We start from the raw sequence: 56,832 nt of genomic DNA on the forward strand, positions 1-56,832 counted from the left end.
GCCCCGATCGCAGCGCCTGTTGCCACACCAGCGCCAGTACCCGTCGCCATTGCTCCGGCCCCCATAAAGACGGTTGAGCCGCTTGAATTGAAACTCCCGCTGCACCAGGCCGAAGTGGTAGAGCCGAAGGTGAAAACGCCTGCCCCGGCAGCCGAACCGGTGGTCATTACCGCGATACCGAAAGATGCGATGGTGATGGAGGCAAACCAGGTCAAAGCGGGGTTAACGCGCTTCCTGAACGGCACCTGGCGCGCGTTTCTCGATGTGCAGGATCCGCTCACCGGCAAACCGCCGTCGCTGCGCTACCAGATCCAGAACAATAAAGGTTTCGCACGGGTCGTGCATGGCGACAACATTGTCTGCCGGGTAGACGTCTTTTCCGGATTACACAGCAACGGCGAGCTGTTGATCAAAACGCGCGGAAACGCGCGTTGCACCGACGGTTCACGCTATCCGATGCCGGAAGTGACCTGTAAGGCAGGTGCCAGCGATGTGGCGGAATGCACCGCACGTTACGATGCCAACACCGTCGTTCCTCTGACGTTCAAGAAAGCAGGTGTCTGATCCTATGCTGGTTAATCTTTGCGACTATAAACAGAGCGTGACGCTGATTGCTAACAGCGGCGTGCAGTTTCTCGATTTTGGCCTGACTCCGCAGGACACCGCCAGCAACGGGCGTTTCGTGCGTAAAACAGCAAATGGCCCGCTGCTGCGTCTGGATTTTGACCTGGTTAACGGCCGGTACACGCTCCCTGCCACCGATGGCGGGCAGCCGGAAGTGGTCAAGCCTGAAAGCACCATTCCACTGCATGACTCCCTGACCGTGCTGGACGGCGTCTGGCTGCCGATCCCTTTCCTGCGCTTTAACCCGCCGCGGACGTTTGTTGAAGGCCCGGATAACTGGGCGCGCGTCCAGGTACGAAAGCTTTCCACGCCCGACGCAGCTGGCAATACGCACCGGGTCACCGTCGCGCTCGACAGCCAGATTGCAGAGCATGCGACGTCTGCCCTGTCGCCGGTTGAAAACGATATCCTGAACGGCACGCGTTTCGCGCTCGCCTGGCGCGACAGTGAGGTTGAGAGTTTCCTCGACCAGACCTGGATTGACGGCTGGCTGCGCGAAGCCTTCACGCAGTTTGCCGACGGGGTTGAAAAACGCTCCGAGCGCGAGCTGCATCAGGCCATGCGCAGCTTTGAATATCAGGCGCACTGGCTCAACCTGCTCTCCATGCTCGGTGAACAACTCACCGTGCCGGAAGTGAAGTTTGTCACCCATACCCTGAGCACCCCTGCTATTCCTGTCGATTTGATCCTTGACGTAGGCAACACCCATACCTGCGGCGTGATTATTGAAGATCATGGTGATGCCAACGACGGCCTGCGCCAGACGGCTGAACTTCAGGTACGATCTCTGAGTGAGCCGCAGTTCCTGAATGAGCCGCTGTTTACCAGCCGACTTGAGTTTTCTGAAGCGCGTTTTGGCAAACAGCACTTCTCCGTGGAAAGCGGCCGGGAGGATGCGTTCGTCTGGCCGTCGATTGTCCGCGTGGGTGATGAAGCGCGTAAGCTGGCGATGCAGCGTCTGGGCACGGAAGGCAACAGCGGCATCTCCAGCCCGCGTCGCTATCTGTGGGACGAGACGCCGGTGGTGCAGGACTGGCGCTTTAGCCAGATGAACAGCAAAACCCAGCGCGAACCGCTGGCAACTGCGTTTCCGCTGATGAACCTGATGAACGACGACGGGGAACCGCTCTTTACGCTGCCGCAGGATGAGCGCCTGCCGGTGTTCTCTCCGCAGTACAGCCGCAGCACCCTGATGACGCACATGCTCTGCGAGCTGCTGGCTCAGGCGCTTGGCCAGATTAACAGCGTGGCCACCCGCCTGCGGCTCGGCTTCCCGGCCTCTCCCCGCCAGCTGCGGACGCTGATCCTCACCCTGCCTTCGGCAATGCCGAAACAGGAGCGCGAGATTTTCCGTCGCCGCATGTTCGAAGCCATCGCCATCGTCTGGAAAGCGATGGGCTGGCACCCGCAGGATGAAGATTTTGCCAGCCGCAAGCAGCAGGAAAAAAGCGTGGTGCCGGTCCCTGAGATCCAGATGGAGTGGGACGAGGCCAGCTGCGGCCAGCTGGTGTGGCTGTATAACGAAGCCATTTCCCATTTTGGTGGCCAGACCGAGGCCTTTTTCGCCTCCCTCGCCCGTCCGGATCGCGCGCCTGAGCCTGGCGTCCAGCCGGGGCGTGCGCTGCGCGTGGCCTCTATTGATATCGGCGGCGGCACGACGGATATGGCCATCACGCACTATCAGTTAGATGATGGTTCCGGGAATAACGTCAAAATCACCCCGCAGCTGCTGTTCCGCGAAGGGTTCAAGGTCGCTGGCGATGATACGCTGCTGGACGTGATCCAGCGCTACGTTCTGCCCGCCCTGCAAACCCAGCTTCAGAAATCCGGCATAGCCGATGCCTCCCAGCTGATGGCATCCCTGTTCGGTGACTCCGGGCGGATCGATACCCAGGCGGTCCTGCGCCAGCAGACGGCGCTTCAGCTCTTTATGCCGATCGGTCACGCGATCCTGGCGGCGTGGGAATCGAGCGATGTTGACGATCCGCTGGCCGGGCTGCATGCCACCTTTGGCGATCTGCTTGCGCAAAAACCGACGCGCAACGTGATGAATTATCTCCAGCAGGCGATCGACCATGCGTTGCCTGCCGGCTCAGAACACTTTGATCTGTTCAGCGTACCGCTGCACGTCAGCTTCCGGGAGATGCGGGACGCCATGCTGGCGGGTCAGTTCACGCTTGCCGCCCCGCTTCATGCGGTATGTGAGGCGATCTCTCATTACAGCTGCGATATCCTGCTTATCACGGGACGGCCGGGCTGTCTGCCGGGCGTTCAGGCCTTGATTCGCCACCTGCAACCGGTGCCCGTCAACCGCATCGTCTGGCTGGATAAATACCAGGTTCATGAATGGTATCCGTTCAGCCAGCAGGGACGGATCGGCAACCCGAAATCCACCGCTGCGGTGGGAGCGATGCTCTGTAGCCTGGCGCTGGATCTTCGTCTGCCGCGCTTTAACTTTAAAGCAGCGGATATCGGCGCGTATTCTACGGTGCGCTATCTGGGCGTGCTGGATAACACGATCAATACCCTGCGGGACGAGAACGTCTGGTATCACGATATCGACCTCGATAAACCCGGCGCGAAACTGGACGCCCGTCTGCACTTCCCGCTGCGCGGCAACGTTACGCTCGGCTTCCGGCAGTTGGCCAATGCCCGCTGGCCCGCTACGCCGCTCTATACCCTGAGCATCAACTCAGCCGAGCTGGCGAAAGCCATTGCGGGCGACGGCGTACTGAACGTGCGCCTGAAGCTGCGTGGCGGCACTAAGCAGGAAGGCCCGGAATCTTTCGAGCTGAGTGATGCCTGGCTACAGGACGGCACGCCAGTGCCGCCGGATGCCCTGACCTTTAAACTGAATACTCTGGCCGATCGCCGACACAGCGGCAGCCACTACTGGATCGACAGCGGGAGCGTATACCTCAAATGACTGCGACGACTGCCACCACTCAGGCCTTAATCGGGTGGATCAACGAGACGCGACAGCACGCCCCGATGCTGGATAACGAAGCCGACGCCCTGCTTGCCCGCCTTAACGCAGTAAGTGCGCGTGAAGAGGCGCTCGATCGCGCCCTTGTCAGCCAGGGCAGTATCGGCTTATATGGCCACTCGCAGGCCGCGAAAGCGCACCTGCTGGCTGCTCTTTGCGGCAGCGGGGACGAACGGCTGAACGTTACGCCGGGTCAACGCACGTTTGATTACTTCTCGCATATTAACCCCGGGCATGCACCGACCAACATGGCCGTGCGTTTCAGCAGAGCGTCCCGCGAGGTCGCAGACGACGCGTTTCCCTTACGCCTGCGCCTGGTAACGGAGGCCGAGCTGGTGCAGCTGTTCATCGCGCGCACCACGCTGGATCCGCAGATCCGCGCGGTGGATAAATTGGTGATTGAAGCCCGGCTTGAGAAGTGGCGGGCACTGCGTCAACCGCAGAGCGTGCCGGGAATGACGGCACGGGAAGTCGCGACCATTGCCCGGTTCTGGCAAAGCGTAGTACCCGGCGCTAAGCAGCATATTGATGATGCCCTGTGGCACCAGTTTGCCCTGCTGGTTCCGTCACTTGATCTCAGCACCCGCGCCAGCGTCTGGTCTCTGCTGTGGGGTGAGCAGCAGGAGTTAACCCAGCAGTGGCTTAAATTCGCCCAGGTGCTGCATCAAACCAGCCATGCCAGCGCGCTTGCGGCGCCGTTGAGTCTGCTGGTGGACAGCTTTGGTCTGCCCTGCGAAGGCTTCCTTACGCACGGGGCGTTTACCCTGCCGGAAGCACAGGAAACACTGCTTCATCCGGTAAAAAACGGCGAGCTGCTTAACGCCATTAGCCTGCCCGTCGATGTACTGGCATCTCTGACCCGCGAAGTGGTGCTGCCCGTTGAGAACTGCGTGCTGGATAACGTTGACGTCATTGATATCCCTGCCATTTCTGAGGAAAACACGCCGCTGATGATGCAGGCAAAATGCCTGTGGTTGCTGGAGCATTATCGTCAGCACATTCAGCCGGATGTCCTGGTTATCTGCAATGCGACGGCGCACCACCAGCAGACCGCGAAAACGGCAAGGCTCCTGCAAAACTGGGTCAAAGAGACGCAGCCGGTTGAAGAATCCGCGTTGCCGGGGCTGGTCTGGGCCATTACCCCTCATGATGCGCGGTTTACCACAAAGCAGAATCTGGACGAAGCGGTGCAGCAATTGCTGGGCCAGCCGGGTCTGCGCTGGGGCACGCTCCAGGCGCTCGATACCCACAGCATGCAGCGGGTGATTGAGTGGCTGTCGCAGGCTACCCTGCCGGCACAGCGCCAGAAGCGTCTCCGCGCGCTGAAAAGGCTGTTACAAGAGTCGCTGTCGACGCTGATGCGCCCATATGTCGCGCCTCTCACTCAGGAGCCAGGCGCAGGGCGGGCACAGGCCGAAAAAATGGTCCGAACGCTGCAAGGCAGTGCCGCTCGTCATGGTGAACTGCTTGAGGGGCTTCTGCCGCCGTTAAACGCGTTTGAGACGCTGCTGACCGTTCACCAGCCTCGTGAGGAACAGGTCAACGGCCTGTTTAACGATGTTATCGATCTGTTTGCGGAAGAGACGCAGGAAAATCCAGGCGCGTTGCAGACCAAAGACAAGGCGCGGCTGGCCCATAACGTGTGGGTTAACCATCTTCGTCAGTGGAGTCGCAACGACGCGGCGGCTGCCCGTCTGGGCCTGGACGCAGAGGTATTACAGCAGATTGCGGATGTGCTGATCGTTACCAGCTACCGGCTGGATCTGCCGCTGCAACTGCAACGCATTGCAGAAAAAGATAAAAGCAGTGCCGCGCAGCTGCATGCCGCGACAGGCAATTTCATTAGCTGGCTTGGCTATGAAATGACGCCCGTTTCTGAACGGCCTGCAAGCCGGATCCGCAAAGGTCAGCCAATTTTTGTGACGCCAGTTGTGAGCAGCGCTTCTCCCCGTCTTACCCGACTTGGCGAGCAGCCTGTCCATGCGGCGACAGCCTATGTTTATGACTGGCTGGTTGCGCTCTACACCCGCGCGATTGAGAACGTGGATTATCAGTGCCCGTATGACGTTCAGCCTGCTGCGCGGAAAGCCTTGTCTGCCCTGCTGTCTTAATCATTGCAGCCCGCAGCAATGCGGGCTACCCCTTCATGAGCCGTTTATGAAGCCAGATAAAGCCTGAGCCAACGCTGACGGGTTTTCCCAGGACATTGAATGGCCCGCATCAGGGATAATTTTTACAGCAACACCGTTTTGTTGCAGGCGATTAAAATCGTCATCAGGCAGGGATCGCTCACCAAAAACTAACATTACCGGGCAGCTCAATGACAAGAACAGGTGTTCCCAGTCAGGTTTAACGCCCTCGACCAGGCTTGTTGCGCCGCGCCAGACGGCCCAGGGGGCATTGCTTTGAAGGCTTCCAGCCCACGGCGACGTTTCCGCCCGCAGCATGTCATCATAGCCCTGAGCCAGAAAATGTTGTTCCGTTTGGGCCGCAATTGCTCGGCTGAACATCCCGCCACCCGCATGAAAATTGGGTTCAGATACTATCAGGCCCTTAACGCGCGACGTTAACAGTGCTGCCGTTTCGATCGCGATACTCCCCCCCATGCTATGACCATAGAGCCAGAGACTATCCAGGCCGAGATGGTTTAACAGTTCAACCACCACCTGCGCCTGTTCGCTCGTGCGATAACGGTAGTTGTCAGGTTTGTCACTGTAACCGCTACCGGGAAGATCGATCAGAATGGCTCTGCGCCCCCCGAAACGGGTATCACAGACAATACGAGGATATTCATACGACGATGCACAGCCCAACCCGTGGATAAACACAATCGGGTCACCGACACCGGGAAGATCCTGCCAGCGCACAGTGCAGCCTGCTTGCTGCGAATAGAAACTGTTCATAAGCACTCCATGTATGACGGACTGTATATTTATACAGCCTCAATGTATGGAATGCTATGGCTGGATGCCGATTCTGGAAGCGTGCTTCAGAAAAGAGAGATCAACAGGGCAACAGGAAAGCTCATCGGCCAGGTGGAACCCACCAGGAATGCGCTCAACAGGCGAATACGTTTACGATCTTTAGACAGGAACCAGGTGATTAATGCGCAGATGGAGGCCATGATTGCGTAGAACACCAACATCTTTTGATACAACGTCATTCTGTTTACCTGAGCCGAAAAATAACCGCACGCAATATGCGTCATATGTTGACACAGATCAAGTTTTTTCGTTACATCATAACCACTTAAATACTAGGGATAATAACAACTGAGTACCTTGTGTAACAACGCCGGGTAAAGAAAAACGGTTATTATTGATAAGATGCATATTAAATGCACTTTTTGTCAAATCCATCCCCTCAGAAAGCAGTTTAATACCAGCAGGCTTTTAAGGGAGGAAGCATGCTACGCATTCCGCAGAGTTGCATTCACACCCGTTCCACGCCTTTCTGGAACAAAGAAACGGCCCCCGCCGGCATTTTTAAACGTCACCTTGATACGGGCACGCGTCCGGGCGTTTACCCTCGCCTTTCGGTGATGCGTGGCGCAGTGCGTTATCTGGGCTATGCTGATGAATTTACCTCTGAGCCTGACAGCGAGCTCGTCATTGAAGCGGGTCGTTTCGGCGTTTTCCCGCCAGAGAGATGGCACCACATTGAGGTGATGACCGACGACACCCTGTTCAATATTGAATTCTTTGTTGAACCTGAGGTGCTTAAGTCCCTTTAAGCGCCCGCCAACATGAAGGAAACTATGATGTTACGTATTCCTGAAAACTTTGTTCATACCCGCTCGACGCCGTTCTGGAATAAAGAGACCGCCCCAAAAGCGCTTTTTACCCATCACAACACCAAAGCCGGCGTGTACGGTCGGTTGTCCGTCATGCAGGGTGCGGTGCGTTACTTTGGCTTTGCCGATGGCGACGCCACCGAACCCGATCTGGAAGTGGTCATTGAGGCCGGTTCTTTTGGCATCTCCCCACCCCAAAAATGGCACCGCATTGAGCTACTGACCGAGGACACGTATTTTAATATCGACTTTTTCGCGGATCCTGCCGTCACGCTCAGCGGTGCGGGCATCGGTAAAGTGGTCAACACGCATAAGGAGTAAATAATGGGTAAGGCTACCTATACCGTGACCGTCACCAACAACAGCAACGGCGTGTCTGTGGATTATGAAACACAAGCGCCAATGGAGCTGTTGATCCCGGACGTCGCGGCAGATGTCGTGAAGGATCTGGTGAACACCGTTCGCGCCTACGATACGGAAAATGAACACGAGGTCTGTGGCTGGTAAGCTGAATCGCCCGGCACTGCGCCGGGCATGAGGGTTTAGTGTCTGATCATCACATGCCGGACTACCGTGTAATCCTCAAGTCCGTAGACCGACATATCTTTGCCATAACCGGATAACTTCATCCCGCCGTGCGGCATTTCGCTCACCAGCATAAAATGGGTATTGACCCAGGTGCAGCCATACTGCAACCGTGCGCTGAGGCGATGGGCGCGTCCGACGTCTTTTGTCCAGACGGACGAGGCCAGGCCGTATTGCGAATCGTTGGCCCAGTTCAGCACCTGCGCTTCATCCTCAAATTCTGTCACGCTGACCACCGGGCCAAACACTTCTCGCTGGACGATCGCATCTTCCTGCTTCGCCCCGGCCAGCAGCGTTGGCTGGAAGTAATATCCTGCCCCCTCACTTTTACTGCCACCGGTGACGACGCGGATATGTCCAAGGGTTTTGGCTTCATCCACGGCAGCACAAACGCGGGAAAGATGCGCTGCGGAGCTGAGCGGGCCCAGCTCGGTTGACGCATCGTCCGGCGCGCCCATTTTCAGACTGGCAACGGCTGCGCCCAGCTTTTCGACCAGCGCGGGGTAAATCCCCTTCTGGGCATAGATACGACAGGCTGCGGTACAATCCTGACCGGCATTGTAGAAACCAAACGTACGCACGCCTTCAACCACGGCATCCAAATCTGCATCGTCAAAGACAATGACCGGGGCTTTTCCGCCCAATTCCATATGGGTACGTTTCACTGAAGATGCGGTATGCCCGATAATATGTTCTCCGGTGGCAATAGAGCCAGTGAGAGAAACCATACGGACTTTTTCGTGGCCGGTCAGCGGATCTCCTACGGTTTTGCCGCGACCAAACAGCACGTTCAGCACGCCTGGCGGGAAAATATCTTTCGCCAGTTCCGCCAGCTTCAGCGCCGTCAACGGGGTGATTTCAGACGGCTTGATGACGACACAGTTTCCCGCCGCCAGCGCGGGCGCCAGCTTCCACGCCGCCATCATCAGAGGATAGTTCCAGGGGGCAATAGAGGCGACAACGCCAACCGGGTCGCGGCGGATCATCGAGGTATGTCCTTCGAGGTATTCTCCGGCAGCCAGCCCGTTCAGGCAGCGGGCGGCCCCGGCAAAGAAGCGAAACACATCGACCACGGCCGGGATCTCATCCCCCTGGACGCAGTGCAGCGGTTTCCCGCAGTTAAGGGACTCCAGTTTTGCGAACGCGTCAGCGTTGGCTTCTATCACATCAGCCAGTTTCAACAGACATTCGGCGCGCGTTTTCGGCGTCGTTTGTCCCCACTCTGTGAACGCGCGATCGGCAGCCTGGACGGCAGCGTCCACCTGTGCTGCCGACGCTTCAGCCATCTCCAGCAGCACTTCACCCGTGGCAGGATTATAAACCGCCTGCTTCTCACCTTCGCCGGTCACCAGTTCACCATTAATCAGCAATTGATTTTGCATAGCATCGTCCTGTTGAAATCGACATTGTTTTCGCTGTCAGCACACGTTCTGGCGGGTCGGTACGTGACAACGTCACGTTACCAATCCGCGCTCCCTTACTAAAGGTAGACTGCGCGTTATGTCGCTTCAGGAATTTTCATCAAGGTGTGACTGGGTGCAGCATCATTTCGCGGATTAACCCCGCCAGCTGGATGACCGCCTGCTCTTCCCGCTCGCCCCAGCCCCATGAGGTATTGAAACGGAAAAACGGTGTCCAGATATTGGAGGTGGAAAACATCTTGCCGGGCGCAATGCTAATTTGATGGGTTAACGCCTTCTCACTCAACCGCCCCGCATCCAGCTGTTCAGGCAGTTCCAGCCATAAAAAATAGCCGCTGTCGTTATGATGGATTTTGACGCCGGCAGGCATATGACGCAAAAGCGATTGCCAGGCCTGCTGTTTGCGTTCAGCAAGCGTGCGTCGCAGACGGCGAAGGTGGGCGTCGTAACGTTTGGTCGCCAGGTAATCCACCAGCGCCAGCTGCATGGGAGAGCTGGTGGACAACGTACTCATCAGCTGCAACTGCTGAATACGGCGCGCATGTTTTCCCGCCGCCACCCAGCCAATACGGAAACCGGCCACCAGACACTTGGAGAATGAGGAGCAGTGCAACGTCATATCCTGCTTATCCCAGGCCTTTGCCGGAAGCGGCTTTTCGCGGCCAAAGTAGAGTTCGCTGTAAACATCGTCTTCAATCAGCGTGACGTTATGCCGGGTGAGTAAGGCCACCAGCTGAGCTTTCTTCTCTGCACTCAGCGTGAAGCCGAGCGGGTTCTGACTGTTGGTCATCAGCCAGCAGGCTTTCACCGGATAATCATTTAACGCCTGCTCAAGGGCACTGAGATCGATGCCCTCACGCACGTCAGTGGCAACCGACAGCGCTTTCAGTTTCAGACGTTCAAGCGCCTGGAGTGCGCCATAAAAACAGGGGTTTTCAACGATAACCCAGTCCCCTGGTTCAGTCACAGCCTGCAAACTGAGGTTGAGCGCCTCAAGCGCGCCCGCGGTGATCACAATTTCATCCGGGGAGATATTCATTCCCTGCTGAGCGTAGCGACGGGCAATGGCATGACGTAAGTCGACGTTACCCGGCGGCAGGTTTTCAATCACGCTCATGGCGGTAGCCGTTTTGCTGACGTTAGCCAGCGATCGGTTGAGTTGCTGAAGCGGGAAAAGGCGCGGATCGGGAAACGCCGAGGCAAAAGGGACAACGGAGGGGTCGCGGCTGGCCTGTAGCACGTCGAAAATATAGGTGTTGATGTCGACCACTTCATCGCGCATCACCTGCGCGGGCGGTGCAGGCTGGTGTGTGGTCGGGCGGGCGGCAACGTAATAGCCTGACTGCGGTCTGGCAACAATGCGCCCCTGACTTTCCAGCATCTGATACGCGTGGCCCACGGTCATAAAACTCATGCCGCTGCTTGCCACCTGCTCTCGCAGAGAAGGCAGCTTATCGCCCGGCAACCATACGCCAAGCTCAATCTGCGAGATAATTTGTTGCGCCAGACGCTGGTATTTTTTCATCAGATTCTCCTTATTGCTGACAGTGTATATCAGCAGGAGAAAAAGAGAAGATTTTGCTAACTGTTATAGGAAACGCGGCAGATTACTTGCGGTACTCTGTAATGTGATTCTGAACAGAACGCGCTGCGGCCAGGTGGTCGAGCGTGATCATCGACGATTTGCAGAAAATGCATTTCGCGCCGAACGGATTTTTGTCAGACACATCAAAAGCTGAGGTGCGGTACTGCGAGCCATGACAGCATGGGCAGCGGAAATGGATATAAGAAGTCATAGGATTCTCCTGTAAACGTAAAAACGTAAATTACTCATGAGCCGATCAGGCAATAAAAGGTTCGATACAAAACTAATCGGAATGTAGATAAAGACCCAAGAGAGGCTGCGGAGAGGCACAACGTGATGAGAACTGCTTTATAAAACTACGTCAGATATTTATTTGGATTCAAAACCAGAAATCCATTAACGCATGTTGCTGGCGACAAAGCAAGCTGTTTAATGCGTAAAAATCATAAAAAGAAATTTTTTATTCTTCCTTGTTACCTATATCAGCCAGATAAAGTTCAGCTTTTCCCACAACTGTTATAGATAAATTATCGATTTCTGCTTCTGATATCTCACTTGCCGCCTCTCTATCATAACAGTACACCGTTTAACATTGAGGCAGTGCATGTTTGGTTTAGATGCGTTTCATCTTGCGCGAATACAGTTCGCCTTTACCGTATCCTTTCATATTATTTTTCCGGCGATAACCATTGGCCTGGCGAGCTATCTCGCCGTGCTGGAAGGGCTGTGGCTGAAAACAAAAAATCCCGTCTGGCGCTCGCTGTACCATTTCTGGTCGAAGATCTTCGCCGTCAACTTTGGGATGGGCGTGGTCTCTGGCCTGGTGATGGCTTATCAGTTTGGCACTAACTGGAGTGGGTTTTCCCAGTTCGCGGGCAGTATTACCGGCCCCCTGCTGACCTATGAAGTGCTTACCGCGTTCTTCCTTGAGGCGGGATTTCTCGGAGTAATGTTGTTTGGCTGGAATAAGGTCGGGCCGGGGCTGCACTTCTTTTCGACCTGCATGGTCGCACTGGGGACCCTCATGTCTACGTTCTGGATCCTCTCGTCAAACAGCTGGATGCAGACACCGCAAGGGTATGAAATCATCAACGGTCAGGTCGTTCCGGTGGACTGGTTTGCCGTGGTGTTTAACCCCTCCTTCCCTTACCGCCTTCTGCACATGTCGATAGCGGCATTTCTCAGCAGCGCGCTGTTTGTCGGTGCCTCCGCGGCCTGGCATTTGCTGCGCGGAAACAATACGCCCGCTATTCGCACCATGTTCTCCATGGCGTTGTGGATGACGTTGATCGTGGCCCCCGTCCAGGCGCTGGTGGGGGATATGCACGGGCTTAATACCTTAAAACACCAGCCAGCGAAAATAGCCGCCATTGAAGGCCACTGGGAGAATCCGCCGGGTGAGCCTACTCCACTGCTGCTGTTTGGCTGGCCGGATATGGAGCAGGAACGGACCCGTTTTGGCCTGGAAATTCCCGCTCTCGGCAGCCTGATCCTGACCCACAGTCTCGATAAACAGGTTCCGGCATTGAAGGAGTTCCCAAAAGAAGATCGCCCGAACGCCACCATTGTCTTCTGGTCTTTCCGCATCATGGCCGGCCTGGGAATGTTGATGCTGCTCCTGGGCGTGACGGCAATCTGGCTGCGTTATAAACAGCGCCTTTATACCTCACGTTCCTTCCTGTGGTTTGCCCTGCTGATGGGGCCGTCCGGGCTGATCGCGATCCTCGCCGGATGGGTAACAACGGAGGTCGGCCGCCAGCCCTGGGTCGTCTATGGTCTACAGCGTACAAAGGATGCGGTTTCCGCGCATGGCGATCTGCACATGAGCGTCAGTTTGCTGGCCTTCTTCGTGGTTTATACCGCGGTATTCGGCGTGGGTTACAGCTATATGGTGCGTCTGATTAAAAAAGGGCCGCAGCCCCATGAATCCTTCGCGACTGAATCCGATGGCCGCCCTGCTCGTCCGCTTTCTGCCGTCACCACTGAATTTAAGGAGTAACCGTAATGGGTATCGATCTTTCCATTATCTGGTTCGTGATTATCGTTTTCGCCACGTTGATGTATATCGTGATGGACGGTTTTGATCTGGGGATAGGGATCCTGTTTCCGGCAACGCCGAATGCGGACGACCGCGACGTGATGGTCAATAGCGTGGCTCCCGTCTGGGATGGCAACGAAACCTGGCTGGTGCTTGGCGGTGCGGCCCTGTTTGGCGCCTTTCCTCTCGCCTATGCGGTTATCATCGACGCGCTAACCATTCCACTGACAATAATGCTGATCGGGCTTATATTTCGTGGCGTCGCCTTCGAATTTCGCTTCAAGGCCACTCCGGCGCACCGCCCGTTCTGGGATAAGGCCTTTATTGGCGGATCAATTGTGGCGACCTTTAGCCAGGGCATCACCGTCGGCGCGGTCATCCATGGGTTCAGCGTCACTGGTCGCGCTTACAGCGGTGGTCCGTTTGACTGGTTTACCGCGTTCAATTTTTTCTGCGGTGCGGGTCTTGTGGTGGCTTACGCGCTGTTAGGTTCAACGTGGCTGGTAATGAAAAGCGAAAATGCCCTGCAACAGCGGATGCGTCAGGTATCGAAAGTGCTTCTGCTCCTGCTTCTGGTATTCATTGCAGTAATCAGTATCTGGACCCCTCTCGCCCAACCAGCTATTGCTGCGCGCTGGTTTACGCTGCCGAATCTGTTTTATCTGCTGCCCGTTCCTGCGCTGGTTGCGATCCTGAGTCTGTGCCAGTGGCACTGCCTGAACGATCCTGCGAGCCATACTCTGCCGTTTATCATGACGTTAGGGCTGGTTTTTCTTGGGTTTAGCGGGCTTGGGATCAGCATCTGGCCGCATATCATCCCGCCGGACATTACCCTCTGGCAGGCCGCTGCGCCAGCCCAAAGCCAGGGCTTTATGTTAGTGGGTGCACTGTTGATCATTCCCGTGATTCTGGTCTACACCTTCTGGAGTTATTACGTTTTTCGCGGAAAAGTACAGCATGGGGAGGGTTATCACTGATGCAACAACCTGTATGGAAACGTTTGATGTGGCTTGCCATCATCTGGGGCGGCAGCGTTCTGGCGCTGGCCTGCGTAAGTATGCTCTTTAAAATGCTGATGACCGCAGCCGGATTTAAATCGCACTAACTCACTGACCGGGTGCGCCGCCGCCCGGTCCCTTCCCGCACTTTCAGATAAACCCCATTAACACCCAGGAGGGTATGGTTACACTGAAAAAATATTTACGGTATTGATAGTTTGAGAAAAAAAATGAAAAAGCTCGCGGCAGTAAGTTTAATCAGCCTCGCACTGGCTGGATGCGTTAATCCTGGTAAAGCCTCCGTTCAGACCGAACAGCTAGAGAATCATCGTTTCGTTCTGGAGAATGTGGATGGCAAAGCGGTTAAAGGCGGGAAAACCCAGCCTGAAATTCGCTTCAGTGCGCAACCCAATATCAGCCTGATTAACAACATTGTCGTCTCCGGCACAATGTGCAACGGCTTCAACGGCCAGGGGAAACTGTCCGAAGGAGAGTTGACGGTCAAAACGCTGGCAATGACGCGGAAACTCTGCACCGAGCCGCAGCTAAATGAACTGGATCAGACCATCGCCGATATGCTACGCACAGGGGCACAGGTAGACCTGACCGAAGACCAGTTAACCCTGGCGACAGCCAATAAAACATTGATGTTTAAGCGAGTTGAATAACTCAGTAGCTTCCGCACGAACCTACGGCAAGCGACTGCTCACTACAGCGTTTGCCATTTGGCAATGCGCACATGCCGATGGCGGAGCCATCGAGCTGACGGGCAACGGAGAGTGAACCGCCGATCATTGCGCAGTTGGCCTGACCTGAACTGGACATCGCCGCCCGCATACCTGGCGTAACGTGTGCCGCTGTCGCCTGCTGTACAGGTTCATTGCTGCATGCCGACAACAGTAACGCGGCACATCCGACCCAAAATGCTGAACGCATACCTTCCTCCCCATAATTAACGCGAAACCTATGCATAATAGGCATCACGCGCCGCATCGTCGAGAGCGGATGTGCGTATTTATGCGCCCTGGTAACAATTTCTCGCAATTTTTTAACGCGAGTAGCCATCGAGTCATTGATACAGCGCATACCAAGGACACAAAAGCGAAAATCGTAAAACCTGAGCTTTGCTAAAATACACAGATAATATTCAGGGTCTGTCGTCGTTTTTCAGGCCCCTCTTTTTGCGCAATGTAAGGGTGTTGTCCTATGCAAACTATTGACGGCAATGGTGCAGTCGCGTCTGTTGCGTTTCGTACCAGCGAAGTGATCGCCATCTACCCCATCACTCCCAGCTCCACGATGGCTGAACAGGCTGACGCCTGGGCTGGTAATGGGATAAAAAACGTCTGGGGCGATGTCCCGCGGGTTGTAGAGATGCAGTCCGAAGCCGGTGCCATTGCCACCGTGCATGGTGCGTTGCAGACCGGTGCCCTGTCGACCTCGTTCACGTCGTCTCAGGGGCTGCTGTTGATGATCCCCACGCTTTACAAGCTGGCAGGGCAATTAACGCCGTTTGTGTTGCACGTTGCCGCACGCACCGTAGCCACTCACGCTCTCTCTATTTTTGGCGACCACTCAGATGTGATGGCCGTGCGTCAGACCGGCTGCGCTATGCTCTGCGCCAGCAGCGTGCAGGAAGCGCAGGACTTCGCGCTGATTTCGCATATCGCCACGCTGAAAAGCCGAGTGCCATTTATTCATTTCTTCGATGGTTTCCGTACGTCCCACGAGATCAATAAAATCGTTCCGCTACCGGACGACACTATTCTTAATCTGCTGCCGCAGGCTGACATCGATGCGCATCGCGCACGCGCCCTCAATCCGGAACATCCGGTGATCCGGGGTACCTCTGCGAACCCGGATACCTATTTCCAGTCCCGCGAGGCGACAAACCCGTGGTACAACGCGGTCTATGCGCACGTTGAACAGGCGATGGACGATTTTGCCGCTGCGACGGGCCGCGAATATAAGCCGTTTGAATATTACGGTCATCCACAGGCCGAGCGCGTGATCGTCCTGATGGGCTCTGCCATCGGCACCTGTGAAGAGGTGGTTGATGAGCTATTGACGCGTGGTGAAAAAGTTGGCGTGCTCAAAGTTCGCCTCTACCGTCCCTTCTCAGCGAAACACCTGCTCGCAGCCCTGCCGGATAGCGCGCGTGCAGTGGCGGTACTGGACCGCACCAAAGAGCCTGGCGCACAGGCTGAGCCACTTTATCTGGATGTGATGACCGCTCTGGCTGAGGCGTTTAACCGCGGTGAGCGCGAAACGCTGCCGCGCGTCATTGGCGGGCGTTATGGATTGTCTTCCAAAGAGTTCGGACCGGAGTGCGTCCTGGCGGTATTTGCTGAACTCCGCGAGGCAAAACCGAAGCCGCGCTTTACGGTCGGCATTTATGATGACGTGACTAACCTTTCTCTCCCCTTGCCGGAAAACACCCTGCCCTCGACTGCGAAACTGGAAGCGCTGTTCTACGGTCTGGGTAGCGACGGCAGCGTCTCGGCGACCAAGAACAACATCAAAATTATCGGCAACTCTACGCCGTGGTATGCGCAAGGATATTTCGTCTACGACTCCAAAAAAGCGGGCGGACTGACCGTCTCCCATCTGCGCGTCAGCGAACACCCGATCCGTTCGGCATACCTGATTTCTCAGGCGGATTTTGTTGGCTGTCACCAGCTCCAGTTCATTGATAAATATCAGATGGCCGAGCGCCTGAAGCCCGGCGGTATTTTCCTGATCAACACCCCTTACAGCGCCGACGAGGTCTGGGCACGCCTGCCCCAGGAAGTGCAGGCGGTGCTTAACCAGAAACAGGCGCGCCTGTATGTCATTAACGCCGCGAAGATCGCCCGCGAATGCGGCCTGGCGGCGCGCATCAATACGGTTATGCAGATGGCGTTCTTCCACCTGACCAATATTCTGCCGGGCGACAGCGCGCTGATGGAGCTTCAGGGGGCGATCGCAAAAAGCTACAGCAGTAAAGGTCAGGAACTGGTTGAGCGCAACTGGCAGGCGCTGGCGCTGGCCCGCGAATCGCTGTTCGCGGTGCCGTTGCAGGCGGTCAATGCCAGCAGTCCGAACCGGCCGCCAGTGGTGTCTGACGCCGCCCCGGATTTCGTCAAAACCGTCACGGCGGCGATGCTTGCCGGACTGGGCGACACCCTTCCCGTCTCTGCGCTTCCGCCTGACGGCACCTGGCCGATGGGTACGACCCGCTGGGAAAAACGCAACATTGCCGAAGCGATCCCTATCTGGAAAGAAGAGCTGTGCACCCAGTGCAACCACTGCGTGGCGGCCTGCCCGCACTCCGCCATTCGCGCCAAAGTGGTGTCGCCAGAAGCGTTAGATGGCGCACCGGAAAGTTTGCACTCGCTGGATGTAAAATCCCGCGATATGCGTGGTCAGAAATATGTCCTACAGGTGGCGCCGGAAGACTGTACCGGCTGTAACCTGTGCGTCGAGGTGTGCCCGGCGAAAGATCGTCAGGACCCGTCAATCAAAGCCATCAATATGATGTCGCGTCTTGAACATGTTGAAGAAGAGAAAATGAATTATGATTTCTTCCTCGACCTGCCTGAAATCGATCGCAACAAGCTGGAACGCATTGACATTCGTACCTCGCAGCTCATCACCCCGCTCTTCGAGTACTCCGGGGCGTGCTCCGGCTGCGGCGAAACACCGTATATCAAACTGCTCACTCAGCTTTACGGTGACCGAATGCTGATTGCCAACGCGACGGGCTGCTCGTCAATCTATGGGGGTAACCTGCCGTCTACGCCATACACCACCGACGCGAACGGTCGGGGCCCGGCGTGGGCAAACTCGCTTTTCGAGGACAACGCAGAATTTGGTCTGGGATTCCGTCTGACGGTCGATCAGCACCGCGCCCGCGTAATGCGTCTGCTGGCACAGTTTGCCGATAAGATCCCGGCAGCACTGAATGATGCCCTGCATGCGGAGGCCACACCTGACGTTCGTCGCGCGCAGGTTGCTGAACTGCGCAACGCGCTACAGGGTGTTGAAGGGGCTGAACAACTCCTGACCGATGCTGACGCGCTGGTTGAAAAATCTATCTGGCTGATCGGCGGCGACGGGTGGGCCTACGATATTGGTTTCGGCGGTCTTGACCATGTCCTGAGCCTGACCGAAAACGTCAATATTCTGGTGCTTGATACTCAGTGCTATTCCAACACCGGCGGACAGGCCTCGAAAGCAACGCCATTGGGGGCGGTCACGAAATTTGGTGAGCACGGCAAGCGCAAGGCGCGTAAAGATTTGGGCGTCAGCATGATGATGTATGGACACGTCTACGTCGCGCAGATTTCGCTGGGGGCGCAGCTCAACCAGACGGTGAAAGCCATTCAGGAAGCGGAAGCGTATCCAGGCCCGTCGCTGATCATCGCCTACAGTCCCTGTGAGGAGCATGGCTACGATCTGGCGCTCAGCCACGACCAGATGCGTCAGCTCACCGCAACCGGCTTCTGGCCACTGTACCGCTTTGACCCGCGCCGTGCCGATGAAGGGAAATTGCCGCTGGCGCTGGATTCGCGTCCTCCGTCAGACGCCCTTGCCGAAACCTTACTTCAGGAGCAGCGTTTCCGCAGGCTGAACGCTCAACAGCCAGAAGTGGCAGAGCAGCTATGGAAGGATGCGGCAGCGGATCTTCAGAAGCGTTATGACTTCCTGGCGCAACTGGCGGGGAAAGCCGAAAAATCGACCAGTGAATAACCTGTATGCCCGGCTTGTCCGGGCATTTTTTTGCCAAAAAAAGCCCGATGCACGTGCACCGGGCGAATCCAGAAGATCGGTGAAAATTGCCTCAATGTTCTGAACAATATTCACGTGAATTATGGATGAAAAAATCTTAAAGGCATATAACGGCGTGGAGGTTACCTTGTTTCCCACGTAATTAATAATTTTTATTTTGTATTGATTATAATAATTCATTCATGGCATCAATCGTTATTTCTACCGCATCATTTAGTTTAGATTTTACTTAACCCGTAACAATTATATTTTATTCATCCGCCGTCAGAGTGATTTAGCATGGGACAGCTTTCCAGCCCGGAAAGTTCACGAAGTAATAAAAAAATAACTGCAAAGGAATAATCAAAATGCAAAGAAAAGTACTGGCACTGATGATCCCCGCTTTGTTAATGGCTGGCGCCGCTCACGCAGCTGAAATTTATAATAAAGACGGCAATAAACTGGATCTGTATGGCAAAGTAGATGGTCTGCATTATTTCTCTGACGACGCGTCTAAAGATGGCGATCAAACCTATATGCGACTGGGCTTCAAAGGTGAAACCCAAATCAACGACATGATGACCGGCTTCGCACAATGGGAATACAACATTCAGGCAAACAACACCGAAGGGTCTGACAATCAGTCCTGGACGCGTCTGGCCTTCGCGGGTGTGAAGGTGGGCGATTACGGCTCCTTCGATTACGGCCGTAACTATGGCGTCCTGTACGACGTTGAAGGCTGGACCGATATGCTGCCAGAATTTGGTGGCGACTCTTATACTTATGCCGATAACTTTATGACCGGTCGTGCAAACGGCGTGGCGACCTACCGTAACACCGACTTCTTTGGTCTGGTGCAGGGTCTGAACTTCGCGGTGCAGTATCAGGGTAATAATGAAGGTAATAACTGCGACGAGAATTTCTGCTCTACCAATGAAGGGACCAACAACGGTCGTGATACACGTCATGAAAATGGTGACGGTTACGGTATATCCGCAACCTACGATTTCGGCATGGGCTTCAGCGCAGGTGCGGCATATACTTCATCTGACCGTACCAACGATCAGGTAAATTACACTACTGCGGGCGGCGATACTGCGGATGCATGGACCGCAGGTCTGAAATACGATGCCAACAACATTTATCTGGCGGCAATGTATTCCGAAACCCGCAATATGACACCGTACGGCGACAATGCAGATGCGGTGGCAAACAAAACCCAGAACTTCGAAGTCACCGCACAATATCAGTTCGATTTCGGTCTGCGTCCGGCTATTTCCTATTTACAGTCCAAAGGTAAAGACCTGGGCAATGGCCAGGACGATAAAGACCTGGTGAAATACGCTGACGTCGGTGCTACCTACTATTTCAACAAAAACATGTCCACCTATGTTGATTATAAAATCAACCTGCTGGATGAAGATGATTCATTCTACAAAAACAATGGCATCGGTACGGATGACATCGTAGCTTTAGGTCTGGTTTACCAGTTCTAATCCCGTTAGCCCGCAGCAATCTGCGGGCTAATTTTATCGCTGTTTCGCCTGTTCTTTGCGAAAAGAGAGATAGCCAAATACCCCGCTGTCGCCATCCATAGGGTGATTTACTCCATCCATTACCACCACTTCCGGGAAGTCGAATGGCGTGACATTTTCCAGACAGGCGACATTCACACCATATTCATTGGGATTGGAACGTCGTTGGTGGAACGTGTAAATACCGCAGATCGAACAGAAGAAATGGCGCGCCGTGCCGGTGTTGAAACGGTACTCTGTGAGCGTGTCCGCGCCCTGCGTCACCTTAATGCCCGTCAAAGGCGCTGAAACCACTACCGCCCCACGCATCCTGCAAAACGAGCAGCTACATCGACGTGCGGTATTCAGGCCGTCCGACAGCTCAACCGTAAATTTCACCGCCCCACAATGACACTGTGCATGACGAATGTCAGCCATCGTTATACTCCTTTTCTCACTAACTCAGCCGCTTTTAAAAAGACCTCATCTTCGACACCATCCCCCTTCTGCCTGCCGAGCCTTACCAGCTCAGCGACAATACTTTCACGGTTGATGATCTTCTGGGATGAAACCAGCCCGATAACGGCGGCACCAATCGCCAGCCCAACTAATCCTGTCTGCTCGTCTTTATTTTTCATAGAAGCGCTCCCTTGTCCCCCTCAAAAGCGTAGCAGGAGAAATGTAAAACGCGCTGGTACGCGGGAATGAGATCCGTGCTTTATCTCAGCTGTTCGCCAGGCAAAACAGTAGGGGTTCTGAGCGGTTATCAGACAACGTTGAAGAGGACAACATGAATAGCGGTGCGCATAGAGAGGCCGAATGGGTGTTAAAACCGCCTTCGAAAAGGCGGCAGGTCATTACTCTGGATCTTTATCGCCTGATTCAGGCGCTGAGCCAGGATCATCTTTCGGTTTTTTTCCATCCTTGTCCGGGTTATCCGGGCTGGGATTATAATCAGGATGGTCACCATTAACGGGACGGTCAGTCATTTTCACCTCCGTTTTTACTGCGTAAGCTGTAAGTGTAGACAACCCTTCAGTCTTAACCAAACTTCTCCTGTGGAGCTCATTTGTAAATCGTGCTGGCATTCGGCGCTGCAATCCGTACCATACACGACACACTTTCGCATGCTGGTTTTTACCGGTAGCCGCAAACCCGTCTTTTATCGCAACCAGATGGGGCACGTACATGCGCAGATGGTGTATGAAATCTATGCTACATGGATAGAAGAGATGAACACGAAGCTGACGCTTTGAAATCGTTTTCCTCACCCTGTGCCCCATTTGAGATCTGAGTAACGAATAGATGCAACAAAATCAAGAAATTAACAAGAAAGAACAGTACAACCTGAATAAACTGCAAAAGCGACTGCGCCGTAACGTGGGCGAAGCCATTGCAGACTTCAACATGATTGAAGAAGGCGATCGCATCATGGTCTGCCTGTCGGGCGGTAAAGACAGCTACACCATGCTGGAGATCCTGCGCAATCTACAGCAAAGCGCACCGGTGAACTTTTCCCTGGTCGCGGTTAACCTCGATCAGAAACAGCCCGGCTTCCCGGAACATATCCTGCCGGAGTACCTTGAGAACCTGGGCGTTGAGTACAAAATCGTAGAAGAGAATACCTACGGCATTGTTAAAGAGAAGATCCCAGAGGGCAAAACGACCTGCTCGCTCTGCTCACGTTTGCGTCGCGGCATTCTGTACCGCACCGCAACCGAACTGGGCGCCACCAAGATTGCGCTTGGTCATCACCGGGACGACATTCTGCAAACGCTGTTTCTGAATATGTTCTATGGCGGCAAAATGAAGGGAATGCCACCGAAGCTGATGAGCGACGACGGCAAACACATCGTGATCCGCCCACTCGCCTACTGCCGCGAGAAAGACATTGAGCGTTTCTCCCAGGCCAAAGCCTTCCCTATCATTCCGTGCAATCTGTGCGGCTCACAGCCGAACCTGCAACGTCAGGTCATTGGCGACATGCTGCGTGACTGGAATAAACGCTATCCGGGCCGCATCGAAACCATGTTCAGCGCCATGCAGAACGTGGTGCCTTCGCACCTGGCCGACGTTGAACTGTTCGATTTCAAAGGGATTAACCACGGTTCAGAGGTGGTGAATGGCGGGGATCTGGCGTTTGACCGCGAAGAGATCCCGATGCAGCCTGCTGGCTGGCAGCCAGAGGAAGAGGATGCGCAATTCGATGAACTGCGCCTGAACGTGGTAGAAGTCAAGTAACCTGGCAGCGTCTCAGATATCGTTTCTGAGACGCGTTTTAAGCTTATTTCAGCAGTCGAACGCGGCAGGTCTTCCCTTTAATCTTCCCGCCCTGCAACTGTTTCCAGGCCTTATGTGCAACCGACTGGCGAACCGCTACGTAGACATGCGCAGGATGGACCGTGATCTTGCCAATATCTGCCCCGTCGAGACCGATATCCCCAGTTAACGCCCCCAGAACGTCACCGGGACGCATTTTGGCCTTTTTACCGCCGTCGATGCACAGGGTGGCCATCTCCGCCGCCAGCGGAGCGATGCTGATATTACCTGGGGCATTCACCCAGTTGAGTTTTAGTTGCAGCATTTCCGCAAGAATATTGGCGCGCTGCGCCTCTTCAGGTGCGCAGAAGCTGATGGCGAGACCACTGTTACCTGCGCGCGCGGTACGCCCGATGCGGTGGACATGCACTTCCGGATCCCATGCCAGTTCGAAATTCACCACCAGCTCAAGCGATTTAATATCCAGGCCACGGGCCGCCACATCCGTTGCAACCAGCACGCGAGCGCTGCCGTTAGCGAAACGCACCAGCGTCTGATCGCGCTCGCGCTGTTCCAGATCGCCATGCAGCGATAATGCGCTCTGTCCGGCATCATTCAGAGCATCGCACACCGCCTGACAATCTTTTTTGGTATTACAGAACACCACGCAGGACGCTGGCTGGTGTTGGCTCAGCAATTTTTGTAGCAGTGGAATTTTGCCGTGCTGCGATGTCTCGAAGAACTGCTGCTCAATCGCCGGTAACGCATCGACAGTATCGATTTCAATGGTCAGCGGGTTCTTCTGCACGCGCCCGCTGATCGCTGCAATCGCCTCGGGCCAGGTGGCAGAAAAGAGCAGCGTCTGGCGTGTGGCTGGGGCAAAGCGGATCACTTCGTCAATCGCATCGCTGAAGCCCATATCCAGCATGCGGTCAGCTTCATCCATCACCAGCGTTTGCAGTGCATCGAGTGAAACAGTGCCTTTTTGCAGGTGATCGAGCAGACGGCCCGGCGTTGCCACAATGATATGCGGCGCGTGCTGAAGGGAATCGCGCTGCGCTCCGAACGGTTGCCCGCCGCAGAGCGTTAAAATTTTAGTGTTAGGCAAAAAACGCGCCAGACGACGCAGCTCACCCGCGACCTGGTCGGCCAGCTCGCGCGTCGGGCAGAGTATCAGGGACTGAGTCTGAAACAGGGTTGCATCAATGTGTTGTAACAGGCCTAGCCCGAATGCAGCCGTTTTTCCACTGCCGGTTTTCGCCTGCACGCGCACGTCACGGCCTTCAAGGATAGCCGGCAGCGCGGCGGCCTGGACAGGGGTCATAGTGAGGTAGCCCAACTCATTCAGGTTAGTCAGTTGGGCTTCAGGCAGAACGTTCAGCGTGGAAAAAGCGGTCACAATATACTCTCGTGGTAATGATTGCAGTCAGATGGCGCGTATCCTCGCAGATCTGCGCTAACGATGCGACAATTTAATCGGTTCTTCATCGGGCGGCGGATCCGGCATCGGCTGCGGACGTGGGACAGGATCGGGTATCGGCGTCGGATCGGTGGGCACCGGATCGGACTGCCAGGTGTTGAGGCGTTGCAGGGCAAGTAGCATACTCATCTTTTCCTCCAGATTAGGGTGCTTACTCCTAAAGGGTAGACGCAGATAAACAGGAGGCAAAAAAAAGCCGACTATGAAGTCGGCGTCGTACGAATCAATTGTGCTATGCAGTAATTCAAAAAAAGGAAGTAAGACAATATGGAGCGCAACGCCCATCGCTTGACGTTGCATTCACCTGCGGGAGTAATATTGCACCTAACATGGTCGGAGTTTATTGACTTCGCTCAATTAAAATGTCGTTTTGAAGCCGACTCTGCCTCAGAAAAGCGTAAATTTACAGCCATTTACTACGATGCAACCACCATGCAACACCCCCAATCAAAACCACTAACATGACGCAAAACGTGGTGAAGCCATAGTGATATTCACCGCCGGGGATCCCTCCGAGGTTTACGCCAAACAACCCCGTCAGGAAGGTACTCGGTAAAAAGACCATCGCCATCAGCGACATGGTGTACGTTCTCCTGGCTAACGACTCCTGCATCACCTGGGCTATCTCATCCGCCATGACTGCCGTTCTGGCAATACATGAGTCAATCTCGTCCAGTCCACGTCCGAGCCGGTCAGCGATATCCTGCATTCTGCGGCGTTGATCGTCGTTCATCCAGCTCATGCGTTCGCTGGCCAGCCGCGCATAAACGTCGCGCTGAGGGGTCATATAGCGGCGCATCACGATGAGCTGCTTACGCAGCAGCGCCAGAAAACCACGTGGGGGGATTTGCTGATCGAGCAGGTTATCTTCCAGATCGATGATTTTATCGTGAAGTTCTTCTATAAACTCGCTGGCATGATCGGTCAGCGCATCACACACATCCACCAGCCAGCTGCCGCAATCCGTAGGCCCCGTGCCCTCTTTCAGATCGTTAATGACGTCATCCAGCGCCAGCACTTTTCTCTGGCGGGTGGAAACAATCAGCCGTTCATCCATATAAACACGCATTGCCACCAGCTGATCCGGACGCTCATCCGTACTGCCGTTTATACAACGCAGCGTAATTAACGTCCCCTCACCCATCCGGCTGACGCGGGGTCTGAGACTTTCTCCCGCCAGCGCATCCCGAACGTTGTTGGGCAGTAGCGGCGTGGACGCGAGCCACTCGGCGCTGTCCGGGTGCGTGTAGTTGAGGTGCAGCCAGCATGGATGTTCGCTGTCGATGTGATCCTGATCTTCAAGCGGCCTTGCGCCGCCTTGTCCATCAAACACCCATGCAAAAACTGCGTCAGGTACGTTAACCTCAGACCCTTTAATGCTCTCCACAGCGCCTCCACCGTTTTATCTCTTTCGGTGTCAGTCTAGCTTTCGCCGAGGGTTAAGCAATAATTATGTGAGGCATCGTCCTGAATACGTTCAGGAATTCACCGCCCATTCGCGGCTTCTTAACGCATTGTCAGTCTGGAACTCATTTTCCAGACGGAAATTACGTGTTCGTGTCTGGAGCTCAATCACCTGATTGCGCAGCACATCTGACGATCCATTGAGTTCCTCAACCATCGACACGTTGCTCTGCGTTACGCGTTCAAGCTCTGATAATGCCTGCGTAATTTGTGAAATACCTTTTTCCTGTTCTGAGGTTGAGGCGGATATTTCATCCATCAGTCTGCTCACATTGCCCGAACCGGTAACAATGTCATGCATGTTTTTTTCGGCTTCAGAGACCACGTTAACGCCCTGCGTCACGTTATGGCTGGTAACTTCAATCAGTGACTTAATATTTTTTGCCGCTTCGGCGCTACGATGCGCCAGGCTTCTCACCTCACCCGCGACCACAGAAAATCCTTTACCATGGTCGCCCGCTCTTGCCGCTTCAACGGCGGCGTTAAGCGCCAGAATATTGGTCTGAAAAGCGATACCGTCAATCAGCGAGATAATCTCTGTCATTTGCTGGGCGCAGTCGGTAATCGACTGCATATTGTTCGCGACCTGCCCCATTAATTCTCCGCCTTTACGCGCCTGTAACGTCGCGATATTCGCCTGCTCGCTGGCTAAACGGGTATTGTCGGCATTATTTTTTGTACTTGCAGCCATCTCTTCCATGCTGGCTGCCGTTTGCACCAGCGAAGCTGACTGCTGTTCTGTTTTGACGGAAAGCTGCGCGCTGCGTGAAGAGAGTTGATCTGACAGGGTCATCGCGGTTTGCGAGGAGGCGCGGATCTCACGGACCAGCGTTGCAATGTTGCTGGAGAGACTATTAATCCCGGGGATCAGTCGTCCCGCACAGTTGTTGCCAAATTCAGGTATCGACACGCCAAGTTTGCCTGACGTTACTTCTTCAATACTTTTTTTCACCGTATTGATCGGCGTCACAAGATATTTGGTCATGTACGCCCAGAGTAAAAATAAGGCGATGAATTGTACAATTATGACTGCAATAAAAAGCGAAGAATTCCGTGAAAATAGCGCTATAACTCCATCACTTACCAAAAATACACATAAAAGGAAATAGACAATGAACGTTCTGACACTAATATTTCTTAGCATACGTTTTCCTGGGACATTATATTTTGGTTGGCATTAAGGGTTATAGCATTGCCATACGAATTTGTCCTCACGTTCGTCGCTGGTTTGTTGTTTTGCAGTTTGATTTGCGCAGTTTTACTTAGGGCGGATAAAAAGCATGTTTTACGCTAAATATCTGGCTTGTCGTTGGGTTGCTGATACCCCTTCCATAACGGTAATTATATATTTAAGGAGGGGTACTGTAGGGCGCCGTTGTTTAGTGGTGCTTAATAAGTTAACGTAGTTAATACGCGCCCCTCCCGTTAGAGTGGCTTACGTTCAGGCCAGATAGTCGATAGTCTGGAAAAAGCAGTCCTCATTCATGAGAATATTCTCTTTTGCACTTTGATGCCCGCGACGAATATACCAGCCTGTATCAGGCGCCATGCTTAAATGGAATATCCTCGCCCCCGACAGACTATCGGGGACATTAATACTCATCGTCACACACCCCTTCTCCGGCCCCCTGATCACCTGTTCTGGCATAATGGTGACGCTGCGATCCCCATTTTGCAAAATGATCGTCGTAATAGCATAACGACATATACCGCTACTGAGGCTGTAGCCAACCGTACTTAAATCGGTGATATGTTTTTTAGATAAAATTATTTCAATACCAGAACCTTCAAACCATGTAATGATTTGCTGCGCAAGATCCTCCATCCGCTCACAAAACGTCCTGACTTCGGCCTCAGCCGTATTAACATAGATTGGTTTGTCCCCGATATTCTGTTGCACTTTCTTAAAAAAACGCTATCTTGCTGACATGTCAACTCCGTGTTTTTCGCCAGTCTCATTATTCTTTTTGGTGCTTCAGCAGGGCATAGCTGGCAATCAACTGCTGAAGATGCTGTTCGGTCTGGTTTAGCTGCGCTGCTGACAGGGGTTGCCCGGCAGGTAAAATGGAAAGCAGACGAAGCTGCTCCTCAAGCGGAACGGTATGGCGAATAAATGACTACGCATTTTTCGATAAACGGGAGAAAAAATCTCTCTGAAGATATTCATCATGACAATAAGTGATGGGCTGATATGAAGGGGATATTCGGTAATAACCAGGCTGTAAAACTATCAACCCTTAGAGCGGGCGCTTATGCGGTTAATGGGTGTTTACCATAATCACGTAGCGCCCTGACCTCTTTTTTAGTGCTTTTCAATATACATTGTTCGGCTATATGCAACATCCTCTGGGTTATTTATCGGATAACCTTTTACCCATGGCTTGATGAGACGGCCATTGGTGTACTGATAAATTGGAGCAATGGGCGCTTTTTCAGCGAGGATCTTCTCGGCCATGTTGTAGTCTGCATTACGCGCTTTTTCAGTGGTTTCGAGCGTCGCCTGGTGAATAATCTTATCGTAAGCAGGATCGTTGAATCGTGAGATATTCCCGCTGTGGGAGGAGGTCAGCAACGACAGGAATGTCGACGGCTCATTGTAGTCCCCTACCCACGACGCACGGATGACGTCAAAATTGCCGGTATTGCGGCTGTCGATGTAGGTTTTCCACTCCTGATTCTGCAACTTAACGTCAACCCCCAGATTTTTCTTCCACATAGAGGCGACGGCAATCGCAATCTTCTGATGGTTTTCAGATGTGTTGTACAGCAGCGTTAATTTAAGCGGACGCTGAGGACCATAGCCTGCGGCCTGGAGCAACGTTTTCGCCTGTGCATTGAGTTCCTGCTGCGACATCTGCTCAAATGGCGAGGTTTCCGGCGTAAAACCGGCAGTAACATCAGGGGTAAAATGCCAGGCCGGTTTCTCACCGGTTCCCAGGACTTTTTCGGCCATAATGCGCCGATCGATCGTCATGCTCAGCGCCAGACGTACGCGGGCATCCGCGGTTGGGCCTTTTTGCGTGTTAAACGCATAGTAATAAGTCCCAAGCTGTGGCGGTGTATACACCTGTCCCGGAATATCTTTAAGCAGCTTCTGGTACATGTTTTTCGGAAATGATTCTGTAATATCTATATCGCCCGCCAGGTAGCGTTTGGTCGCTGAAGACTCCTGGTTGATCGGCACAAAGGTGACTTTTTTCAGCACCGTATTGGCGTTATCCCAGTAATGTGAATTTGGCTCAACCACCAGTTTTTCATTCACGACGCGATCTTTCAGCACATACGCACCGTTGCCAATGAGCGCGCCTGGGCGCGTCCATTCCTTACCGCTTTCTACGTTGGCCTTTCGAACAGGATAAAACGCGAAGTTAGCCGTCAGATTGCTGAACCAGGGCAGCGGTTTGTCCAGCTGCACGCGCAGCGTTTTAGCATCGACCGCCGTCACGCCGAGGGTATCCGGAGCAGCTTTGCCATCGATAATGGCCTGGGCATTGTTAATGCCCGCCAGCGCTGCAAACCAGGCGAAAGGTGAGGTTGTTTTGGGATCAACCAGACGACGCCAGCTGTAGACAAAATCTTGTGCCGTCACCGGAGTACCGTCAGACCATTTGGCGTTATCCCGCAACGTGAACGTCCAGACACGGTTATCATTACTCTGCCAGCGCGTCGCCACGCCGGGCACTAACTCCCCTTTTTCGTTCTGATTTACCAGCCCTTCATAGAGGTCTCGGATCACCTGAATCTCGGGCAATCCCACCGCTTTTGCCGGATCGAGCGAAGCGGGTTCATCTTTGATGTGTCGAACCAGCTCCTGCTTTTGCGCCAGAACCGTTCCCCCGGGAACCTCCGCAGCATATGAAAGTGAAGAAACTCCGCACAGCCACAGCGCAGTACAAAGAAGCGAAACAGGATGCTTCATACGATCCCCTTAATGATGTCAGGTAACAGGCAGATGCGTAATTATTTGTTTCGAAACGGAGAAATGCAAATGCTTCCTCCGGAAAGTTGATGCCAGGCAATTTTCACCACATACGGAAACTATTTGATTAACCGCGAGTTTTGCACAACACTGCCAGAAGTGACTTTATTATCAGGGTTTACTATGGCAACTACCCGACCAAGAACGGAACGCGGTGCCTTCCCGCCCGGGACTGAACATTATGGCCGCTCGTTTTTAGGCGCGCCACTGATCTGGTTTCCGGCACCCGAGGCCGATCGTAATAGCGGCTTAATTATTGCGGGCACCCATGGCGATGAAAACTCATCTGTTGTGACGCTTTCGTGCGCGCTGCGTACGCTGTCTCCCGATTTACGACGTCATCATGTCATTTTGACCGTCAATCCGGACGGTTGTCAGCTTGGATTACGGGCGAATGCACGAGGCGTTGACCTTAACAGGAACTTCCCGGCGGCAAACTGGCGCGCCGGTGAAACGGTATATCGCTGGAACAGTTCTGCTCAGGAGCGAGATGTGGTTTTGCTCACGGGAGATAAACCTGGGTCCGAACCGGAAACTCAGGCGTTGTGCCAGCTTATTCATAAGATCCACCCGGCCTGGGTTGTCTCTTTCCACGATCCCCTCGCCTGTATTGAAGATCCTCGCCATACGGCGCTCGGGCAGTGGCTGGCGGATGCGTTTGCGCTTCCTCTGGTGACCAGCGTTGGCTATGAAACACCCGGGTCGTTTGGCAGCTGGTGCGCGGACCTCGGCCTTCACTGTATCACCGCTGAGTTTCCGCCCATCTCGTCAGATGAAGCGAGCGAAAAATACCTGCGGGCGATGACAGATCTCCTGCGCTGGCAGCCTCAAAGATGAAGTACGCCGGAAGTAAAATTCAGAGCAGGTGAAACATCAACCGCCAGCCAGGTTGGGCCATCCAAATCGGCAAAACGCACGCTGTTTACCAGCGGGAGTGCAGCGCCAATCGCTCTGGAAGTGCACAACATGCAGCCCAGCATCAGAGTGAAGCCTTGCGCCTGCGCATCTTTTGCCAGAGCAAGGGCCTCGGTTAATCCGCCTGTTTTATCCAGCTTGATGTTCACCATTTCGTAGCGCCCCTTGAGGGAAGACAGGCTCTCACGGGTATGACAGCTTTCATCTGCACAGACGGGAAGCGGATGAATAAAATTCGCCAGCGCATCATCATCTTCTGCCGGGAGGGGTTGTTCCAGCATGGCAACGTTCAGATCGGCAAGCAGCTGACAACGGGCTGCCAGCCCTTCGCTGTGCCAGGATTCATTCGCGTCGACGATCAGGGTGGCATCAGGCACCGCCGCACGAATGGCGACCATGCGTTCGCTAATCAGACGATCGTCGAGCTTCACCTTTAATAATGTTGCACCGGTGGCATATAACGCCTGGGCGCTGGCCGCCATTTGCTCAGGTTCACCAATGACCACCGTTTGCGCGGTGACGATCGATTGCGGCAGAGTCATGTTCAGCAGCGAAGGAAGCGGTTTGTGTTGTTTCGCCGCTTCCAGACTCCAGAGCGCGCAGTCAATCGCGTTGCGCGCGGCGCCAGCTGGCAACCGCTGCTGAAGAGCCTCACGCGTCAGGCCCGCCTGCAATTCGGGCACTACCGTCATAATTTGCGCCATGACTGACGCCAGGCTTTCTCCATAGCGAGGATAAGGGGTACATTCCCCGACACCTTTCACGCCATCCTCTTCACATTCAACCACGACCACGCAGGCCTCACTACGGCTGCCGCGCGAAATCACAAACGGGGTGTGCAATGGCCAGGCTTCTTCATAGACCTTAACGCTTCTCATCACTGACTCCTTGCAGGCCGGTAGGCATAAAATTGGTTTGCCGTGCTAACTGCGGATGACATACACTAGCCACGACGTTAACTATTTGTAAACAGGAAGATATCTATGTCACAACTCGTTCATTTCCAGGGCAACCCGGTTGCTGTTGCAGGTTCCATCCCACAGTCTGGCAGCAAAGCACAGCCTTTTACTCTGGTGGCTAAAGATCTGTCTGACGTCACGCTGAGCCAGTTTGCTGGCAAACGTAAAGTCCTGAACATTTTCCCAAGCATCGATACTGGCGTTTGCGCTGCATCAGTGCGTAAATTCAACCAGCTGGCGACCGAAATGAACAACACCGTAGTGCTGTGCATTTCTGCTGACCTGCCGTTTGCCCAGTCCCGCTTCTGCGGCGCTGAAGGCCTGAGCAACGTCATCACCCTTTCCACTCTGCGCAGCCCGGATTTCCTGGAAAAATACGGTGTTGCCATCTCCGAAGGCGCGCTGAAAGGTCTGGCTGCTCGTGCGGTGCTGGTGATCGACGAAAACGACAACGTTGTTTTCAGTGAGCTGGTTAACGAAATCACTACCGAACCGGATTACACCGCTGCACTTGAGGCGCTTAAAGCCTAAACGTAAAAAAGCCTCTGCAAAGAGGCTTTTTTATTTATTCGTCACCCTTCTTCTGATTTAACCCATACTCGCGCAGCTTATTCGCAATCGCGGTATGAGACACCCCAAGACGTTTAGCCAGCTTGCGCGTGCTCGGATAGCTGCGATAAAGCTGCGTTAACACCGAACGCTCGAAACGGCTGGTGATGTCATCCAGCGAGCCTTCCATTGCCTCTTCGCCTACCGAGACCGTCCCGGCATCGTAATCCGGCAACAGAATATCCTGAGGGCGCAGTTCATACCCTTCAAGCTGAGTTAATGCGCGATAGACCGCATTTTTAAGCTGACGAATATTGCCCGGCCAGCCGTAACGCGTCAGCACGGTGCCCAGGTCGGCAGAGAGCTTCGGACGCGGCACGCCCTGCTCGTCGGCAAAACGGGCCACGAACAGTTCTGTCAACGGCATGATGTCCTGCGGGCAATCGCGCAGCGGCGGAATATTGAGCGTCAGAACGTTGAGACGATAGTAGAGATCTTCGCGGAATACCCCTTTCTGCACCAGCTCCACCAGGTTTTTCTGGGTGGCGCAGATGACGCGCACATCCACGTGTACTTCATGATCTTCCCCCACGCGGCGAAACGTGCCGTCATTGAGAAAACGAAGCAGTTTCGCCTGCATGCGTGGCGACATTTCGCCAATCTCGTCCAGCAGCACCGAGCCGCCATTCGCCTGTTCAAAGAAGCCTTTTTTACCTTCCGGCGCATGCCCGAACAGCTCACTTTCCACCGCATCTTCAGGAATAGAGGCGCAGTTCAGCGCCAGATACGGTTTTGCCGCACGCGGGCTGGCCATGTGCACAGCATGCGCCAGCAGATCTTTCCCCGTACCGGTATCCCCGGTAATCAGCAGCGGCGCCGTAAGATTTGCCAGCTTGCGCGCCTGGTCGATTACATGACGCATCTTCGGGCTCACCGCAATAATCTGGCTGAATGCGCAGACGTCCTGGCTGGAAAGGTTCTGTAACTGACGCCCCATGCGCACCGTGGAGCGCAGCATGATCACTGCGCCGGTCAGCACCCGCGCGGCATTTTCCCCTTTCAGGTAGACCGGCGTGATCTCCATCAGGAAATTCTGTCCGTTGATGACGACGTGCTCGCTATGGGTATTTTGCGGGTTGCTGTCCAGCCAGCGCTGGAAATTAAACCCGGTGATCAGTTGCGTGGCGTGGTGCCCGATAAGTTTTTCCTGAGTCTGCGCAAACAGCTGGCAGCTGGCCTGGTTAACGCGCTCGACTTTATTTTTCAGATCGAGAGAGAGAAACGGCTCCGGCATTGCTTCCAGCAGCGCGCTCAGCGCAAGATGTTCCCGCTCGGACGGCATCCAGGGGATGGTGCGTACATCCGTAACGCCAGCGATACGGCGGATTTCCGCCATCAGGCTACTGAAGGTATTAAATTCAATTTCGGCAAAATTGAGGTAAATTCGCCCGACAGGGTCGATCTCTATGCCACGTAAATCAATGCTACGTAAAACAAGAAGATCGAGTAACTCGCGGGTCAGACCGAGACGGTCCTCACAAAAGACTTCCAGACGCATGGGAAATTCACCGTTTAAGCCAATAACAGTAAAATGATATGTCAGATCACGGTGTTCGGGAAGGTGGCTGTCAACAAATATTGACAGCCCGCACGATTAGTAAACAAAACCTCACTGAGCAGGTTTTTTATTGAGCGTCTCTTTAAGCTGGCCAATCAATTCGCGACGGAAATCCCCCAGCCGCGGCTTATCGCCATCGATCCAGGGGAGTGGACGACAAACCTCCATCGCTTTGATGCCCAGGCGTGCCGTCAGCAGACCGGCACCAATCCCCTGCGCCGCCCGGGCAGAGAGACGCGCCGCAAGATCCTGCGACATCCAGTCCATCCCGACCTCCCGTACCAGTTCGCTTGCCCCGGCGAAGGCGATATTCAGCAATACCAGTTTGAACAGGCGCAGCCGGCTGTAATAACCAAGCTCGATGCCATACAGTCTGGCGATGCGGTTGATCAGGCGCAGGTTGCGCCAGGCGATAAAGGCCATGTCTACCATCGCCAGCGGACTGACGGCGATCATCAGGGTAGATTCCGCCGCCGAGCGGCTGATCTCACGACGAGCCTGCGCATCCAGCACCGGCTGAACAATGTGGGCATAGAGCGTGACCACTTCCTGGTCATTCTGGGTTTCGTGGATCGCCGCATACCAGCGCTGAAGCGCCGGGTGAGAGTGATCAATCCCGGCCTGAGCCGCAAGCTTTTCACAAAAAGCACGCCCTTTTCCTGTGCCGTGACTGTGCAGCAGATCCCGCGCTTCATCGCGTTCGTGGGCACGCTGACGCAAACGCCATAGGCGACGCCACTCGGTAACGACCGAGCCAACGCCCGCACCAACAATCAACGCCCCGGCGGCGCATCCCCCCAGCGCCACCCAGTCCTGCGTTTGCCAGGCATTGACGCCCCACTGCACGCCCTGGCCGATTACGCTCACACCAAAAAGGGCTAACCCGGCGGTCACCATCTTGCGCCACAGGCTGCGTTTCGGGCGCAGTGCCGCATCAACCGCCGCTTCCGCCTGCCCCTCTTCAGCCAACGGCTCGTCTGCCAGCACGGGAGCAAAGTTGTCGGCCTGCGGGCCGCTGAAGGTTTGCGCCGTTTTAAACGCCTCATGCGGGGACTGCTCAAGCTGGCCGGTAAAATCAATGCGTGGTTTTAACGGTTCCGTCATCGCAATTTATCTCCAATTAAAAACTCCAGCGCGGCATCCAGACGGATATGCGGCAATGGCTGGTCAACGTTCATACTCTGCGGACGGAAGGCTTCGAACTGAAAACCCTGGCTTTGCCAGAAAGCCTGGCCCGGCAGACGCGCCGGAACTTCCCCCGGATAGACCGTGAGCGGCTCACCGTCGCTGAGACGGTTGCCCCGCAGGGCCGGAATTTTCTCGCCATTCAGATCAATCAACCCACTCTGCGTAGCCTGTACGGACGCCAGCCCCAGACAATCCATGCTGATCCCTTCGAAGGCCGCATTCTGCCAGGCATCCTGCACCAGCTGTTGCAGCAGGGATACCATGTTGGCGTGCTGATCGACCGTCACATGGTCAGCTTTTGTGGCGGCAAACAGCAGCTTGTCGATGACCGGCGAGAACAAACGGCGAAACAGCGTACGCTGGCCATAATGAAAGCTTTGCATCAGCTGCGTCAGCGCCAGCCGCATATCATTGAACGCCTGCGGCCCGCTGTTGAGCGGTTGCAGGCAGTCCACCAGTACGATCTGGCGGTCAAAGCGTAAAAAGTGATTTTTATAAAAGCCCTTAACCACCTTCTCACAGTAATAATTGTATCGCTCGCGGAGCATACCGGCGTTGGTGGTCTTGTCCGCCTGCGCCAGTTTCGATTCACCGATGCTGTCAACGTCCGGCCACGGGAAAAACTGTAGCGCGGGAGCACCGGCTAAATCACCCGGCAGAACAAAGCGGCCCGGCTGAATAAAATGCAACCCCTCCTGCTTGCACTGATGCAGGTAATCCGTCCAGGCTTCGGCTATGACGGCCAGACGGTTTTCATCCGCCGGTGCCAGCGGATCCAGTCCTTCGCAAAGCTGGCGCCATTTGGTCGACCACTCTGCCCGCTGCCCCTGCAACAGACCGGTCATCTGTCGGGACCAGCTCAGGTAATCCTGCGCCAGCATCGGTAAATCGAGCAGCCATTCTCCCGGGTAATCCACAATTTCGAGATAGAGCGTGGACGTTTCTTTGAAGTGACGCATCAGGGATTCATTCGAGCGGAAACGAAGCGCAAGACGGATTTCGCTCACGCCACGCGTCGGGGTGGGCCAGGCGGGAGGCTCCCCGTATAACTGCGCCAGACCTTCATCATAGGTGAAACGGGGTATACCAAAATCACGTTGCGGTACGCGTTTCACCCCAAGCAACCGCTCCTCGCGCACTGCGCTAAGCAGTGGCAGGCGCGCCCCTGCATGCAGGTTCAACAGCTGATTGACCATCGCCGTAATGAATGCTGTCTTACCGCTGCGGCTCAGCCCCGTCACGGCAAGACGCAGATGGCGATCAACGCCACGGTTCACCAGAGAATTGAATTCGTTTTTAAGTCGCTTCATCGCCGTCCTTCATTGCCTGGAACCCTGAAAAAAGTCACTTCAGAATACAGTAAATTGGGGCAGATCGTTGATTATCAATTCTTAATTATTGCTATTGCCGTTTTCTCTCCAGTAAGATGGGCGCAATTGCTGTCCGTCTGGAGTGAGTAAGGTGTATGTCACCCACCATCTATGATATTGCCCGCGTTGCTGGCGTTTCGAAATCAACCGTGTCGCGCGTTCTGAATAAACAAACGAATATTTCTCCTGAAGCGCGCGAAAAGGTGTTGAAGGCGATAGAAGAATTAAATTATCAACCGAATAAACTTGCCCGCGCACTCACCTCTTCTGGCTTCGACGCCATTATGGTTATTTCGACCCGTTCAACCAAAACCACCGCAGGCAATCCGTTTTTCTCTGATGTACTACATGCCATTACGGCAAAAGCAGAAGAAGAGGGTTTTGATGTTATTTTACAAACGTCCAAAAGCAGCGAAGATGATCTGCAAAAATGCGTAGGTAAAATAAAGCAGAAGATGATCAAGGGGATCATCATGCTAAGCTCGCCGGCGAACGAGTCTTTTTTCGCGACGCTGGACGAATATGGCGTGCCCGTGGTCGTTATTGGTAAAGTGGAAGGCAATTACCAGAATATCTATTCTGTCGACACGGATAATTTCCGCGACAGCGCCATATTAACCGACTCATTTATCAAACATGGTCGCACTAAAATTGCCTGCCTGCATGCCCCGCTCGATTATCACGTTTCTATCGATCGCCTGGCGGGCTATAAATCGAGCCTTGAGAAGCAGGGTATTGCGATTAACCCGGACTGGGTTATTGATGGCGGGTATACCCATGAAAGCGCGCTTCAGGCGGCCTGTCAGCTACTCTCTTCAGACAACCCGCCCGATGCGGTTTTTGCGACAGACAGTATGAAATTGCTGAGTCTTTATCGTGCCGCGGATGCGCTAAACCTGACGATCCCGGAACAGGTCGCAATGGCAGGATACAGCGACCCAATGCTATCTCTCATTTTAACCCCTGCGCCTGGCGGCTTTGATATCCCCACCAGAAAGCTGGGCGAAGAGAGCTGCGATGTGTTGTTCAGGTGCATAGCGGGTAAACCTGCCCCGCATAAGATATTGGTTGAAACGCATTTTTCAGATGCGGCTTCATTACGCTAAAAACCAGGGGCAAACGCCCCTGGTGAAGTGTTATCAAAACGCGTAATTCACGCCGATACCGGCATAGTGGAAGCGGTCACTTTCCCCTTCGTCATGATTTTCCCATTCGTAGGCATATTCCAGCGTCATGGATAAACCATTGTTAAAATCATAGGCGTACAGCATACCCAAACGGTTGAAATCATGTCCTTCACGCTCAGGATCGTCTTGCCAGTCCCAGTTTGACCAGCGATCGAGTCCCAGACGGGTATAAGGCGTTAGCGTCGTCTGACCCAATGAAATCGGCAGATAGGCGCGAATTTCCTGAGTGGAGAATTCACCGTTATTACGTGAACCGTCCATATTAAAACCGCGCTCTAAATAGTAATTAACTTTTGCCGAGACCGTTTCGTTAATTGTCCAGGTAAAACCGGTTTCGGTCTCGACGCGGCTGTCAGAATAGCCGGTTTTTTCCAGATCGTTGGCAAACTGATACATGGCAAACCAGCCGCCAAAACGCCAGTCGTCGGTTAGTTTAATATCCCAGTCAGGCTGAACTTTGTAGCGCTGCATATTAGCACTACCATCTTTAGCACCATGCTCATCCTTAAAGTGATAGCCATAATTACGGAAGCCACCGGTCAGGCCGAACGTAAAATCATCGGTGCCGATAAAACGATAGCGTAATTCTACTTCAGGACGATCGAAATAGGTGCCGCGCGTCATGCTACTGTAATCGACCGGCCCCTCCTGATACATAGCCAGCGAAATGGTCCAGGCATCCCATGTGGCATTAAACCACACGGAGGGTTCATATAATCCATCTTTATCGTCAGCCTGACCTTCGACGTTTTCAATTTCATACATGGCGCCAATATTAAATTCCCACTGTTTGGCTGATTCTGTTGCTTGCGCGCAGCTCACCCCTGCGCACAGAACGAGCGCAGCACTTCTTAGTAGAGTACTCATTAAAATATTCCTTTATAATTAACACGCAAAAAACCGGAAACTTTCATTTCCGGCGAACACCTTTCTTATCTAATAGCTGTTTCAGTATCAGCATCGAAGAAATGGCACTTATTCATATCGAACTGGATGCCGATATTATCTCCGGCGACGTAATCATCCGCCGCTCCCGCACGGACGACCAGTTCATGCCCACCCACGGTGGCATAAAGCATAAATTCAGCCCCGGTCAGCTCAGCAACGCTGATCTTCGCCGTGATGTTTTCACCGCTTCGCTGTGCGGTGAGAATGTCTTCCGGACGGATCCCAAAGACAACCGCTTTACGCTGGTAACCTTGCGCATTCAGTACGGCCAGCTTGTCCTCCGGGATCTCCAGGCGCAGCGTTTCCGTCACAAAGTAGCGGTCGTCGATCGCGCCACGAATGAAGTTCATCGCAGGCGAACCAATAAACCCTGCAACGAACATATTCGCCGGCTCGTTGTAGACCTGCTTCGGCGCGCCCACCTGCTGAATGATGCCGTCCTTTAAAATCACGATGCGGGTCGCCATCGTCATGGCTTCCGTCTGATCGTGCGTCACGTAAATCATGGTGGTGTTAAGCTTCTGGTGCAGCTTGCTGATTTCAGCGCGCATCTGCACACGAAGTTTGGCATCGAGGTTGGATAAAGGCTCATCCATCAGGAAGACCCCCGCTTCGCGCACTATCGCCCTGCCTAACGCCACGCGCTGGCGCTGACCGCCGGACAACGCGCCAGGTTTACGCTGGAGATAGTCGCGCAAGCCCAGGATCTGTGCCGCCCAGCTAACGCGTTCTTCAATGACGGAGGGCGCAATTTTTTGCATTTTCAGGCCAAACGCCATGTTGTCGTAGACCGTCATATGCGGATAGAGCGCATAGTTCTGGAAGACCATCGCAATATCACGGGACTTGGCGGGAACATCATTCATGCAAACCCCGTCAATAATCAGTTCACCCGCGCTGATCTCCTCAAGGCCGGCAATCATTCGCAGCGTCGTGGATTTCCCACAGCCCGATGGACCGACGAAGACAATAAATTCTTTGTCTTCAATTTCGAGGTTGAAATCCTTCACCACGTGGACCTGGTTATCATAGATTTTCTGAATGTGTTTCAGAGACAGTTGAGCCATTATTAATTCCTTATCAATACGCCCGGGATGCCCAGAACGCCGTCAGGCGTTCCCAGGTCAGTTCCTGCGTTGAATGAAGTTGTAATCCCGCATGGTTCAGGCCAGGCCCAATCCCGACCGACAGCATTCCTGCGGCGTTAATCGCATCTACTCCTGCGGCGGCATCTTCGATACCAATGGCCTCTTCAGGACGCACGTTCAGTCCTTTACAGGCCGCAAGGAAGATTTCCGGGTCCGGCTTTGAGCGGCAAATGCGCGAAGCATCGGCGCAAAAATCGAAAGCCTGATGAATACCCAACGCGTGCAAAATCCCAGGAGCATTAAGCGATACGGATGCCAGGCCAATTTTGACCTTCGCGGCGCGAATATCCGCCAGCACGTCGCGAATACCCGGCAGCAGCGAATCCTGGGTCAGTGATGCCAGCGACTGGACGTAAAGCGCGTTTTTTTTCGTCGCCAGCGCCAGGCGCTGCTCGTCACTGAACATCCCCTCTTTCCCGCCATGTTTCAGAATGCGCAGGAGGGAGTCCATACGGCTTATTCCCTTCAGCTGTTCGTTAAATACTTCATCGAAGGTGATACCAATCTCCTCCGCCACGGCGCGCCAGGCCAGAAAGTGAAGATGCGCGGTATCGGTGATCACCCCGTCCAGATCGAATACAACAGCGTTAAGCGTCATGGCGCCCCTCCGTGGTAGCGGTCCCATTAACAGATGCAAGAAAGTCCTTACGCGCGCAGACCTTTCGCCCTGATACGTGCAGCGTTTTACCCCATAGCGTCAACGTGACAGGTGCGGTGGTTTCAATGGTTAACTGGTCATCTTCACAGGTAACGTGCATTGTTGCGTCCCGCCACCGCAGCGGGAAGGCGAGTTTCTGCCAGTGAACAGGCAGCTTCGGCGCAAGATGCAGCTCCCCTTCGCTAATGTGCAGGCCAGCAAATCCCTGAATGGCGCCCAACCAGATCGCACCGGTGGCGGCGGCATGAATACCATCATCGCTGCTGTGCGGGTCGTCTCCCAGGTCAATGGCGATACCATCGCGCCAGAAGGCATACGCCCCGTCAGTGTCACCGCAGCGTGCGAGCACAATGCCGTGAATGGCTTTACTCAGGGATGAATCATGGATCGTGCGTGGCTCGTAGAACGCCAGATTGGCGGCACATTGCTGCGGCGTAAACCGTTCCGGCAGCAGGTAGTTAAGCATCACCACGTCGGCCTGCTTCAGGATCTGCATCTCGTTCACTTCCGCGCGAGAGTAATCAAGCAGAATGGTTTGCTTACCCGCTTTGGCTTTATAGCGGCTCAGATCGATGGCAGGTTTTGCCATGAAGGTATCATCCTGCGGGATCACACCCTCTGCGTCGGCCTCTGGCAGCCACAGGCGCGCCAGAAACGTCCCGGCATTCTCCGTAAAACGCGCATCTTCACGCCCAAACATCGCCATAAACTGACGCGCGCAGGCAACGTTGTGCCAGGCCAGATAGTTGGTGTAGGCGTTGTTGTTGACATGCTCGGTGTATTCATCCGGTCCAATTACGTCATGGATCTCAAGACGACCATTAATTTCCGTCGCGCGTCCCATCCAGAACGAAGCGGTTTCCATCAGCAGCGTCAGGCCCTCATTGCGCATAAAGGCATCGTCGTGTGTTGCCTGCCAGTAAGCGACAACGGCCCAGGCAATATCTGCCACGATGTGGTGTTCAGCGAGTGCGGAGGCGACCTTCTGGCGAACCCCGGTGCGGATGTTAATGGCCGCGAATTCTGGCGTCTCTTCCTGTCCGCTGGCGGCGCTTTCCCACGGGAACAACGCGCCCGGCCAACCGTTACGGCGTGCTTTTTCACGCGCGCCCGAAAGATTGAGCCAGCGATAGCGCAGCAGACTGCGGGCAATCTGTGGACGGGTAAACAGATGGAACGGCAGCAGGAAAATTTCGGTATCCCAGAAGACGTGTCCCTTATACCCCTCACCCGTCAGCCCTTTAGCCGCAATACTGCTTCGCTCATCATGAGCAGGCGTCATTGTCGTCAGATGCCAGACGGCGTAATCCAGCGCCAGCTGATCCTGCTGTTCTGCACAAGTCACTTCCACCCGAGCATCACGCCAGACCGCTTCCCAGGCGTACGCTGAGCTTTCAAGCAACGCATCGTAGCCTCTTGCCGCGCAGACTTTGAGATCGGCCAGCGCGTTGCGGGCGAAAGACTCCTGCGAGAGCGATTTATCGCAGCGATGCGTCAGCCAGACGATTTTTTCAAGCGTGACAGTGTCACCTTGCGAGATAGTCAGAGAATGATGAACGCTGAGGCGACGATTTTTGGCGGTGAAACAGCTATCGCTCTTAGCAGAGAGCTGACAAAACGCCGAAACAACAACTTCAGACGCCCGGTCCTGCGTTTCATACATACCCTGCATGTAGTGCTGGTCAAAGACCCTGACCGAGATTTCATCCAGATGCTGCCTGCCGCTGTTCGTTTGTGTCGCATCTATGCCGGTTTTCAGCACGGCCTGAGCGGCGCCGTCAAGCGGTGTGATCGAAAGCTGCATTGCCACTAAGGGCAACTGGTCCAGCGAAACAAAACGACGGCTCTCGAGGCGATAGCGTTTTCCGTCCGGCGAACGCCAGACAACGTTACGATGCAGTTCGCCGTTAGCAAAGGCCAGCTCGCGTTGCCACTCAAGAATTTCGCCTGAAAGGAGCGTGAAATTGACGCCGTCCAGCTCAACTTCAATCCCGGTGACATCCGGCAGATTGATCAGCTCAGTGGTTTCGTTGCGTCCCGCGCGATGATACAGCCCCGCGAGATACATGCCTCTGCTCTGCTGGGTGTAATCTTCTTCATGCGTGGCGCGCATGCCCATGTAGCCATTGCCGCAGGCCATAATGGACGCGTACTTATTCAGACTATGCGGGCAAAAGCCCGGATCGGTTAATACAGACTGGTTCAGCATAACGTCACGCTTTCCCCTGTTTCCGCGGCTTCATATAACGCCGCGACTAATTGCTGGATCACCAGCCCCTGCTCCGCATCGGCAATCATGACCGGCTCGCCCAATACGTGGCGAACAAACGCGTCCATACTGCGCAGATGTCTCCGATCGTCAGCTTCTTCACGCTGGATCAGCGTCTGCAAAACACCGGCTTCGTCGTTATAAATGTGTGCCGGGAACAGCGTTGCACCCGCCTTCTCACCGCAGAAAGAGACGTTCATGATCGACTGCTCGCGGATATTAAGCGCAAAAGAGGTGTCCAGACGCAGAATGCCACCGTTGCAGAACTCAATCGTGCCAAACAGGGCATCTTCCACGGTAAACTGCGCAGGATCCCATTCGCCAAACTGGCCGGTGTGTTTCCGGTTCCCCAGTCTCTGGAAGCTGTGCGCGGTTACCCGCTTCACGGCCGGGAAGCCCAGCACATACATCGCGGCATCCAGCATATGAATGCCGATATCGATCAGCGGCCCGCCGCCCTGAAGCGATTTATTGGTGAACACGCCCCACCCCGGCACACCGCAACGACGCAGCGCCTGCGCGGAGGTGAAGTAAATTTCACCGAGCGTTCCGTTCATAACCGCATCGCGCAGGAGCTGGGTATCCAGGGCAAAGCGATGGTGAAAATCGTACGCGAGGACTTTTCCGGCCTTGCGCGCCGCGAGACGCATCTCATCCGCCTGGTGCGGCGTCATCGCCGGCGGCTTTTCACACATCACATGACAGCCTGCTTCGAGAGCCGCCATCACATGTTCAAAATGGAACCGGTTAGGCGAACAGACGCTCACCACATCCGGTTTTACTTCCTGCAACATCTCGTGAGCGTCCTGCCATGCCGATGGAATAGCATAACGTTCCGCGAACGCCTGTGCCTGCTCAAGGCGGCTGTCCATGACAGCCACCATTTGAACATCACTGCGCGTGGCGTAATACGAGGCATGCACTTTGTCTGCAACCTGCCCGGCGCCAATGATGGCGACGCGCAGAGGCAAAGGTGTAGAAGCACTCATCACGCTCGTCATCCTTAGCATTCACGCAAGTAAGTGAGAGAGTCCTTATAGGCCTGAGCCGGATCGTCGGCACGCACCCGGCACTCGTACACGACGTAACCCTGATAGTTATCGGCACGCAGCTGATCGAACAGGCTGGCGAAATCGAGGCTGCCGCTGCCCGGCTGATAGCGGTGGTTATCAGCAATGTGCACATGACCCAGCAGGTCGCGGTTCTGATGCAGCGCTTCCGTCAGGGAGTCTTCTTCAATATTCATGTGGTAGAAATCACCGATGATCTGCACGTGCTTCAGGCCGTTCTCTTCGATATAACGACGCGCATCGGCCAGGGTGTTGATCATATGATCCTGATAGCGGTTCAGCGGCTCCAGGTAGACGGTAGTACCGGTGCGCGCTGCCACCTCATCCAGCCAGCGCAGGGAAGCGCTGACCGCTTTGCGATCGCCGTCCAGGCTACGTGGCGAAGTCATTGGCGGCAGACGGAAGGTAAACATCCCCCACGCAGCCGGAACGATAATCCCCTTGCCGCCCACTTCTGCCAGCGCTTCCAGAATGCGTTCAATCTGCTGTAGACCGTTCAGGCGGCGTTCTTCGATAAAATCCCCGATCCAGCCATCGTATCCGCCACAGGCCGTCGTGACCGGCAGGCCGGTGGCTTTGATAGCCGCTTTTACTTCGTCGAGGTTTTCCACCAGCAGACGGCCATCAATTTCGTAGCCATCAAATCCCATCGCTTTGATGTATTCGAATTTTTCCATGATAGCGGTCGGGAAAAAGGCCTGGTTTTGTGTTGCGATTTTCATGATTTGCTGTCCTTAGCTTAAAAAGTGACGCCCATTTTGATACTGAGTTCCGGGTGCTGATCGACATACTTCATATAGCTTTCCGGGCTGGTGGTGAAGGTGACGACCGGGTCGATCAGATCTTCGCAATTGAGATAACCGTTCATCAGCAATTCCCAGCAGGTCTCTTCAATACGCTTGCGGCTCCAGCGCGGATAATCCGGGTTGGGTTCACATGCGCGGGAGAAGACAATTTTGGCGTTGTTGAAGTGTGCTTCGCGACCAAGGTTGAAGCCCGCCGCGAACGGCTTGGCGAAGGCCACGTAGGAGATCGTTCCGCCGTAGGCGAGACCGCGCAGCGCAGATTGCAGCGCATCTGCAAATCCGCTGGTTTCGATGATCACATCCGCGCCCTGCTTGCCGGTCAGTTTCTTAATTTCCAGACCAACATCGGTACCGATTGGGTTCAGGCAGTGGTCTGCACCGTGACGGCGGGCGATCTCACAGCGATGTTCGATAGGATCGACACCAATAACCACTGACGCGCCGGCTTTTTTCGCCAGCTGAACCGCAATCTGGCCAATCGCGCCCAGCCCCACAACCACGACGAAATCCCCTACGCGGACGTTAGCATCACGCACGCCGCTCATGGCGAACTGCGCCGGATCGTAACAAACGGCATTTTTCCAGGATGCGCCCTGCGGCATTTTGCGCAGCTTATAGTTGTTCACCGCGTTAACGATGACCGTTTCCTGCAACGGGCCGTAGCAGCAGACGCTGTCGCCGATCTGGTATTCGGTCACGTCCGCACCACATTCGATGATGTCGCCGACGATCATGTTCCCCAGCTGGAATTTACCAAATTCGATACCGCGCGCTGCACCTTCTTCACGCGGGGTAAACATCTGCCACTCCGCGTTGAACTCTTCATTGATGAACGGGCTTGCCGCGCGGAAATCCACGACTTCAGTACCGTGTTTCGGGGCGCCATAACGGGCACGAATCTTCACCTCATGTGCTGCAACAGGACGATCTTCGTATTCCACCAGCGCCGCTACACGGGGCGCTGTCGCAACTAATTTTTTCATGACTGACTCCTTGTTAAAATCGGCCGCCTCAGCCCTTCACGCCGCCGGCGGTCAAACCACTTTTAATGAAACGTTCAGACAGGGCATACATAATGACGACCGGAAGTGCCGTTACCAGCGATGCAGCCATCATGCGACCCCAGATGTAATCTGGCGTACTGAAGAGCGTGTTCAGCCCGACCGGCAACGTGAAGTTGCTGGCGCTGGACAGGAAAATGGAGGCGAACAGATAGTCATTCCACGCCACCATGAAGCAGTAGACAAAGACCGACACCAGACCCGAGATCGCCAGCGGCACGGTGATGCGGAAGATGATTTGCAGGCGGTTCAGGCCGTCCATCATCGCGGCTTCTTCGATTTCGTCCGGGATGGTGTCGAAATAGCTGCGCAGCATAAAGACCGCGGTAGGCAATGTCTGCGTCACCATGGTGATGATCAGCGCCAGTTCGGTGTCATAAATGCCGAGCGCGGTGATGATTTTGAACAGCGGCACCACCAGCAGGATCCCGGAGAACATATAGACGGTGTAGAAGCTCGCATTGATCGTCGTGCGCCCTTTAAAGCGCAGTTTGGATAACGCATACGCGCCCAGCGTGCCGAGAAACACCGCAATGACCGAGGAGGTCAGCGACACCACCATGCTGTTACGAAAGTAATCCACAAACGGGAAAATCAGCGGGTTAAAGATGTCGATGTAGTGCTGTAGCGTCCACTCCTGCGGCAGAATGGTCGGGTGCAGCGAGATCGCCTCTTTCGCGCTTTTGAACGACGTCATCAACATCACAAAAAATGGAAACAGCGTGATAATCAGAAATAGCGCCAGTCCCAGATAAAAACCGATACGGCCCAGAACGCGTTTATTTGTTGCCATTGAGGTTTACCCTTTTTCTGGTCAGCAGAATGACAGCGAAGATGATCACAAACAGCACAACGGAAATGGCGGCTGCTTTACCCAGGTCATTGAACGCAAAGGCGGTTTTGTAGAGATATACGCCCAGAATGTCGACCTTGGTGGTGAGCAGATAAACATCCGCAAACATGTAGAACATCCAGATGGTTCGCAGCGTGACCACCGTGGCCAGCACCGGCATGATGGCGGGCAACGTCACGATACGAAAACGCTGCCAGGCATTTGCTCCGTCCATCTCTGCCGCTTCGTACAATGATTTATCAATGGTCTGCAAAATCGCGAGGAACGAGATAAAGGCGTACGGGAAGTAACGCCAGATGGCGAACAGGACAACCAGCACAAAACTGCTGCCAGGATTATCGAACCATAGCGGCGCCTGATCGTAGAGATGCAGCAGATCAACGCCCAGATAGTTCACAATCCCGTAGCCGTTGTTGAACATGTATTTCCAGGCAAATACCAGTGAAATAGACGGCGTCACGTAGGACAAAATCACCAGTGAACGTGCCGTTTTCCGCATGCGGAATTCACGGTTAAAGAAGATCGCTACGGCCAGTCCCAGCCCGGTGCTGCCGAGCACGACCAGCGCCGTATACCAGAACGTCATCCACAGGGAGTGCCAGAACGCAGCATCGCCCAGAATGCGAATGTAGTTATCCAGGCCGACGAACACCGCATCAATACGCGGGTTCAGCGGTAAACGTAAAAAACTGATTTCAATGTTGGAAATCATTGGCCAGGCCACCAGGCCCCCCAGCAAAATCAGGCTGGGGGCCAACAGCAGCATGGCGAAAGGCATATCTGAACGACCAGAAAACAACGTCTTCATAATTCCCTTCGCAAAGCGCTCCTATCGTTGTGATATCAGGTCAGTCAGTTTCTTCTGGCTGTTGCTTAACGTCGCATTGAGATCTTTTTGTCCCACCGTCACGTTATGCACCATGGAACTGATAATGCCGGACCCGGTAACGTCTCCCATGCGGGTAAAGTTTTTATCGCCCACGGCGCCAAATACCTGGACGTTCGGGAACTGCGCAATCAGCTCGTAAGGCAGTTGGCCAAAGGCTTTGATCACGTCGTTGTTTTTCCAGCTCTCAGTGCCCACCACGAGTTTGTTCACCGGCAGCGCCGCGCCAGGGGACATCATCACCCAGTCAGACGCGTTTTGAGCGTGCTCCATCCAGGTCACAAATTTTTCTGCCGCCTGCGTTTCCTCTTCGGTCTGGCCGGTCGTGATCGTCAACGAGGTGATCATGCCGTACACGGCTGATGATTTTTCCGTCGGGACCACGAACCCCAGGTTGGCCGGATTGCCATCTTTGTAGACCGCGGGCAGGATATAGGTGGAGTAAACGGCCATAGGCGCAGAGCCGTTCATGAAGGCGTCTTTGATCTCCATGACATCATTGGAGCCCGGCATGGTGTTCGCGGCCAGTGCCCGATAAAACGCCAACGCTTTCGACATTTCAGGGGTATCGATTTTCACGTTGCCGTTTGCATCAAAGACGTTGGCTCCGCCTGACAACGCAAACTGCGAGAAGGCCTGCTCCGTCATGACGCTTTCTGCGGTTGGAAGCGCGATACCGTAATGTTTTTTCGCCGGATCGTTGAGCGCCTGACTGGCTTTCAGCAGTCGCTCCCAGTTGTGCGGTTCTTCGATTCCCGCTGCCGCGAGCGCATCTTTGTGATACCAGACGCCGGACAGCCACGCGCTAACCGGCACCCCCGTCCATGCCTTGCCGTCTTCGGTGCGAACAACGCGTAAAATACCGTCGTAAAAGGTATCTTCACCGACGGCGTTAATCGCGTTGCCGATCGCGTCACGGTCCAGCAGTTGCTCTTTATCCATGACTTTGGCGTAGTCATGGCTGACTTCAATCACTTCCGGCAGCGCGCCGGTACGGGCCAACGTAATGACCTTGGTGTTATAGGCATCTTCCTCAACGGGGACCTGTTTCACCGTAATAGTCGGGTTTTCTTTCTCGAATTTTTCGATCAGTTTCGTAATAACTGCCTGACGCTCCTGTTCTACCGACGAGTGCATAAACTCAATGGTGACCTGAGATGCTTTATCGTCCTTACAGCCTGATAACAGGGCGCACGAAACCAGTGCTGATAACAGCACAATTTTGGGCATTTTCATTTTAGGGTCCTTTTTAGTTTTCTTTAATCCACATTACCTGCCATGGATTGAGGGTCAGTTCCGTACCGCTAATATCTTGTCCTGAGAGTAATTCCCTACCAAAGAGCGTTTGTCCATAAACGGTCTGCATTTTATTGCTAAAATTAAATAATGCTGTCATTCGCTCGCCATTTTCAGCAACACGAACAATTTTAAGAATATGTTCACCGATTGCGTCAAAAATAGCCTGACTATCCGGATGGAACGCACGCTCGCCGCGACGAATAGCAATAAGCTCATTCAAACGAGAATAAATCTGATAACGTAAACTCTTCTTATTATTAAGCTCCCGATCAACCTGACCTGCGGTGTATTTCTTCCTGTTTATCGCGCGATTATATCCGAGACGTTCGACACCTTCATAATCGTTACGCGAACCAAGAATGCTTTGAATATATACAGCCGGTACGCCAGGAAAACTTAACAACACAGCATGCGCCAGGATGAACCGCGCAATGCGCTCATCATCTGAGCTGTCTCGCAAACTCAACGCATCAAGATAGGTGACATTAATTTCATAGGGGCTTCGCGTTCCGTCAGGATTATTTTTCCAGTTGACCAGCGCGCCTTCCTGCTGAAGCTTTTCGACCAGCGAGAGGATCTCTGATTCCGGAAGGATGCCGCGTAACGGGTTCAATCCGATACCATCATGTGAAGCAAGGAAATTAAACCAGGTGGTGTAAGTTGAAGGCAGCGCCAGCGAGCCCGCCCACCGGCACAGGGCTTTAACATCCTGACGATGAACGGCGTGCAGCACCAGCGGTGGTAAGGAAAACTGATAGACCATCTGGGCTTCATTTTCACCATCACCGAAGTAAGAGATATTGTCTTTGTGGGGAACATTTGTCTCAGTGATGATCACCGTTCCAGGCGCCACGGCGTCCGTAATGGTGCGGAACAGCTGGATAAGGCAATGGGTTTGTTCCAGATGAATACAGGTGGTTCCCGGGATCTTCCACATAAACCCGACCGCATCCAGACGGATATAACGCGCCCCTTCCATAAGGTAATGGAGCAGAACGTCAACCATGGCAATCAGCACCTGCGGCGAGGCGAAATTGAGATCGATCTGGTCATCGCTGAATGTGGTCCACAGATGACGAACGCTGCCATCATTAAGCGTAAACGGCGTCAGCAGCGGTAATGCGCGGGGACGCGTCACCGCCGATAAATCGGTTTCGGGATCGACAGAAATAAAGAAATCTTCGTAGCCCGGCTTCTGCGCCAGATAATTAGCAAACCATTCGCTTTTCGCTGACATATGGTTGCAAACGAAGTCAAACATTAAGCTGGCAGACTGTTTTAATTCCGCGACATCTCGCCAGGTTCCGGTTTCAGGTGCAACTTCGTGATAATCAATAACGGAAAATCCATCATCCGACGACCACGGATAAAACGGTAACAGATGGACATGAGAAAACGTGCGAGAAAGCCATTCATTATAGAAACGGGTAAATACCGGCAACGCTTTCTCCCCTTTCGCGGAGAACTGATCGGCATAGGTAATCAGCACAACGTCTTTTTCATCCCAGCCTGACTTACGCTTTTCCGTAATATTAACCGCCGCCTTTTCAAGCTTAGTTAATAACACGTTAAGGTGTGCATCTGAAAATGATTCACCGTAAATATGATTGATAAGTTTTTTAATTTTTGCGTTCACATTATTTTCCATGGTAGCGGTCCCACGGATTGGCAATCTACTCCCATGTAAAATATCTGTCAACGGACCCGGGGGCAGAAAGCGGCAATCTCAGCGCAGCGCAACGCATTATTGTGAGCTGCCGCAAAGAAAGCAGAAAAGCAGAAGAAACGCAGAAGGGAAAGTCATGCCCCTTCTCTGGGCGAGAAAGGGCGTATGCGGGAGGAACTAGCGTGACAGGTAGCGCCGGGAAACGCGTTTTGCCAGCTTCTGTAACAGCGGCTCCAGAGCGACCGCCAGCATCATTCTGACCGGCTTGCGGGCAACAGACTTGATCGCCCAACCCGCCACACCGGCCGGGCCATAACGTAACGCCGTCATCAGAACCAGTTTACCTGCGATTTTCAGGCCGGGTTTTACCTTTTGACCGGCCTGTTGCCAGTTTTGTTTCATGTAAGTTCTCTCTTAAAGCTGACGAAAACGACTTCTCAGCGTAAAGGTATCGGAGGTGACATAACGTTCCATCTCGCGCAATCGCTTCTCCCCTGCGCTCAGCTGTTCATCCACCGCGTTCAGGAGATCGCTGCTGGTTGGCGTGTTCTCCGCATCCAGCTCACCTTCCGGCATAGGATCGAGTACAAACGACAGAATGATGTATGCCACCAGTGTAATAAAGGCCAGGCCGAAGAAAATCGATAATACAGTGACCACACGCACCAGTTTTACCGGAACATCCAGATAGTGCGCCAGCCCGGCGCAAACGCCCCGAACCATGCCCTGCTGTGGGATCCGCCACAGTTTTTTATTCAGATTCAGTCCAGCCATTACCGTTCCCTCCAGTTCGGGTGTTCCGCGTCCAGGATCGCTTCCAGCGCCTGAATACGTTCGCGCATTTTATTTGCCTCGGCAGAGAGCTGCGCCAGCCGCTGTTGTTCACTCTGCGACAGCTCACCGCGTGAAGAGCGGTTGCTGTAGTGCAGCCATAACCAGATGGGCAGAACAAACAGCACGAAAATGGTCAGGGGTATAGCCAGAAAAAGCGCGCTCATGTGTACTCCTTGTCTTACGATGCGGCACGCTCAGGTGCCGCAGGAATTATTATTGGTTGTCTTGTTTCATTTTGGCTTTCAGCGCAGCCAGTTGCTCGCTAATTTCATCATCGGCCTTCAGGTCAGCAAACTGCTGATCGAGGGTTTTCTGTTTACCGATGCTGTGGCTCTCGGCTTCCGCTTCCATGTGGTCGATACGACGTTCAAACGATTCGAAACGGGCCATCGCTTCATCCAGCTTGCCGCTGTCCAGCTGGCGACGCACGTCGCGGGACGAGCTTGCAGCCTGGTGGCGCAGCGCCAGAGCCTGTTGACGTGCACGGGTTTCGCTGAGTTTGTTTTCAAGCTCACCAATCTCTTTCTTCATACGCGCCAGAGTATCATCCACCAGCGTCACTTCGTGTTCCAGCGTGGCAACCATGTCGGTCAGCTTCTGCTTCTCAATCAGCGCAGCGCGAGCCAGATCTTCTTTATCTTTACGCAGCGCCAGTTCCGCTTTTTCCTGCCATTCGTTAAGCTGGGCAGTTGCCTGCTCGATACGACGCGTTAACTGCTTTTTCTCTGCCAGCGCGCGGGCGGAGGTGGAGCGTACTTCAACCAGCGTGTCTTCCATCTCCTGAATCATCAGGCGCACCAGCTTCTGCGGATCTTCCGCTTTCTCCAGCAGCGAGTTGATGTTGGCGTTCACGATGTCGGCAAAACGAGAAAAAATACCCATAATTCAATCCTCATAGTTCTGTTATCGGGCGATGCCCTGCTGAGTAGTTAATACAAATCCCATGCCAACTTTTTATCTTATTGATTTTACTGAGTGTGATTGATATTTATCCAGCCAGCGGCTATTCTCACCTGGTGAATATCACTAAGGAGTGGTTAATTTCATCATGGCTGAATATAAAGATAATTTGCTTGGCGAGGCCAACAGCTTCCTGGAAGTGCTTGAACAGGTATCGCGCCTCGCGCCGCTGAATAAACCGGTGCTGATTATCGGTGAGCGCGGAACGGGTAAAGAACTTATCGCTAACCGCCTGCACTTTCTTTCTGGCCGCTGGGACGGCCCTTTTATTTCGCTTAACTGCGCGGCGCTGAATGAAAACCTGCTCGACACCGAGCTGTTTGGTCATGAAGCTGGCGCCTTCACCGGCGCACAAAAACGCCATCCCGGACGCTTTGAGCGCGCCGATGGCGGAACGCTCTTTCTCGACGAGCTGGCGACCGCGCCGATGCTGGTGCAGGAAAAGCTGCTGCGCGTCATTGAGTACGGTGAACTGGAACGCGTTGGCGGCAGTCAGCCACTCCAGGTCAACGTTCGCCTGGTGTGCGCCACCAACGCCGACCTGCCCGCGATGGTGGCTGAGGACAAATTCCGCGCCGACCTGCTGGACAGGCTGGCTTTCGATGTTGTACAGCTGCCGCCGCTGCGGGAGCGGCGCAGCGATATCATGCTGCTGGCCGATCAATTTGCCATTCAGATGTGCCGGGAACTGGGTCTGCCTCTCTTTCCGGGCTTCAGCGAACGGGCCACCGGGACCCTGCTCGGTTACCACTGGCCGGGCAATATTCGTGAACTGAAAAACGTGGTGGAACGGTCCGTTTACCGGCATGGCAGCAGCGAGACCGAACTGGACAACATTATTCTCGATCCTTTTCGGCGCGAGGAGAAACAGCTCCCTGCTCCGGCGACGCGCCAGCAGGCTCCGGCGTTGCCGCTCGATTTACGCCAGTTCCAGCATCAGCAGGAGCAACAGCTGCTTGAGCAGAGCCTGAAAGAGGCGAAATATAATCAGAAACGGGCAGCTGAACTGCTGGGCCTGACCTACCATCAGTTAAGGGCATTGCTCAAAAAACATCAAATGCGCTGACATTATCAGCACTTACCCCCAGACATTTTTACGAAGCAGGCGTAAGTGCGATACACTTTGCAGATCGAATCTAAAAACCTTAAAAACTATGCGCCTGGTTTTATCGTCCCTGTTTGCACTCGGTTTGTTCAGCAATCTGGCCTTTGCTGCGCCCGATCGCGCTGTGCCTCCTGATATCCGTGATAGTGGTTTCGTCTACTGCGTCAGCGGTCAAGTTGATATTTTTAATCCGCAAAAAGCGGGGAGTGGCCTGATTGTCGATACGCTGGCCGCACAGCTCTACGATCGCCTGCTCGACGTCGATCCTTATACCTATCGGCTGGTTCCGGAGCTTGCTGAAAGTTGGGAAGTGCTTGATAACGGCGCCACATACCGCTTTCGTCTACGCGATGATGTCGCATTTCAGCACACCCCGTGGTTTACCCCAACCCGTAAGCTCAACGCGGATGACGTGGTTTTCACCTTCCAGCGCATATTCAACCGCAATCATCCGTGGCATAACGTTAATGGCGGGAACTTCCCCTATTTCGACAGTCTGCAATTCGCGGACTCGGTCAAAAGCGTTCGCAAACTGGATAACCGTACGGTTGAGTTTCGTCTGAATCGCCCGGATGCCTCCTTCCTCTGGCATCTGGCGACGCACTACGCCTCGGTCATGTCAGCCGAATACGCGGATCAGCTGACGAAAAAGGATCGTCAGGAACGTCTCGATCGTGAGCCTGTAGGCACCGGTCCGTTCCAGTTAGCAGAGTACCGCGCCGGACAATACATTCGCCTGCAACGCCACGATCGTTTCTGGCGCGGCAAGCCGCTGATGCCGCAGGTTATTGTTGATCTGGGTTCAGGTGGAACAGGCCGACTCTCCAAACTGCTGACCGGCGAGTGCGATGTGCTTGCCTGGCCTGCGGCCAGCCAGTTGACCATTTTGCGCGACGACCCACGCCTGCGCCTGACCCTGCGCCCGGGCATGAACATCGCTTATCTGGCGTTTAACACCGATAAGCCGCCGCTGAATAATCCGGCCGTGCGCCATGCGCTGGCGTTAGCGATCAACAACCAGCGTCTGATGCAGTCGATTTACTACGGTACCGCGGAAACCGCCGCCTCTATTCTTCCGCGCGCCTCCTGGGCCTATGACGGCGAGGCGAAGATTACGGAATATAATCCGGCGAAAGCGCGCGAACAGCTTAAAGCGCTGGGGGCAGAAAACCTGACGCTACAGCTGTGGGTGCCCACCAGCTCTCAGGCGTGGAACCCCAGCCCGCTAAAAACGGCGGAGCTGTTGCAGGCTGATATGGCGCAGGTGGGCGTTAAGGTGATCATCGTGCCTGTCGAAGGCCGTTTCCAGGAGGCGCGTCTGATGGACATGAATCACGACTTAACGCTGGCTGGCTGGTCCACCGACAGTAACGACCCGGACAGCTTCTTCCGTCCGCTGCTGAGCTGTGCGGCAATCAACTCCCAGACCAACTACGCCCACTGGTGTAACCGGGAATTTGATGCCGTGCTGCAAAAAGCGCTGGCGTCTCAACAGCTTGCCTCACGCATTGAGGCCTACGATGAAGCGCAAAATATTCTGGCCAGAGAACTTCCCGTGTTGCCGCTTGCCTCTTCCCTGCGCCTCCAGGCCTACCGTTACGATATTAAAGGGCTGGTACTCAGCCCGTTTGGTAACGCCTCCTTCGCGGGCGTGACCCGTGAGAAAGAACAAGAGGTGAAGAAACCATGATTATATTTACCTTGCGTCGGCTACTGTTACTGCTGGTGACCCTGTTCTTCCTGACCTTTGTCGGCTTTAGCCTGAGCTACTTTACGCCGCACGCCCCGCTTCAGGGCTCATCTCTCTGGGACGCCTGGCTGTTCTGGTTTAATGGCCTGCTGCACTGGGATTTTGGCGTGTCCAGCATCAACGGACAGCTCATCTCCGAACAGCTGAAAGTGGTTTTCCCGGCCACCATGGAGCTGTGTATACTCGCCTTTGGCTTTGCCCTCATGGTGGGGATCCCGGTGGGAATGCTGGCGGGAATTTATCGTAATAAATGGCAGGATAAATTTATTAGTGCGCTTGCCTTAATTGGCTTTTCCATTCCTGTTTTCTGGCTGGCGCTGCTGCTTACCCTCTTCTTCTCACTGACGTTAGGCTGGCTGCCGGTATCTGGCCGTTTTGACCTGCTGTATAACGTGCAAACGGTGAGCGGCTTCGCCATCGTTGACGCCTGGCTTTCTGATTCAGTCTGGCGCGACGAAATGATCGTGAGCGCGCTGCGCCACATGGTGCTGCCAGTGCTTACGCTGGCCGTCGCGCCGACGACCGAAGTGATCCGCCTGATGCGCATCAGCACTATCGACGTCTTCGATCAAAACTATGTGAAAGCCGCCGCCACGCGCGGACTGTCTCGCCTGACGATTTTACGTCGCCATGTGCTGCACAATGCGTTGCCCCCCGTAATCCCACGTCTTGGGCTGCAATTCTCAACCATGCTGACGCTGGCAATGATCACCGAGATGGTTTTCAGCTGGCCGGGCCTTGGGCGCTGGATGATCAACGCCATTCGCCAGCAGGATTACGCGGCGATCTCCGCCGGCGTGATGGTGATTGGCTCGCTGGTCATTATTGTTAACGTTATTTCCGATATCTTGGGTGCCATGGCCAACCCATTGAAGCATAAGGAATGGTATGCCTTACGATAACGTCTACAGCGAAAAGCGCACGCCCGGTGCGCTACGCACCGTGTGGCGTAATTTTTACGGCGACACCACGGCGATGATCGGCTTTTACGGCTGCATTGGCCTCGTGTTGCTGTGCGTTTTGGGTTCGTGGTTTGCACCGTATGGCATCGATCAGCAGTTCCTTGGCTATCAGCTTTTACCGCCGTCGTGGTCGCGCTACGGGGAGGTTTCCTTCTTCCTGGGGACTGACGATCTCGGACGCGACGTGCTAAGTCGTTTGCTGAGCGGCGCCGCACCTACGGTGGGCGGCGCGTTCGTGGTCACCCTGGCTGCCGCGATCTGCGGCCTGGCGCTGGGCATTTTTGCCGGCTCAACCCACGGGCTGCGGTCGGCCGTGCTTAACCATATTCTTGATACCCTGCTCTCTATTCCTTCGCTGCTGCTGGCGATTATCGTCGTGGCCTTCGCGGGGCCACACCTCACCCATGCGATGTTCGCCGTCTGGCTGGCCATTCTGCCGCGCATGGTGCGCTCGGTTTACAGCCTGGTTCACGACGAGCTGGAGAAAGAGTATGTCGTTGCCGCCCGCCTGGATGGCGCCACCACGTTTAATATTTTGTGGTTTGCCGTGCTGCCTAACATTGCCGCCGGGCTGGTGACGGAGATCACCCGCGCCCTGTCGATGGCGATTCTGGATATCGCAGCGCTGGGCTTCCTGGACCTTGGCGCGCAGCTCCCCTCCCCGGAATGGGGCGCTATGCTTGGCGATGCGCTGGAGCTGATTTACGTTGCGCCGTGGACGGTCATGCTGCCGGGCGCGGCCATCATGGTGAGCGTGCTGCTCGTTAACCTGCTGGGCGACGGGATCCGCCGCGCAATCAATGCGGGGGTGCAATAATGCCGTTACTCGATATCCGCAACCTCACGATCGAAATTAAAACGGGCGAAGGCTGGGTCAAGGCCGTGGATCGCATCAGTATTACGCTCGCAGAGGGCGAAATCCGCGGGCTGGTGGGCGAATCGGGTTCAGGGAAAAGTCTGATCGCCAAGGCCATTTGCGGCGTGGCGAAGGACAACTGGCGGGTGACCGCCGATCGTATGCGCTTCGACGACATCGATCTGTTGCGTCTCTCCCCGCGCGAACGCCGTAAACTGGTGGGCCATAACGTCTCGATGATTTTCCAGGAGCCGCAATCCTGTCTCGACCCGTCCGAGCGCGTCGGGAAACAGCTGATGCAGAACATTCCCGGCTGGACCTATAAAGGCCGCTGGTGGCAGCGTTTCGGCTGGCGTAAACGCCGTGCCATTGAGCTGTTGCACCGTGTCGGGATCAAAGACCATAAAGACGCGATGCGCAGTTTCCCCTACGAACTGACC

General features: G+C 54.4%; 55 protein-coding genes and 2 pseudogenes (2 of these 57 cut by a window edge). 22 read left to right on the forward strand and 35 right to left on the reverse strand.

What is annotated here, in order from left to right; translation table 11 throughout:
* The 3 genes in view from ACOTY5_RS07175 to ACOTY5_RS07185 are tightly spaced (at most 4 nt apart) and all read left to right on the forward strand, a layout consistent with a single transcriptional unit that may run on beyond the window.
* Positions 1–564, forward strand: the final stretch of a protein-coding gene (locus ACOTY5_RS07175; RefSeq protein WP_045142586.1) for an SrfA family protein. The gene continues 774 nt to the left of window position 1, outside the view; only the last 564 of its 1,338 coding nucleotides appear in the window; its start codon lies beyond the left edge, outside the window; the stop codon is at positions 562–564.
* A 4-nt stretch (positions 565–568) separates the two neighbouring features.
* Positions 569–3,550: a virulence factor SrfB gene (locus ACOTY5_RS07180; protein WP_032619621.1), complete on the forward strand. Its 2,982-nt coding sequence runs from the start codon at positions 569–571 to the stop codon at positions 3,548–3,550.
* Positions 3,547–5,721 carry a virulence factor SrfC family protein gene (locus tag ACOTY5_RS07185; RefSeq protein WP_045142585.1) on the forward strand — a complete coding sequence of 725 codons (2,175 nt, stop codon included), beginning with the start codon at positions 3,547–3,549 and terminating at the stop codon, positions 5,719–5,721. Before ACOTY5_RS07180 ends, ACOTY5_RS07185 begins: the two co-directional genes overlap by 4 nt.
* A 33-nt stretch (positions 5,722–5,754) precedes the next feature.
* Here ACOTY5_RS07185 and ACOTY5_RS07190 read toward each other — a convergent pair whose 3' ends face one another.
* Positions 5,755–6,513, reverse strand: coding sequence for an alpha/beta fold hydrolase (locus ACOTY5_RS07190; protein WP_032669809.1), 759 nt, complete (start codon positions 6,511–6,513; stop codon positions 5,755–5,757).
* Positions 6,514–6,599: 86 nt separating this feature from the next.
* Complete coding sequence (locus ACOTY5_RS07195; RefSeq protein WP_003856960.1) at positions 6,600–6,773, reverse strand: GhoT/OrtT family toxin; 174 nt, start codon at positions 6,771–6,773, stop codon at positions 6,600–6,602.
* A 243-nt stretch (positions 6,774–7,016) separates the two neighbouring features.
* On the opposite strand from ACOTY5_RS07195, the gene ACOTY5_RS07200 reads away from it, so the two are divergent.
* From ACOTY5_RS07200 to ACOTY5_RS07210, 3 genes are read left to right on the forward strand one after another with little or no spacing between them, the layout of a single operon-like run.
* Positions 7,017–7,343 carry a DUF1971 domain-containing protein gene (locus ACOTY5_RS07200; RefSeq protein ID WP_023303799.1) on the forward strand — a complete coding sequence of 109 codons (327 nt, stop codon included), beginning with the start codon at positions 7,017–7,019 and terminating at the stop codon, positions 7,341–7,343.
* A 27-nt stretch (positions 7,344–7,370) separates the two neighbouring features.
* Positions 7,371–7,724, forward strand: coding sequence for a DUF1971 domain-containing protein (locus ACOTY5_RS07205; RefSeq protein ID WP_032669807.1), 354 nt, complete (start codon positions 7,371–7,373; stop codon positions 7,722–7,724).
* A gap of 3 nt (positions 7,725–7,727) precedes the next feature.
* Positions 7,728–7,910, forward strand: a complete 183-nt coding sequence (locus ACOTY5_RS07210; protein ID WP_014070439.1) for a DUF1869 domain-containing protein — start codon at positions 7,728–7,730, stop codon at positions 7,908–7,910.
* 35 nt (positions 7,911–7,945) lie between these two features.
* Here the strand turns inward: ACOTY5_RS07210 and patD are convergent, their stop codons facing one another.
* From patD to ACOTY5_RS07225, 3 genes are all read right to left on the reverse strand, one after another.
* On the reverse strand, positions 7,946–9,370 hold the full coding sequence (gene patD / locus ACOTY5_RS07215; protein WP_045142583.1) for an aminobutyraldehyde dehydrogenase: 1,425 nt from the start codon (positions 9,368–9,370) through the stop codon (positions 7,946–7,948).
* Positions 9,371–9,509: 139 nt separating this feature from the next.
* The gene (locus ACOTY5_RS07220) at positions 9,510–10,934 is read right to left on the reverse strand and encodes a PLP-dependent aminotransferase family protein (protein WP_023303801.1); all 1,425 of its coding nucleotides are present in this window, start codon (positions 10,932–10,934) and stop codon (positions 9,510–9,512) included.
* Positions 10,935–11,016: 82 nt separating this feature from the next.
* Positions 11,017–11,205 (reverse strand): hypothetical protein, encoded by a 189-nt coding sequence (locus ACOTY5_RS07225; protein ID WP_017382267.1) that lies wholly within the window; start codon positions 11,203–11,205, stop codon positions 11,017–11,019.
* A gap of 393 nt (positions 11,206–11,598) precedes the next feature.
* On the opposite strand from ACOTY5_RS07225, the gene ACOTY5_RS07230 reads away from it, so the two are divergent.
* From ACOTY5_RS07230 to hslJ, 4 genes are all read left to right on the forward strand, one after another.
* On the forward strand, positions 11,599–12,993 hold the full coding sequence (locus ACOTY5_RS07230) for a cytochrome ubiquinol oxidase subunit I (RefSeq protein ID WP_015570438.1): 1,395 nt from the start codon (positions 11,599–11,601) through the stop codon (positions 12,991–12,993).
* A gap of 5 nt (positions 12,994–12,998) precedes the next feature.
* Positions 12,999–14,009 carry a cytochrome d ubiquinol oxidase subunit II gene (cydB, locus tag ACOTY5_RS07235; RefSeq protein ID WP_017382265.1) on the forward strand — a complete coding sequence of 337 codons (1,011 nt, stop codon included), beginning with the start codon at positions 12,999–13,001 and terminating at the stop codon, positions 14,007–14,009.
* Complete coding sequence (locus ACOTY5_RS07240; RefSeq protein WP_017382264.1) at positions 14,009–14,137, forward strand: DUF2474 domain-containing protein; 129 nt, start codon at positions 14,009–14,011, stop codon at positions 14,135–14,137. The genes cydB and ACOTY5_RS07240 overlap by 1 nt, the downstream gene beginning before the upstream one ends.
* A 123-nt stretch (positions 14,138–14,260) precedes the next feature.
* Positions 14,261–14,698 (forward strand): heat shock protein HslJ, encoded by a 438-nt coding sequence (gene hslJ / locus ACOTY5_RS07245; RefSeq protein ID WP_015570436.1) that lies wholly within the window; start codon positions 14,261–14,263, stop codon positions 14,696–14,698.
* A 1-nt stretch (position 14,699) separates the two neighbouring features.
* Here the strand turns inward: hslJ and ACOTY5_RS07250 are convergent, their stop codons facing one another.
* Positions 14,700–14,966: a DUF333 domain-containing protein gene (locus tag ACOTY5_RS07250; protein ID WP_003856935.1), complete on the reverse strand. Its 267-nt coding sequence runs from the start codon at positions 14,964–14,966 to the stop codon at positions 14,700–14,702.
* Positions 14,967–15,236: 270 nt separating this feature from the next.
* On the opposite strand from ACOTY5_RS07250, the gene nifJ reads away from it, so the two are divergent.
* Together nifJ and ompC are read left to right on the forward strand one after the other, a co-directional pair.
* A complete protein-coding gene (nifJ, locus tag ACOTY5_RS07255) occupies positions 15,237–18,761 on the forward strand; it encodes a pyruvate:ferredoxin (flavodoxin) oxidoreductase (protein ID WP_032671197.1) in 3,525 nt (1,174 codons plus the stop codon).
* A 386-nt stretch (positions 18,762–19,147) separates the two neighbouring features.
* A complete protein-coding gene (gene ompC, locus ACOTY5_RS07260; protein WP_017382260.1) occupies positions 19,148–20,275 on the forward strand; it encodes a porin OmpC in 1,128 nt (375 codons plus the stop codon).
* 33 nt (positions 20,276–20,308) lie between these two features.
* Here ompC and ACOTY5_RS07265 read toward each other — a convergent pair whose 3' ends face one another.
* The 3 genes from ACOTY5_RS07265 to ACOTY5_RS07275 form a co-directional block, all read right to left on the reverse strand.
* The gene (locus ACOTY5_RS07265; protein ID WP_032669728.1) at positions 20,309–20,731 is read right to left on the reverse strand and encodes a GFA family protein; all 423 of its coding nucleotides are present in this window, start codon (positions 20,729–20,731) and stop codon (positions 20,309–20,311) included.
* Positions 20,732–20,733: 2 nt separating this feature from the next.
* A complete protein-coding gene (locus ACOTY5_RS07270) occupies positions 20,734–20,931 on the reverse strand; it encodes a hypothetical protein (RefSeq protein ID WP_000790642.1) in 198 nt (65 codons plus the stop codon).
* Positions 20,932–21,150: 219 nt separating this feature from the next.
* Positions 21,151–21,282 carry a hypothetical protein gene (locus tag ACOTY5_RS07275; protein ID WP_017693355.1) on the reverse strand — a complete coding sequence of 44 codons (132 nt, stop codon included), beginning with the start codon at positions 21,280–21,282 and terminating at the stop codon, positions 21,151–21,153.
* A 70-nt stretch (positions 21,283–21,352) separates the two neighbouring features.
* Between ACOTY5_RS07275 and ACOTY5_RS07280 the strand changes: the two are divergent.
* Positions 21,353–21,549, forward strand: a pseudogene (locus tag ACOTY5_RS07280) (tyrosine-type recombinase/integrase); the annotation flags it as partial.
* Between the two features lie 49 nt (positions 21,550–21,598).
* Positions 21,599–22,534: a tRNA 2-thiocytidine(32) synthetase TtcA gene (gene ttcA, locus ACOTY5_RS07285; protein WP_062933955.1), complete on the forward strand. Its 936-nt coding sequence runs from the start codon at positions 21,599–21,601 to the stop codon at positions 22,532–22,534.
* Positions 22,535–22,577: 43 nt separating this feature from the next.
* Here ttcA and dbpA read toward each other — a convergent pair whose 3' ends face one another.
* From dbpA to ACOTY5_RS07320, 7 genes and pseudogenes are all read right to left on the reverse strand, one after another.
* Positions 22,578–23,951: an ATP-dependent RNA helicase DbpA gene (gene dbpA, locus ACOTY5_RS07290; RefSeq protein WP_023296685.1), complete on the reverse strand. Its 1,374-nt coding sequence runs from the start codon at positions 23,949–23,951 to the stop codon at positions 22,578–22,580.
* 57 nt (positions 23,952–24,008) lie between these two features.
* Complete coding sequence (locus ACOTY5_RS07295; protein ID WP_275427718.1) at positions 24,009–24,155, reverse strand: hypothetical protein; 147 nt, start codon at positions 24,153–24,155, stop codon at positions 24,009–24,011.
* Between the two features lie 280 nt (positions 24,156–24,435).
* Positions 24,436–25,419 (reverse strand): zinc transporter ZntB, encoded by a 984-nt coding sequence (gene zntB, locus ACOTY5_RS07300; RefSeq protein WP_017382256.1) that lies wholly within the window; start codon positions 25,417–25,419, stop codon positions 24,436–24,438.
* Between the two features lie 90 nt (positions 25,420–25,509).
* Positions 25,510–26,640, reverse strand: coding sequence for a methyl-accepting chemotaxis protein (locus tag ACOTY5_RS07305; RefSeq protein WP_080276444.1), 1,131 nt, complete (start codon positions 26,638–26,640; stop codon positions 25,510–25,512).
* 297 nt (positions 26,641–26,937) lie between these two features.
* Complete coding sequence (locus tag ACOTY5_RS07310; RefSeq protein WP_421631887.1) at positions 26,938–27,396, reverse strand: hypothetical protein; 459 nt, start codon at positions 27,394–27,396, stop codon at positions 26,938–26,940.
* A gap of 58 nt (positions 27,397–27,454) precedes the next feature.
* Positions 27,455–27,595, reverse strand: a pseudogene (locus ACOTY5_RS07315) (hypothetical protein); the annotation flags it as partial.
* Positions 27,596–27,798: 203 nt separating this feature from the next.
* Positions 27,799–29,415, reverse strand: coding sequence for a peptide ABC transporter substrate-binding protein (locus ACOTY5_RS07320; protein WP_045142580.1), 1,617 nt, complete (start codon positions 29,413–29,415; stop codon positions 27,799–27,801).
* A 183-nt stretch (positions 29,416–29,598) separates the two neighbouring features.
* Here ACOTY5_RS07320 and mpaA point away from each other — a divergent pair, with 183 nt between their 5' ends.
* On the forward strand, positions 29,599–30,312 hold the full coding sequence (gene mpaA / locus ACOTY5_RS07325; protein ID WP_032673856.1) for a murein tripeptide amidase MpaA: 714 nt from the start codon (positions 29,599–29,601) through the stop codon (positions 30,310–30,312).
* Here mpaA and ycjG read toward each other — a convergent pair.
* Positions 30,303–31,268, reverse strand: coding sequence for an L-Ala-D/L-Glu epimerase (gene ycjG, locus ACOTY5_RS07330; RefSeq protein ID WP_006810802.1), 966 nt, complete (start codon positions 31,266–31,268; stop codon positions 30,303–30,305). The genes mpaA and ycjG overlap by 10 nt on opposite strands.
* 105 nt (positions 31,269–31,373) lie before the next feature.
* Between ycjG and tpx the strand changes: the two genes are divergently transcribed.
* Entirely contained in the window at positions 31,374–31,880 is a 507-nt protein-coding gene (gene tpx / locus ACOTY5_RS07335) for a thiol peroxidase (protein WP_015570410.1), read from the forward strand.
* A 34-nt stretch (positions 31,881–31,914) separates the two neighbouring features.
* Here the strand turns inward: tpx and tyrR are convergent, their stop codons facing one another.
* From tyrR to ACOTY5_RS07350, 3 genes are all read right to left on the reverse strand, one after another.
* The gene (gene tyrR, locus ACOTY5_RS07340; RefSeq protein WP_045142579.1) at positions 31,915–33,456 is read right to left on the reverse strand and encodes a transcriptional regulator TyrR; all 1,542 of its coding nucleotides are present in this window, start codon (positions 33,454–33,456) and stop codon (positions 31,915–31,917) included.
* A gap of 111 nt (positions 33,457–33,567) precedes the next feature.
* Entirely contained in the window at positions 33,568–34,620 is a 1,053-nt protein-coding gene (locus tag ACOTY5_RS07345) for a YcjF family protein (RefSeq protein WP_045142578.1), read from the reverse strand.
* On the reverse strand, positions 34,617–36,014 hold the full coding sequence (locus ACOTY5_RS07350; RefSeq protein WP_017382231.1) for a YcjX family protein: 1,398 nt from the start codon (positions 36,012–36,014) through the stop codon (positions 34,617–34,619). The genes ACOTY5_RS07345 and ACOTY5_RS07350 overlap by 4 nt, the downstream gene beginning before the upstream one ends.
* 155 nt (positions 36,015–36,169) lie before the next feature.
* On the opposite strand from ACOTY5_RS07350, the gene ACOTY5_RS07355 reads away from it, so the two are divergent.
* The gene (locus tag ACOTY5_RS07355) at positions 36,170–37,180 is read left to right on the forward strand and encodes a LacI family DNA-binding transcriptional regulator (RefSeq protein ID WP_023296696.1); all 1,011 of its coding nucleotides are present in this window, start codon (positions 36,170–36,172) and stop codon (positions 37,178–37,180) included.
* A gap of 33 nt (positions 37,181–37,213) precedes the next feature.
* Here the strand turns inward: ACOTY5_RS07355 and ACOTY5_RS07360 are convergent, their stop codons facing one another.
* The 15 genes from ACOTY5_RS07360 to pspA all read right to left on the reverse strand — a co-directional run bounded on the left by ACOTY5_RS07360 (position 37,214) and on the right by pspA (position 51,641).
* Entirely contained in the window at positions 37,214–38,128 is a 915-nt protein-coding gene (locus tag ACOTY5_RS07360) for an OmpG family monomeric porin (RefSeq protein ID WP_023303821.1), read from the reverse strand.
* A gap of 65 nt (positions 38,129–38,193) precedes the next feature.
* Entirely contained in the window at positions 38,194–39,276 is a 1,083-nt protein-coding gene (locus tag ACOTY5_RS07365) for an ABC transporter ATP-binding protein (RefSeq protein ID WP_045142577.1), read from the reverse strand.
* Positions 39,277–39,289: 13 nt separating this feature from the next.
* Positions 39,290–39,955, reverse strand: coding sequence for a beta-phosphoglucomutase (pgmB, locus tag ACOTY5_RS07370; protein ID WP_045142576.1), 666 nt, complete (start codon positions 39,953–39,955; stop codon positions 39,290–39,292).
* The gene (locus ACOTY5_RS07375; protein ID WP_045142575.1) at positions 39,945–42,224 is read right to left on the reverse strand and encodes a glycoside hydrolase family 65 protein; all 2,280 of its coding nucleotides are present in this window, start codon (positions 42,222–42,224) and stop codon (positions 39,945–39,947) included. The genes pgmB and ACOTY5_RS07375 overlap by 11 nt, the downstream gene beginning before the upstream one ends.
* Positions 42,218–43,276, reverse strand: a complete 1,059-nt coding sequence (locus ACOTY5_RS07380; RefSeq protein ID WP_101677597.1) for a Gfo/Idh/MocA family protein — start codon at positions 43,274–43,276, stop codon at positions 42,218–42,220. The genes ACOTY5_RS07375 and ACOTY5_RS07380 overlap by 7 nt, the downstream gene beginning before the upstream one ends.
* A gap of 11 nt (positions 43,277–43,287) precedes the next feature.
* Complete coding sequence (locus ACOTY5_RS07385) at positions 43,288–44,076, reverse strand: sugar phosphate isomerase/epimerase family protein (protein ID WP_003856868.1); 789 nt, start codon at positions 44,074–44,076, stop codon at positions 43,288–43,290.
* A 17-nt stretch (positions 44,077–44,093) separates the two neighbouring features.
* Positions 44,094–45,143: a zinc-dependent alcohol dehydrogenase gene (locus ACOTY5_RS07390; protein WP_062933957.1), complete on the reverse strand. Its 1,050-nt coding sequence runs from the start codon at positions 45,141–45,143 to the stop codon at positions 44,094–44,096.
* 28 nt (positions 45,144–45,171) lie between these two features.
* Positions 45,172–46,014 (reverse strand): carbohydrate ABC transporter permease, encoded by an 843-nt coding sequence (locus ACOTY5_RS07395; RefSeq protein WP_015570402.1) that lies wholly within the window; start codon positions 46,012–46,014, stop codon positions 45,172–45,174.
* Positions 46,001–46,882 (reverse strand): carbohydrate ABC transporter permease, encoded by an 882-nt coding sequence (locus ACOTY5_RS07400; protein ID WP_003856862.1) that lies wholly within the window; start codon positions 46,880–46,882, stop codon positions 46,001–46,003. The genes ACOTY5_RS07395 and ACOTY5_RS07400 overlap by 14 nt, the downstream gene beginning before the upstream one ends.
* A gap of 21 nt (positions 46,883–46,903) precedes the next feature.
* Positions 46,904–48,196: an ABC transporter substrate-binding protein gene (locus ACOTY5_RS07405; protein ID WP_062933958.1), complete on the reverse strand. Its 1,293-nt coding sequence runs from the start codon at positions 48,194–48,196 to the stop codon at positions 46,904–46,906.
* A 13-nt stretch (positions 48,197–48,209) separates the two neighbouring features.
* On the reverse strand, positions 48,210–49,907 hold the full coding sequence (locus ACOTY5_RS07410; protein ID WP_045142572.1) for a sugar phosphorylase: 1,698 nt from the start codon (positions 49,905–49,907) through the stop codon (positions 48,210–48,212).
* 195 nt (positions 49,908–50,102) lie between these two features.
* Entirely contained in the window at positions 50,103–50,327 is a 225-nt protein-coding gene (gene pspD / locus ACOTY5_RS07415) for a phage shock protein PspD (RefSeq protein ID WP_003856857.1), read from the reverse strand.
* A 12-nt stretch (positions 50,328–50,339) separates the two neighbouring features.
* Entirely contained in the window at positions 50,340–50,699 is a 360-nt protein-coding gene (gene pspC / locus ACOTY5_RS07420; RefSeq protein ID WP_006810819.1) for an envelope stress response membrane protein PspC, read from the reverse strand.
* Positions 50,699–50,923: an envelope stress response membrane protein PspB gene (gene pspB / locus ACOTY5_RS07425; RefSeq protein WP_003856853.1), complete on the reverse strand. Its 225-nt coding sequence runs from the start codon at positions 50,921–50,923 to the stop codon at positions 50,699–50,701. The genes pspC and pspB overlap by 1 nt, the downstream gene beginning before the upstream one ends.
* 49 nt (positions 50,924–50,972) lie before the next feature.
* Positions 50,973–51,641 carry a phage shock protein PspA gene (pspA, locus tag ACOTY5_RS07430; protein WP_015570399.1) on the reverse strand — a complete coding sequence of 223 codons (669 nt, stop codon included), beginning with the start codon at positions 51,639–51,641 and terminating at the stop codon, positions 50,973–50,975.
* Positions 51,642–51,792: 151 nt separating this feature from the next.
* On the opposite strand from pspA, the gene pspF reads away from it, so the two are divergent.
* The 5 genes from pspF to sapD all read left to right on the forward strand — a co-directional run.
* Positions 51,793–52,785, forward strand: a complete 993-nt coding sequence (gene pspF / locus ACOTY5_RS07435) for a phage shock protein operon transcriptional activator (RefSeq protein WP_165602362.1) — start codon at positions 51,793–51,795, stop codon at positions 52,783–52,785.
* Positions 52,786–52,873: 88 nt separating this feature from the next.
* On the forward strand, positions 52,874–54,514 hold the full coding sequence (gene sapA, locus ACOTY5_RS07440) for an ABC transporter substrate-binding protein SapA (protein WP_017383082.1): 1,641 nt from the start codon (positions 52,874–52,876) through the stop codon (positions 54,512–54,514).
* Entirely contained in the window at positions 54,511–55,476 is a 966-nt protein-coding gene (sapB, locus tag ACOTY5_RS07445) for a putrescine export ABC transporter permease SapB (protein WP_017383081.1), read from the forward strand. The genes sapA and sapB overlap by 4 nt, the downstream gene beginning before the upstream one ends.
* Entirely contained in the window at positions 55,463–56,353 is an 891-nt protein-coding gene (gene sapC / locus ACOTY5_RS07450; RefSeq protein WP_003856843.1) for a putrescine export ABC transporter permease SapC, read from the forward strand. The genes sapB and sapC overlap by 14 nt, the downstream gene beginning before the upstream one ends.
* On the forward strand, positions 56,353–56,832 hold the 5' end (the start) of the coding sequence (gene sapD / locus ACOTY5_RS07455) for a putrescine export ABC transporter ATP-binding protein SapD (RefSeq protein WP_003856840.1). It continues 513 nt past the right edge of the window; the window shows 480 of its 993 coding nt (coding positions 1–480); the start codon lies at positions 56,353–56,355; its stop codon lies beyond the right edge, outside the window. Before sapC ends, sapD begins: the two co-directional genes overlap by 1 nt.

It is taken from the genome of Enterobacter cloacae complex sp. SHL018, from assembly GCF_049237905.1.
In the GTDB taxonomy this organism is placed as follows: Bacteria; Pseudomonadota; Gammaproteobacteria; order Enterobacterales; family Enterobacteriaceae; genus Enterobacter; species Enterobacter hormaechei_C.

Excerpts from the sequence above, each read along its gene's own strand:
- ACOTY5_RS07180 (WP_032619621.1), top strand. The coding sequence starts at position 569 with ATGCTGGTTAATCTTTGCGACTATAAACAGAGCGTGACGCTGATTGCT.
- ACOTY5_RS07185 (WP_045142585.1), top strand. The coding sequence starts at position 3,547 with ATGACTGCGACGACTGCCACCACTCAGGCCTTAATCGGGTGGATCAAC.
- ACOTY5_RS07190 (WP_032669809.1), bottom strand. The coding sequence starts at position 6,513 with ATGAACAGTTTCTATTCGCAGCAAGCAGGCTGCACTGTGCGCTGGCAG.
- ACOTY5_RS07195 (WP_003856960.1), bottom strand. The coding sequence starts at position 6,773 with ATGACGTTGTATCAAAAGATGTTGGTGTTCTACGCAATCATGGCCTCC.
- ACOTY5_RS07200 (WP_023303799.1), top strand. The coding sequence starts at position 7,017 with ATGCTACGCATTCCGCAGAGTTGCATTCACACCCGTTCCACGCCTTTC.
- ACOTY5_RS07205 (WP_032669807.1), top strand. The coding sequence starts at position 7,371 with ATGTTACGTATTCCTGAAAACTTTGTTCATACCCGCTCGACGCCGTTC.
- ACOTY5_RS07210 (WP_014070439.1), top strand. The coding sequence starts at position 7,728 with ATGGGTAAGGCTACCTATACCGTGACCGTCACCAACAACAGCAACGGC.
- patD (WP_045142583.1), bottom strand. The coding sequence starts at position 9,370 with ATGCAAAATCAATTGCTGATTAATGGTGAACTGGTGACCGGCGAAGGT.
- ACOTY5_RS07220 (WP_023303801.1), bottom strand. The coding sequence starts at position 10,934 with ATGAAAAAATACCAGCGTCTGGCGCAACAAATTATCTCGCAGATTGAG.
- ACOTY5_RS07225 (WP_017382267.1), bottom strand. The coding sequence starts at position 11,205 with ATGACTTCTTATATCCATTTCCGCTGCCCATGCTGTCATGGCTCGCAG.
- ACOTY5_RS07230 (WP_015570438.1), top strand. The coding sequence starts at position 11,599 with ATGTTTGGTTTAGATGCGTTTCATCTTGCGCGAATACAGTTCGCCTTT.
- cydB (WP_017382265.1), top strand. The coding sequence starts at position 12,999 with ATGGGTATCGATCTTTCCATTATCTGGTTCGTGATTATCGTTTTCGCC.
- ACOTY5_RS07240 (WP_017382264.1), top strand. The coding sequence starts at position 14,009 with ATGCAACAACCTGTATGGAAACGTTTGATGTGGCTTGCCATCATCTGG.
- hslJ (WP_015570436.1), top strand. The coding sequence starts at position 14,261 with ATGAAAAAGCTCGCGGCAGTAAGTTTAATCAGCCTCGCACTGGCTGGA.
- ACOTY5_RS07250 (WP_003856935.1), bottom strand. The coding sequence starts at position 14,966 with ATGCGTTCAGCATTTTGGGTCGGATGTGCCGCGTTACTGTTGTCGGCA.
- nifJ (WP_032671197.1), top strand. The coding sequence starts at position 15,237 with ATGCAAACTATTGACGGCAATGGTGCAGTCGCGTCTGTTGCGTTTCGT.
- ompC (WP_017382260.1), top strand. The coding sequence starts at position 19,148 with ATGCAAAGAAAAGTACTGGCACTGATGATCCCCGCTTTGTTAATGGCT.
- ACOTY5_RS07265 (WP_032669728.1), bottom strand. The coding sequence starts at position 20,731 with ATGGCTGACATTCGTCATGCACAGTGTCATTGTGGGGCGGTGAAATTT.
- ACOTY5_RS07270 (WP_000790642.1), bottom strand. The coding sequence starts at position 20,931 with ATGAAAAATAAAGACGAGCAGACAGGATTAGTTGGGCTGGCGATTGGT.
- ACOTY5_RS07275 (WP_017693355.1), bottom strand. The coding sequence starts at position 21,282 with ATGACTGACCGTCCCGTTAATGGTGACCATCCTGATTATAATCCCAGC.
- ttcA (WP_062933955.1), top strand. The coding sequence starts at position 21,599 with ATGCAACAAAATCAAGAAATTAACAAGAAAGAACAGTACAACCTGAAT.
- ACOTY5_RS07295 (WP_275427718.1), bottom strand. The coding sequence starts at position 24,155 with ATGCTACTTGCCCTGCAACGCCTCAACACCTGGCAGTCCGATCCGGTG.
- ACOTY5_RS07305 (WP_080276444.1), bottom strand. The coding sequence starts at position 26,640 with ATGCTAAGAAATATTAGTGTCAGAACGTTCATTGTCTATTTCCTTTTA.
- ACOTY5_RS07320 (WP_045142580.1), bottom strand. The coding sequence starts at position 29,415 with ATGAAGCATCCTGTTTCGCTTCTTTGTACTGCGCTGTGGCTGTGCGGA.
- mpaA (WP_032673856.1), top strand. The coding sequence starts at position 29,599 with ATGGCAACTACCCGACCAAGAACGGAACGCGGTGCCTTCCCGCCCGGG.
- ycjG (WP_006810802.1), bottom strand. The coding sequence starts at position 31,268 with ATGAGAAGCGTTAAGGTCTATGAAGAAGCCTGGCCATTGCACACCCCG.
- tpx (WP_015570410.1), top strand. The coding sequence starts at position 31,374 with ATGTCACAACTCGTTCATTTCCAGGGCAACCCGGTTGCTGTTGCAGGT.
- tyrR (WP_045142579.1), bottom strand. The coding sequence starts at position 33,456 with ATGCGTCTGGAAGTCTTTTGTGAGGACCGTCTCGGTCTGACCCGCGAG.
- ACOTY5_RS07345 (WP_045142578.1), bottom strand. The coding sequence starts at position 34,620 with ATGACGGAACCGTTAAAACCACGCATTGATTTTACCGGCCAGCTTGAG.
- ACOTY5_RS07350 (WP_017382231.1), bottom strand. The coding sequence starts at position 36,014 with ATGAAGCGACTTAAAAACGAATTCAATTCTCTGGTGAACCGTGGCGTT.
- ACOTY5_RS07355 (WP_023296696.1), top strand. The coding sequence starts at position 36,170 with ATGTCACCCACCATCTATGATATTGCCCGCGTTGCTGGCGTTTCGAAA.
- ACOTY5_RS07360 (WP_023303821.1), bottom strand. The coding sequence starts at position 38,128 with ATGAGTACTCTACTAAGAAGTGCTGCGCTCGTTCTGTGCGCAGGGGTG.
- ACOTY5_RS07365 (WP_045142577.1), bottom strand. The coding sequence starts at position 39,276 with ATGGCTCAACTGTCTCTGAAACACATTCAGAAAATCTATGATAACCAG.
- pgmB (WP_045142576.1), bottom strand. The coding sequence starts at position 39,955 with ATGACGCTTAACGCTGTTGTATTCGATCTGGACGGGGTGATCACCGAT.
- ACOTY5_RS07375 (WP_045142575.1), bottom strand. The coding sequence starts at position 42,224 with ATGCTGAACCAGTCTGTATTAACCGATCCGGGCTTTTGCCCGCATAGT.
- ACOTY5_RS07385 (WP_003856868.1), bottom strand. The coding sequence starts at position 44,076 with ATGAAAATCGCAACACAAAACCAGGCCTTTTTCCCGACCGCTATCATG.
- ACOTY5_RS07390 (WP_062933957.1), bottom strand. The coding sequence starts at position 45,143 with ATGAAAAAATTAGTTGCGACAGCGCCCCGTGTAGCGGCGCTGGTGGAA.
- ACOTY5_RS07395 (WP_015570402.1), bottom strand. The coding sequence starts at position 46,014 with ATGGCAACAAATAAACGCGTTCTGGGCCGTATCGGTTTTTATCTGGGA.
- ACOTY5_RS07400 (WP_003856862.1), bottom strand. The coding sequence starts at position 46,882 with ATGAAGACGTTGTTTTCTGGTCGTTCAGATATGCCTTTCGCCATGCTG.
- ACOTY5_RS07405 (WP_062933958.1), bottom strand. The coding sequence starts at position 48,196 with ATGAAAATGCCCAAAATTGTGCTGTTATCAGCACTGGTTTCGTGCGCC.
- ACOTY5_RS07410 (WP_045142572.1), bottom strand. The coding sequence starts at position 49,907 with ATGGAAAATAATGTGAACGCAAAAATTAAAAAACTTATCAATCATATT.
- pspD (WP_003856857.1), bottom strand. The coding sequence starts at position 50,327 with ATGAAACAAAACTGGCAACAGGCCGGTCAAAAGGTAAAACCCGGCCTG.
- pspC (WP_006810819.1), bottom strand. The coding sequence starts at position 50,699 with ATGGCTGGACTGAATCTGAATAAAAAACTGTGGCGGATCCCACAGCAG.
- pspB (WP_003856853.1), bottom strand. The coding sequence starts at position 50,923 with ATGAGCGCGCTTTTTCTGGCTATACCCCTGACCATTTTCGTGCTGTTT.
- pspA (WP_015570399.1), bottom strand. The coding sequence starts at position 51,641 with ATGGGTATTTTTTCTCGTTTTGCCGACATCGTGAACGCCAACATCAAC.
- sapA (WP_017383082.1), top strand. The coding sequence starts at position 52,874 with ATGCGCCTGGTTTTATCGTCCCTGTTTGCACTCGGTTTGTTCAGCAAT.
- sapB (WP_017383081.1), top strand. The coding sequence starts at position 54,511 with ATGATTATATTTACCTTGCGTCGGCTACTGTTACTGCTGGTGACCCTG.
- sapC (WP_003856843.1), top strand. The coding sequence starts at position 55,463 with ATGCCTTACGATAACGTCTACAGCGAAAAGCGCACGCCCGGTGCGCTA.